The 57,671-nt window shown below is 75.8% G+C and carries 3 protein-coding genes and 1 pseudogene (2 of these 4 running past the window's edge); all 4 read right to left on the bottom strand.

Annotated features, from left to right (window positions below; genetic code table 11):
• On the bottom strand, positions 1 to 13,626 hold the 5' portion of the coding sequence (locus ACGF0D_RS00075) for a type I polyketide synthase (protein ID WP_392913168.1). Its footprint begins 1,611 nt before the window's first position; only the first 13,626 of its 15,237 coding nucleotides appear in the window; it begins with the start codon at positions 13,624 to 13,626; its stop codon lies beyond the left edge, outside the window.
• A gap of 143 nt (positions 13,627 to 13,769) precedes the next feature.
• Positions 13,770 to 24,593 (bottom strand): annotated as a pseudogene (locus tag ACGF0D_RS00070) (type I polyketide synthase); the annotation flags it as partial.
• A 47-nt stretch (positions 24,594 to 24,640) separates the two neighbouring features.
• Positions 24,641 to 40,363, bottom strand: coding sequence for an SDR family NAD(P)-dependent oxidoreductase (locus tag ACGF0D_RS00065; protein WP_392913166.1), 15,723 nt, complete (start codon positions 40,361 to 40,363; stop codon positions 24,641 to 24,643).
• A gap of 57 nt (positions 40,364 to 40,420) precedes the next feature.
• Positions 40,421 to 57,671, bottom strand: the 3' portion of a protein-coding gene (locus ACGF0D_RS00060) for a type I polyketide synthase (protein ID WP_392913164.1). The gene runs 16,625 nt beyond the window's last position; 17,251 of the gene's 33,876 nt are visible here — the last part of the coding sequence; its start codon lies beyond the right edge, outside the window — the gene reads right to left on this strand; the stop codon is at positions 40,421 to 40,423.

Genomic DNA, 57,671 nt, shown 5'->3' with positions numbered 1-57,671 from the left:
CAGGTGCAGCAGCACCTCCGCCGGGGTGTCGGCCTCGGCCGGCCCGGACACCGGCACGGCGCCGCGCTCGGTCAGCCAGCCGGCCAGCGCCTCGCGCCGGGCGTCGGCCGGACCGGTGAGCAGCACCGGGCCCTGCGGCCGCCAGGTCGCGGCCTCGGCGGCCAGGCCCAGCGGGGCCGGCACCAGGCGGCGGGCGAAGGCCGCGGCGGACCGCAGCACCACCTCGTCCTCCCCGGTGCGCCCGGCCAGGACGGCCGTCAGCCACTCGCCGGCCAGGCCATCCAGCCGCTCGGGCAGGTCGACCAGACCGCCCCAGCGCCGCGGGTGCTCGGCGGCGAACGCCCGGCCGAGGCCCCAGGTCAGTGCCTGGGCCGGGTTCGGCACCTCGCTCCGGCCGACCGCGACGGCACCCCTGGTGGCGTACCAGAGCGGGGCGTCCACCCCGGCGTCGCCGAGGGCCTGGGCCAGCGTCAGGTTGAGGCCCAGGCCGCCCGCCACGGTGGGGACGGCCGGGTGCGGCTGCTCGTCGAGCGCCAGCAGGGACAGCACGCCGCGCACCGGCGCCTCCCCGGCGAGCAGCTCGCCCAGGCCCGCCGCGACGGCGGCCCGGTCGGTGTCCTGCGGGTCCAGCACCGCGCCGAGCACGGTGGCGCCCACGGACTCCAGCAGAGCGAGCAGCGCCGTCACCGGCTCGCTCTCGGCGGCCTCCGCGGGGGCCACCACCAGCCAGTTCCCGGTGAGTTCGGCACTCGGCCGGGCCGCCAGCGGCTGCCACTCCACCCGGTGGCGCACCGCCTCCGCGGCCGCCTGGCCGCGCCGGCGCCGGTGCCAGCCGGACAGCGCGGGCAGCAGCGCCCGGAGCGCCTCGCGGCCCTCGCCGTCGAGGTCCAGAGCGCCGCTCAGGCCCTCCAGGTCGGTCTCCTCGACGGCCGCCCAGAAGCCGCCCTCGCCCGCGTGCGCGGACTCCTTGGTGGCCTCCTCCGGGGCCTCCAGCCAGTACCGCTCGTGCTGGAAGGCGTAGGTCGGCAGGTCGACGAGGCGCCCGCCCCAGTCGGCGGCGATCGCCGGCCAGTCCAACGGGACCCCGTGGACGTGCAGTTCGGCCTGCGCCGTGGTCAGCGCGACCTCCTCCGGCCGGTCGGCGCGCAGCAGCGTCACCAGCAGGGCGTGGTCCGCGTCGGCGCCCAGGCAGTCCCGGGCGGCGGCGGTCAGGACGCCGTCGGGGCCGAGCTCCAGGAACCGGCCGGCCCCCGCCGCGCGCAGGGCGGCGACGCCGTCCGCGAACCGGACGGCCGCGCGGACCTGCCGCACCCAGTACGCCGGGTCGGTGAGCTCCTCGCCCGCCTCGGCGCCGGTGACGGTGGAGACCACCGGGATGCGCGGGGCGCTGAACGTCAGGCCCTCCGCCACCCGGCGGAACTCCTCCAACATGCCGTCCATCAGCGGGGAGTGGAAGGCGTGCGAGACGTTGAGGCGCTTGGTCTTCTCGAACTTCCCGGCGATGTCCAGGACTTCGGACTCCTCGCCGGAAATCACCACGGACGTCGGGCCGTTGATCGCGGCGATGCTGACGTTCCCGGTGAGCAGCGGCAGCACCTCGGCCTCCGAGGCCTTGACCGCGACCATCGCGCCGCCCTCGGGCAGAGCCTGCATCAGCCGGCCGCGGGCCGCCACCAGGGCGGCCGCGTCCGCCAGCGACAGGACGCCCGCGACGTGCGCGGCCGCCAGCTCGCCGATCGAGTGCCCGAGCAGCAGGTCCGGGCGCACCCCCCAGCTCTCCACCAGGCGGAACAGCGCCACCTCGACGGCGAACAGCGCCGGCTGGGCGTACTCGGTGCGGTCCAGCAGCTGCGCGTCCGCACCGAACACGACCTCGCGCAGCGGGCGGGTCAGATGGGCGTCGACCCGCTCGCAGACGGCGTCGAAGGCCGCGGCGAACGCCGGGTGGGCCCCGTACAGCTCCCGGCCCATGCCGAGGCGCTGGCTGCCCTGTCCGGTGAACAGGAAGGCGGTGCGGCCCGCGGTGGTGCCGGAACCGCGGACCACCCCGGCGCCGCTGCCGTCGGCGACCGCGGCGAGGCCAGCCAGCAGCTCCGCGCGGTCGGTGCCGACCACCACCGCGCGGTGGAAGAAGGACGAGCGGTGCACGGTCAGCGAGCGGGCGACGTCGGCCTCCGTCGGCCCGGGCTCGGCGACCAGGTACGCGGCCAGCCGCTCGGCCTGCGCGCGCAGCGCGTCCGGCGTCCGGGCGGACAGCACCCAGGGCAGCACCCGGGCGGGACCCTGCTCGGCCTCGGCGGGCGCCGGGCCCTGCTCAAGGATCACGTGGGCGTTGGTGCCGCTGACGCCGAAGGAGGAGACGCCCGCGCGGCGCGGTTCGCCGGTCTCCGGCCACGGCCGGGCCTCGGTCAGCAGCTCGACGGCGCCGGAGCTCCAGTCGACGTCCGGGGTCGGCTCGTCGACGTGCAGGGTCTTCGGCAGCACGCCGTGCCGCATCGCCATGATCATCTTGATCACGCCGCCGACGCCCGCGGCGGCCTGGGAGTGGCCGATGTTGGACTTCAGCGAGCCGAGCCACAGCGGGTCCCCGGTGCGCCCCTGCCCGTACGTCTCCAGCAGGGCCTGGGCCTCGATCGGGTCGCCCAGCCGGGTGCCCGTGCCGTGCGCCTCGACGACGTCCACCTGGGACGACGTCAGCCGGGCGGCGGCCAGCGCCTGCTCGATGACCCGCTCCTGGGCGGGGCCGTTGGGGGCGGTGATGCCGTTGCTGGCGCCGTCCTGGTTGACGGCGGTGGCGCGGACGACCGCCAGCACCCGGTGGCCGTTGCGCACCGCGTCGGACTGGCGCTCCAGCAGCAGCATGCCGACGCCCTCGGACCAGCAGGTGCCGTCGGCCGCCGCCGCGAAGGACTTGCAGCGCCCGTCGGTGGCCAGGCCGCGCTGACGGCTGAACTCGATGAACACCTGCGGGGTGGCCATCACCGTGACACCGCCGGCCAGGGCCATCGTGCACTCGCCGCTGCGCAGCGACTGGGCCGCCAGGTGCAGGGCGACCAGCGAGGAGGAGCAGGCGGTGTCCACGGTGACCGCCGGGCCCGACAGCCCCAGGGCGTAGGAGATCCGGCCCGAGGCGACGCTGCCGGTGGTGCCGGTGGCCAGGTAGCCCTCCACGTCGGCGGGGACGGCGGGCAGGGTGATCGCGTAGTCGTGGTACATCTTCCCGGCGAACACGCCGGTGGCGCTGCCCTTCAGCGTGGTCGGGTCGATACCGGCCCGCTCGAGGGCCTCCCACGCCGTCTCCAGCAGCAGGCGCTGCTGCGGGTCCGTCGCCAGCGCCTCGCGCGGGCTGATGCCGAAGAACCCGGCGTCGAAGTGCCCCGCGTCGTACAGGAACCCGCCCTCGCGGGCGTAGCTGGTGCCCACGTGGTCCGGGTCGGCGTCGTACAGGCCCTCGGTGTCCCAGCCGCGGTCGGTCGGCAGCGGCGAGATCGCGTCGGTGCCCTGCGCGACCAGCTGCCACAGCTCCTCGGGCGTGCGGACGCCGCCCGGGTAGCGGCAGGCCATGCCGATGATCACGATCGGGTCGTCGTCCGCGTGCCGCGGCGCCGGGGCGACGGCGGCCGACGGACGGGCACGCCCGCCGCCGGACAGCCGGGACTCCAGCCGGGCCGCCAGCTCGGCCGGGGTCGGGTAGTCGAACACGGTGGTGGCCGGCAGCCGCAGCCCGGTCGCCGCGCTCAGCCGGTTGCGCAGCTCGACCGCGGTCAGCGAGTCGAAGCCCAGCTCGCGGAACGCCCGGTTCGCCTCCACCGCGTCCGCGGACGCGTGGCCCAGCACGGCGGCCGCCTGGCCGCGCACCAGGTCGAGCAGCAGCCGGGCCCGGTCCTGCCCGTCGAGGTCGGCCAGCCGCTGCTGGAACGCCGAGGCCTCGCCGGTCCCGCTCGCCGCGGCGACCGTACGGCGCAGCGGCGTACGCACCAGGCCGCGCAGCAGCGGCGCGAGGGCCCCCGCCGCGGCCTGGCCGCGCAGCGCGGCCGAGTCCAGCCGCATCGGCACCAGGAGCGGTTCGGCGCCCGCCCCGGCCGCGTCGAAGAGCGCGAGCCCCTCGGCCGAGGACAGCGGGGCGACACCGCCCCGGCTCATCCGGCGGACCTCCGACTCGTCCAGCGCGCCGGTGAGCGTGCTGCGCTCGGCCCAGAAGCCCCAGGCCAGCGAGACGGCGGGCAGGCCGTTCGCCCGGCGGTGGTGCGCCAGCGCGTCGACGAAGGCGCTCGCGGCGGCGTAGTTCGCCTGGCCGGCGTTGCCGAGCAGGCCGACCGCGGAGGAGAACAGGACGAAGGAGTCCAGGTCCAGGTGGGCCGTCAGCTCGTGCAGGTGCTGGGCGGCGTCCGCCTTGGGGCGCAGGACGTGGTCCAGCCGCTCCGCGGTGAGCGAGTCCAGGACGCCGTCGTCCAGCACGGCCGCCGCGTGCACCACGGAGGTGAGCGGGTGCTCGGCGGGGACGGCGTCCAGCACGGCGGCGAGCGCCGCGCGGTCCGCGACGTCGCAGGCCGTGACGGTCACCTCGGCGCCCAGGCCGGTGAGTTCGGCGCTCAGCTCCTCGGCGCCGGGCGCCGCCGGGCCCTGCCGGCTGAGCAGCACCAGGTGCCGGGCGCCGTGCTCGGTCACCAGGTGGCGGGCCAGCAGCGAGCCCAGGGTGCCGGTGGCACCGGTCAGCAGGACGGTGCCCTCGGGGTCGAGGACGCGCCGCGGCTCGTCCGTCCCGGCGGGCACCCGGGCGAACCGGGGCGCCAGCACCTCACCGGCGCGCAGGGCGAGTTGGGGCTCGCCGGTGGCGACGGCGGTGGGCAGCGCGGCAGCGGAGCCGGCCGTGCCGTCCAGGTCCGCCAGGACCAGTCGGCCGGGGTTCTCGGTCTGCGCCGAGCGCACCAGGCCCCAGACCGGGGACTGGGCCAGCGCCGGGACGTCCTCGTCGGGGCGGGTCGCGACCGCCGCACGGGTCAGCACCACCAGGCGGGCCGCCTCGAAGCGCTCGTCCGCCAACCAGGAGTGCAGCAGGGCGAGGGTGTCGCCGGTGCTGCGCCGCAGGCCGTCCAGCAGCGGGTCGTCGGCGCCGGTGGCCACCGCGGCCACCACCACGGACGGCAGCTCGGCGCCGGCGTCGACGGCCTCGGCCAGCTCGGCCAGGTCGCGGTAGCGGCGCGCGGAGGCGGTCCACTCCCCCTCGACGGCGCCCAGCAGCGCCAGTTCCGCCGCGGGGGTCGCGGCGGGCAGCGGCACCGGCGTCCAGTCGACCCGGAACAGCGAGTCCTGGAAGGCGGATTCGGCGGCCACCGCACGCTCGGCCAGCGGGCGCAGCACCAGCGAACCGACCGCCGCGACCGGGCGGCCCTCCTCGTCGGCCAGCTCCAGGGCCACCCCGTCCGCACCGGTCGGGGTGAGGCGCAGCCGCAGGGCCCCGGCGCCGGTGGCGAACAGCGTCACGTCCGTCCAGGCGAACGGGAGCCGCCCGGCGGCGAGGTCCCGGGTCGCGTCACCCAGGCCCGCCGCCTGCAGCGCGGCGTCGAGCAGGGCGGGGTGCAGGCCGAAGCGCTGGGCGTCGCCCTGCTGGTCCGCCGCGAGGGCGACCTCGGCGAACACCTCGGAGCCGCGCTGCCAGACGGACCGCAGGCCGCGGAACGCCGGACCGTAGGCGAAGCCGAGGCCGGCCAGGGTGTCGTAGTACCCGTCCACCGACACCGGCTCGGCGCCCTGCGGGGGCCAGACGGCGAGGTCGAACTCCGGCACGACGGCGCCGCGGAACAGGGCGCCGGTGGCGTGGCGGGTCCACGGCTCGTCGGGCGCCGCGTCCTCGGCGCGGGAGTAGACCTCCACCTCGCGGCGGCCGTCGACGTCGGGCGAACCGACCACCACCTGCACCGCCACGCCACCCTGGGAGGGCAGCACCAGCGGCGCCTCCAGGGTCAGCTCCTCCAGCACGTCACAGCCGGCCTGGTCGCCCGCGCGGACGGCCAGCTCGACGAAGGCGGTGCCGGGCAGGATCACCGTGCCGGCCACCGCGTGGTCGGCCAGCCACGGGTGCGTCTGCACCGAGAGACGACCGGTGAAGACGTGCCCGTCGCGGTCGGCCAGCGCCACCGCCGCACCCAGCAACGGGTGGTCGGCCGCGCCGAGACCGGCGGACAGCACGTCACCGATGCCGCGCGTGCCCGGCTTCGGCCAGTAGTGCTCGTGCTGGAAGGCGTAGGTCGGCAGGTCGACGCGGCGGGCCGTGGGGAACTGGGCGGCCCAGTCGACGGTGGCGCCGTTGGCCCAGGCCTCGGCGAGGGCGGTCAGGAAGCGCTCCCGGCCGCCGTGGTCACGGCGCAGGGTGCCCTGGACGCTCGCCTCGGCGTTGGCGGCGTCGATGGACTCCTGGATGCCGACGGTCAGCACCGGGTGGGCGCTCACCTCGACGAACTGCGAGTGGCCGGACGTCAGAAGAGCCTCGATGGTGCTCGCGAACTCCACGGTCTGGCGGAGGTTGCGGTACCAGTAACCGGCGTCCAGCGCCGCCGAGTCGATGATCTCGCCGGTGACCGTCGAGTGGAACGGGACCTCCGGCACACGGGGCGTGACCGGGGCCAGCAGCTCCGCGAGACGGGCCTCGATGCGCTCGACGTGCGCCGAGTGCGAGGCGTAGTCCACCGCGATGCGACGCGCCCGGATCTCCTGCGCGCCACAGTGCTCCATCAGCTCGTCCAGGGCACCGGCGTCACCCGAAACGACCACCGAGCTGGGGCCGTTGACGGCCGCGATCGAGATTCCCTCGCGGCCCTCCAGCAGCTCGCGGACACTCTCCACGGGCAGCGGGACGGACACCATGCCACCCAGGCCCGAGAGCTCGATGATCGCCTGGCTGCGCAGCGCCACCACCAGGGCGGCGTCCTCCAGCGACAGCGCACCGGAGACGGCAGCGGCGGCAATCTCGCCCTGCGAGTGACCCACCACCGCCGACGGCTCCACACCGTACGAGCGCCACAGCTCGGCGAGCGAGACCATCACGGCGAACAGCACCGGCTGGACCACGTCCACCCGCTCCATCCACCCGCCGTCCTCACCCGCGACGACGTCGAGCAGCTCCCAATCCACATGCGGAGCAAGCGCCTTGGCGCACTCCTCCATCCGGGAACGGAACACCGGCTCATCCGCCAGCAGCCCCTGGGCCATGCCCAGCCACTGCGAACCCTGCCCGGGGAACACGAACACCGGACGCCCCGAACGCACCCGTCCGGAGACCACGCCCGCGCCCGGCAGGCCGTCCGCCAGCGCGCCCAGGCCCGCCAGCAGCGCCTCCCGGCCCTCGCCGACCACCACGGCCCGGTGCTCGAACACCGCCCGCGAGGACACCAGCGAGAAACCGACGTCCGCCGGCCGCTCCTCCGCGACCGCCGTCAGCAGCCGCCGCGCCTGCTCCCGCAGCGCCGCCTCACTGCGGCCCGACAACACCCACGGCACCACGCCACCGGCCGCCGACTCCTCGTCGGCCTGCGTGAGTTCCGCCGCCGGCGCCTGCTCCAGTACGACATGGGCGTTGGTGCCGCTCGCGCCGAAGCCGGAGACGCCCGCGCGGCGCGGTTCGCCGGTCTCGGGCCAGTCCCTGGCCTCGGTGAGCAGCTCGACCGCGCCCGCCGACCAGTCGACGTGCGGGGTGGGCTCGTCCACGTTGAGGGTGCGCGGCAGCACGCCCTCACGCATCGCCATCACCATCTTGATGACGCCGCCGACGCCCGAAGCCGACTGGGTGTGGCCGATGTTGGACTTGAGGGAGCCCAGCCACAGCGGGTCCCCGCCGCGCTCCTGCCCGTAGGTGGCGAGCAGCGCCTGGGCCTCGATCGGGTCACCGAGGGTGGTGCCGGTGCCGTGCGCCTCGACGGCGTCGACCTGACCGGGGGTCAGGCGGGCGTTGGCCAGGGCCTGGCGGATGACGCGCTGCTGCGCGGGGCCGTTGGGCGCGGTGAGGCCGTTGCTGGCACCGTCCTGGTTGACGGCGCTGCCGCGGACGACGGCGAGCACGGGGTGCCCGTTGCGCCGGGCGTCGGAGAGCCGCTCCAGCAGGAGCATGCCCGCGCCCTCGCCCCAGCCGGTGCCGTCGGCGGCGGCCGCGAAGGGCTTGCAGCGGCCGTCGGCGGCCAGGCCGCGCTGGCGGCTGAACTCGATGAACGGGCCGGGCAGCGGCATCACGGTGACGCCGCCGGCCAGCGCCAGCGAGCACTCGCCCTGGCGCAGCGACTGGGCGGCCAGGTGGAGCGCCACCAGCGAGGAGGAGCAGGCGGTGTCGACGGTGACGGCCGGGCCCTCCAGGCCCAGGGTGTAGGAGATCCGGCCGGACATCACACTGGCCGCCGTACCGGTGAGCATGTAGCCCTCGGCGCCGCCCTCGCTGTTGGTCAGCACCGTGGTGTAGTCCTGGGTGGACCCGCCGGCGAAGACGCCGGTCGCGGTGCCGCGCAGGGTGCCGGGGTCGATGCCGGCGCGCTCCAGCGTCTCCCAGGTGACCTCCAGCAGCAGGCGCTGCTGCGGGTCCATGGTGACGGCCTCGCGCGGGGAGATGCCGAAGAAGCCCGCGTCGAAGAGGCCGGCGTCGTGCAGGAAGGCGCCTTCGCGGCAGTAGCTGGTGCCGGGCTGGTCGGGGTCGTCGGCGTAGAGCGCCGCCAGGTCCCAGCCGCGGTCGGTGGGCATGCCGGTGACGGCGTCCCGGCCTTCGGTGACGAGCCGCCACAGGTCCTCGGGCGAGGCGACGTCGCCGGGGAAGCGGCAGCCCATCGCGACGATGGCGATCGGCTCGTCGTCGGCGGCCGCCGCGCTGGTGGCCCGGGCCTGGTCCTGGTCCGCGCCGAGGGTCTGGGCGCGGAGGTAGCCCGCGAGGGCCGCCGGGGTCGGGTAGTCGAAGACCAGCGTGGTGGGCAGCTTCAGGCCGGTGGCGCTGCCGAGGCGGTTGCGGATCTCCACCGCGGTGAGCGAGTCGAAGCCGAGTTCGCGGAAGGCGCGCACGGGGTCGACGGACTCCGGTCCGGCGAAGCCGAGGACGCCGGCGGCCTGGGCGCGCACCAGGTCGGTCAGGACGCGCTCCTGGTCGGCGGCGGACAGTCCGGCGAGCTTGCGGCGCAGCGCCGACTGCTCGGGCACCTCGGTGCCGGGCTCGGCGGTGCCGGTGCCCGCGCTCAGGGCGCGGACCTCCGGCAGGTCCTCGATCAGCGGGCGGCGGCGGGTGGCGGTGAAGGCGGGCTGGAAGCGCTCCCAGACGACGTCGGCGACGGCGAGGAAGGTCTCGTCGAGGTCGAGGGCCTGCTGGAGGGCGGCGACGGCCAGCTCCGGCGCCATCGCCGGGACGCCGCGGCGACGCATGGCCTCCCCGGCGGGGCCGTCCGCCATCCCGCCGTCGGCCCAGGCGCCCCAGGCGACCGAGGTGGCCCGGACGCCGACCGCGCGCAGCCGTTCGGCGTAGGCGTCGAGGAAGGCGTTGACGGCAGCGTAGGCGCCCTGGCCGCCGCCGCCCCAGACGCCCGCGTTGGAGGAGAACAGGACGAAGGCGTCCAGTTCGGTGCCGGTGAGCGCCTCGGCCAGGTTGCGGGCGCCGGCGATCTTGGCCTCGGCGAGCTCCTGGAGGTCGGCGGGCCGCAGGTCGGCGAGGGCGCCGGTGCGGCCGAGGCCGGCGGCGTGCAGCACCGCGCGGATCGGCGCGCCCTCCAGGGCGAACCGCCCGACCAGGGCGTCCACGGCGGTGCGGTCGGCGGTGTCGCAGGCGACGACCGTCACCTCGGCGCCCGCCGCGCGCAGTTCGTCGGCGAGTTCGGCGGCGCCCGGGGCGTCGGCGCCCCGGCGGCTGGTCAGCACCAGGTGCTCGGCGCCGTTGGCGGCCAGCCAGCGGGACACGTGGGCGCCGACGGCACCGGTGCCGCCGGTGACCAGCACGGTGCCGCGCGGGCGCCAGGCCCGCTCGGCGGGCACCTCGGCGCCGGGGGCGCGGACCAGTCGGCGGGCCAGCACGCCGGTGGCGCGCACGGCCAGCTGGTCCTCCTCGTCCTCGGCCGCGAGCACCGCGGCGAGTCGGGCGGCGGCGCGGTCGTCGGGGTCGGCGGGCAGGTCGACCAGGCCGCCCCAGCGCTCGGGCTGCTCCAGGCCGAGCACCCGGCCCAGGCCCCAGACCTGGGCCTGCGACGGGTCGGCCGGGCCGTCCGCGCCGCCGGTGCGGACGGCGCCGGTGGTGGCCGACCAGAGCGGGGCGTCCAGGCCCGCGTCGGCGAGCGCCTGGACCAGGGCGACGGTGCCGGCCGTCCCGGCCGGGACGAGCGGGGCGTCCGGGTGCGGGCGGTCGTCCAGCGGCAGGAGGGAGAGCACGCCGGCCCAGCGGGCCGACTCGGCGGCGCCGTCCGCGGCGGCCTCGGCGGTTTCGGCGAGTTCGGCGGCGAGCAGCGCCGCGAGGCGGCCGCGGTCGGCGGTGGCGTCGGCGGTGACCCGGCGCACCCGGGCACCGGCCGTCTCCAGGGCGCGCTGGGCGGCGTCGGCCCACGCGGTCCCGGCGGCGGGCTCGACGAGCAGCCACCGGCCGGTCAGCCGGGGCCGGCCCTGGGCGGTGACGGGCTTCCAGGTGATCCGGTAGCGCCAGCCGTCCACCGTGTCGGCCTGCTGCCGGCGGCGGCGCCAGGCCGCGAGGGCGGGCAGCACGGCGCTCAGCGGGTCCTCGCCGTCCACGGCCAGGGCGGCGGTCAGCTCGGTCAGGTCCCCGCGTTCGACGGCGGACCAGAAGCCCTGGTCGGCGGCGGACTCCGGGGCCGTGCCGGGCAGGGCGGTCGGAGCCGGGACGTCGAGCCAGTAACGGCGGTGCCGGAACGGGTAGGTGGGCAGTTCGCACGGGGTCAGGCCGCGCCCGTCGAACGGCGCGGTGCGCCGCACCGGCACGCCGTGCGCGTGGACGGCGGCGAGCGAGGCGAGGAAGCGCTCGGCGTCGTCCTCGTCGCGGCGCAGCGAGCCGAGGACGACGGCCTCGGCGCCGATCCCGTCGAGCGTCTCCTCCATGCCGGTCACCAGCACGGGGTGCGGGCTGACCTCCAGGAAGGCGCCGTGGCCGTGCTCGGCCAGGGCGCGGACGGCCTGCGAGAACTCGACCGTCTGCCGCACGTTGCGGTACCAGTACTCGGCGTCCAGCGCTCCGGTGTCCAGGAGGCCGCCGGTCACCGTGGAGTAGAAGGGGACGTCGCAGGACCGGGAGGTGACCTTGGCGCCGATCGCGAGCATCTCCTCGCGCATCGCCTCGGTCTGCGGGGAGTGGGCGGCGTAGTCGATCGGCAGGAGCTTGGCGCGGACGTCGAGCGCGGCGCACTCGGCCGCCAGCTCCGCCAGCGCGGCCGGGTCGCCGGCGACGACGACGGTCCGGGGGCCGTTGACCACGGAGAGCTGGAGCCGGTCGCTGCGCTCCCCGATCAGCTCGCGCATCCGCTCGGCGCCCTCCGCGACGGCGAGCATGCCGCCGAGGCCGGAGATCCGGGACAGCGCCGTACTGCGGGCCGTCACCAGGTAGGCGGCGTCGGCGAGGCTGATCGCGCCGGCCACGCAGGCCGCGGCGATCTCGCCCTGTGAGTGGCCGACCACCGCGGCCGGCTCGACCCCGTACGAGCGCCACAGCTCGGCGAGCGCGACCATCACGGCGAACAGGGCGGGCTGGACGACGTCGATCCGGTCGAGCGGGGGCGTGCCCTCGACGCCGCGCAGCACGTCCTCCAGCCGCCAGTCCACGTGCTCGGCGAGGGCCGCCGAGCACTCGGCGAGCCGGGCGGCGAACACCGGCGAGGAGTCCAGCAGCCCGACGGCCATGCCGGGCCACTGGGAGCCCTGGCCGGGGAAGACGAAGACGGCCTTGCCGGCCGCGGCGCCACGGGCCGTGCCGCGCACCAGGGCGGGGTGTTCCTCGCCCTCGGCGAGCGCGGCGAGGGCGCCGAGCGCGCCGTCGCGGCCGTCGGCGAGCAGGACGGCCCGGTGCTCGAAGGCGCCGCGGCCGGCCGCCAGCGTCCAGGCCACCCGGTCGGCGTCCAGCTCCGGCCGGTCCGTCAGGTGGTCGTGCAGCTGCCGGGCCTGCTCGCGCAGGGCGTCCTCACCGCGGGCGGACAGGAACCAGGGGGTCGCCCGGGTGGTCAGCGGCGGGCGCTGCGGCTCGCCGGAGGCCGGCTCCCCGTCCGCGTCCTGGGCGGGCAGCTCGGCCGGGGCCTCCTCGATGACGGTGTGGGCGTTGGTGCCGCTGAAGCCGAAGGAGGAGACGGCGGCCCGGCGGACCCGCTCGCCGGCCGGCCAGGGGCGGGCCTCGGTGAGCAGCTCGACGGCACCGGAGGCCCAGTCGATGTGCGGGGACGGCTCGTCGACGTGCAGGGTGCGCGGCAGCTCGCCGTGCCGCAGCGCCATGACCAGCTTGATGATGCCGGCGACGCCGGCGGCGGCCTGGGTGTGGCCGATGTTGGACTTGATCGAGCCGAGCCAGAGCGGCGCCCCGCCCTCGCCGCGCTCCTGCCCGTAGGTGGCGAGCAGGGCCTGGGCCTCGATCGGGTCGCCGAGGGTGGTGCCGGTGCCGTGCGCCTCGACGGCGTCGATCTGGTCCGGGGAGAGCCCGGCGCCGGCCAGGGCCTGGCGGATGACGCGCTGCTGGGAGGGGCCGTTGGGGGCGGTCAGGCCGTTGCTGGCACCGTCCTGGTTGACGGCGGAGCCGCGGACCACGGCCAGCACCGGGTGCCCGTTGCGGCGGGCGTCGGACAGCTTCTCCAGCAGCAGCACGCCGGCGCCCTCGCCCCAGGCGGTGCCGTCGGCCCCCTCGGCGAAGGCCTTGCAGCGGCCGTCGGGGGCGAGGCCGCGCTGGCGGCTGAACTCGACGAAGGTGTCCGGGGTCGACATCACGGTGACGCCGCCGGCCAGCGCCAGCGTGCACTCGCCGCTGCGCAGGGCCTGGGCGGCCAGGTGGACGGCCACCAGCGAGGAGGAGCAGGCGGTGTCGATGGTCACCGCCGGGCCCTCCAGGCCCAGGGTGTAGGCGACGCGGCCCGAGACGACGCTGCCGGCGGTGCCGGTGCTCAGGTAGCCCTCGACGCCCTCGGGGACGGTGAACAGGCGGCTGGCGTAGTCGTGGTACATCACGCCGCTGAAGACGCCGACCCGGCTGCCGCGCACGGCGGCGGGGTCGATGCCGGCCCGCTCGAAGGCCTCCCAGGAGGTCTCCAGCAGCAGCCGCTGCTGCGGGTCCATGGCGGTCGCCTCGCGGGGGCTGATCCCGAAGAACTCCGGGTCGAACTGGGCCGCGTCGTGCAGGAACCCGCCCTCGCGGGTGTAGCTGGTGCCCGAGCGGCCGTGTTCGGCGTCGGCGTCGTACAGCGCGTCGGTGTCCCAGCCGCGGTCGGCGGGGAAGCCGGTGATCGCGTCGGTGCCGTCCGCGACGAGCTGCCACAGCTGCTCGGGGGTGCGGACGCCGCCCGGGTAGCGGCAGCCCATCGCGACGATGGCGATCGGTTCCTGTTCGCCGGACTCGACCTCGCGCAGGCGGCGGCGGGTCTCGTGCAGGTCGGCGGTGACCCGCTTGAGGAAGTAGCGGAGCTTCTCTTCGTTCATGACGTTCTGTCCCAATCGAGCGACCGCGGGGCGCGGTTCGGAAGTCTGGTGGGGTGGGCCGGGCGGCTCGGGCGCCGGGGTGGCGCGGCGCCCGGCCCACCGGGGGTGGCGGAGCGGGAGGTGCCGGTTCGGGCGGCGACGGGTCAGGAGATGCCGAACTCCTTGCCGATGAACTCGAACATCTCGTCGTCGGTGGCCGCCTCCAACTCGTCGGCGACGGTGGCGTCCTCGGGGCGGGCCTCCTCCGCGGCCCAGCGCTCGGCCAGGGCCCGGAGCCGGATCGCGACCCGCGCCCGGCCCTCCTCGTCCGTCGCTGCGGCGGTCAGCGCCGCCTCCAGCCGGTCGAGTTCGGCGAGCATCGGGGTGACCGCGTCGGCGCCCTCCTGGAGCAGGTCCTCCCGCAGCCGCTCGGCGAGGTCGAGCGCGCACGGGTGGTCGAAGACCAGGGTGGCCGGCAGCCGCAGGCCGGTCGCGGCGTTCAGCCGGTTGCGCAGCTCGACCGCCGTGAGGGAGTCGAACCCGAGCTCCTTGAAGGCCAGTTCGGGCTCGACGGCGGACCGGTCCGGGTGTCCGAGGACGGCCGCCACCTGGTCCTGGACCAGCTCCAGCAGGATCCGCTCCCGCTCGGCCGGGGAGGCCGCGGCCAGCCGGCCCGCCAGGTCGCCGCCGGCGGCGGACGCACCCGCCGCCGCACGCCGCACCGGACGGACCAGCCCGCGCAGCAGCGGCGGGACCGGGCCTTCGCCCAACTCGGCGCGCAGCGCGGCGACATCGAGCCGGACCGGGACGGGCGCGGGCTCGTCGAGGCCGAGCGCGGCGTCGAACAGGGCCAGGCCCTCGGCCTCGGTGAGCGCGCTCACGCCGCCCCGGGCCATCCGGCGGCCGTCGCCCTCCTCCAGCGAACCGGCCATGCCGGCCTCCGCCCACGGGCCCCAGGCCAGGGAGACGGCGGGCAGGCCCCGGGTCCGGCGATGACGGGCCAGGGCGTCCAGGAAGGCGTTGGCGGCGGCGTAGTTCGCCTGCCCGGCGTTGCCGAAGACCCCGGCGGCCGAGGAGAACAGGACGAAGGAGTCCGGCTCCAGGCCCGCCGTCAGCTCGTGCAGGTTGAGGGCGGCGTCGACCTTCGGCCGCAGCACCCGCTCCAGCCGCCCCGCGTCCAGGGAGGACAGGACGCCGTCGTCCAGCACCCCGGCCGCGTGCACGACCCCGGTCAGCGGGTGGTCGGCCGGGATCCGGGCCAGCAGGCCGGCCAGCGCCTCCCGGTCGGCCGCGTCGCACGCCTCGACGGCGACGCCCGCGCCCAGCGCGGTCAGCTCCCCCACCAGCTCGTCCATCCCCTCGGCGGACCGGCCGCGCCGGCCGGCCAGCACCAGGTGCCGCACGCCGAGGTCGGCGACCAGGTGCCGGGCGAGCACCCGGCCGAGGGCGCCGGTGGCGCCGGTGAGCAGGACGGTCCCGTCCGGGGCGAAGGCGCTCGGGACGGCGGCCTCGGCCGCCTGCGGGGCGCTCACCCGGGCCAGCCGCGGGGCCAGCGCCGCGCCCCGGCGCAGCGCCAGCTGCGGCTCGTCGGCCGCCAGGGCCGCGGCCAACGCCCGCCGCGAGCGCTCGTCGCCGTCCAGGTCCACCACGGTGAACCGGCCCGGCTCCTCGGACTGCGCCGAGCGGACCAGGCCCCAGACCGCGGCGGCGGCCAGGTCGGTCACGTCCTCCTCGGCGCCCGCCGCCACCGCGCCACCGGTCAGCAGCACCAGCCGGCTGCCCGCCAGCCGGCTGTCGGCCGCGAACAGCTGGACCAGCGCCAGCGTCTCGCCCAGCGCGTCCCGGGTGGCCTCGGCGAGGTCCCCGCCGCGCCCGCGCACCGGCACCAGCACGGCCTCCGGCGCGGGCGCGCCGTCGTCCAGGGCCGCCAGCAGAGCGGCCACGTCCGGGTGCCGGTCCACCAGGCCGCCGACGGCGCCCAGGGCGTCCTCGAGGGCCTCCAGCCCGTGGCCGTCCGCACCGACCAGGGACCAGTCGGACGGCTCCGGGGCGGGCAGGCCCGCCACCGGCGCCCACTCGACCGCGAACATCGAGTCGATCACGGCCGCGCCGGCCGCCCGGACCTGCTCCGGCGACAGCGGCCGGACCACCAGCGCCTCGACCGAACCGACCGGACGGCCGTCCTGGTCGGCCAGCGTCAGGGCGACGGCGTCCGGGCCGACCGGGGCCAGCCGGACCCGCAGCGCCCGGGCCCGGGCGGCGACCAGGGTGACGCCGCTCCAGGAGAACGGCAGCCGGCCCTGTACCTGCCGCTCCCCGGCGTCCGCCGCGGCAGGGTTCGCTTCGGCGGCGGGCGCCGCCGGGTCGGGCAGGCCGAGGGCGTGCAGCGCGGCGTCCAGCAGCGCCGGGTGCAGGCCGAACCCGGCGGCCTGGTCGGCCGGTTCCTCCGGCAGGGCGACCTCGGCGAACACCTCGTCGCCGCGCCGCCAGGCAGCCCGCAGGCCCTGGAACGCCGGGCCGTAGCCGAAGCCGTGCTCCGCCAGGCCCTCGTACAGGCCGTCCAGCTCCAGCGCCCGGGCCCCGGCCGGCGGCCACTCGGCCTGCCCGGCCTCGGCGGCCCGCCCGGCGTCGGCCGGCCCGGCGGTGAGCGTGCCGGCGGCGTGGCGGGTCCACGGCTCGCCCGGCGCGGCGTCCTGCGAACGGGCGTGCAGGGTCAGCGCGCGGCGGCCGGACGCGTCCGGCGCGGCCACCCGCAGCTGCAACTCCACGGCGCCACGCGCCGGGAGGACCAGCGGGGCCTCCAGCGTCAGCTCCTCCAGGTGGCCGCAGCCCGCCTGCTCGCCCGCCGCGAGCGCCAGCTCGACGAAGGCCGTGCCGGGGAGGATCACCGTGCCCGCGACCGCGTGGTCGCCCAGCCAGGGCTGGGTGCGCAGCGACAGGCTGCCGGTGAACAGCAGCTCCTCGGAGTCGGCCACCGCGACGGCCGCGCCGAGCAGCGGGTGCCCGGCGAGCCGCAGCCCGGCCGACGCGACGTCCCCGACCAGGGCCGGCGCCTCCAGCCAGTAGCGGCGGCGCTGGAAGGGGTAGGTGGGCAGGTCGACGCGGCGGGCGCCGGTGCCGGCGAACAGCGTCGGCCAGTCGACGGACGCGCCGTGGGCGTGGGCGGTGGCCAGGGCGGTCAGCGCGCTCTGCGCCTCGGGGCGGCCGGCGCGCAGCGCGGGAACGAACACGCCGTCCGCGACGCAGTCCTGGGCCATCGCGGTGAGAACGCCGTCGGGGCCCAGCTCCAGGTACGTGCTGACGCCCTGGGCCTCCAGGGCTCGCATGCCGTCGGCGAAGCGGACGGCCTCGCGGACGTGCCGCACCCAGTACTCGGGCGAGCACAGCTCCTCGGCGGTGGCGAGGGCGCCGGTGACGTTGGAGACCACCGGGATGACCGGGGCGCTGTACGTCAGCCCCTCGGCCGCCTCGCGGAAGTCCGCCACCATGCCGTCCATCAGCGGGGAATGGAAGGCGTGCGAGACGTTGAGACGCTTGGTCTTCTCGAACTTCCCGGCGATCGCCAGCACTTCGGCCTCGTCACCGGAAATCACCACGGACGTCGGCCCGTTGATCGCGGCGATGCTGACGTTCTCGCTGAGCAGCGGCAGGACATCGGCCTCGGCGGCCTTCACCGCCACCATCGCGCCACCCTCGGGCAGCGCCTGCATCAGCCGGCCACGAGCGGCGACCAGCGCGGCGGCGTCGTCGAGGGAGAGAACGCCCGCGACGTGCGCGGCCGCCAGCTCGCCGATCGAGTGGCCCACCAGGAAGTCGGGGCGCACGCCCCAACTCTCCATCAGGCGGAACAGCGCCACCTCGACGGCGAACAGCGCGAGCTGGGTGAACTCCGTACGCGCGAGAACCGCAGCGTCCTCACCGAACACCGCTTCCTTCAGCGGCAGTTCGACCCGGTCGCAGATCGCATCGAAGGCCTCGGCGAACACCGGGTAGGCCTCGTACAGCTCACGCCCCATCCCGGGACGTTGGCTGCCCTGCCCGGTGAACAGGAACGCCAGCTTCCCGCCGGCCTCCCCCGCGACCACCCCGGCCGCCGCCTCACCACGCGCCAACGCCCGGACACCGGCGAGGAGTTCGTCGCCGCCACGGCCGACGACCACGGCCCGGTGCTTGTGCACGGCGCGGCCGGTGGCCAGCGCGTACGCGACGTCGACCGGCTCGACGCCGGTCCGGGCCGCACCCAGCCGGCCGAGGAGCCGGACCGCCTGCTCGCGCAGCGCGGTCTCGTCCCGGCCGGAGAGCACCCACGGGAGCGCCGGGGGCGTGATGCGGGCCTCGGTCTCGGGCGCGGCCGGCGCCTGCTCGACCACAACGTGGGCGTTGGTGCCGCTGAAGCCGAAGGAGGAGACGGCCGCGCGACGCGGGCGCCCGGTCTCCGGCCACGGCCGGGCCTCGGTGAGCAGCTCGACCGCGCCCGCGGTCCAGTCGATGTGCGGCGACGCTTCGTCGACGTGCAGGGTGCGCGGCAGCACGCCCTCCCGCATCGCCATGACCATCTTGATGATGCCGCCGACACCGGCCGCCGCCTGGGCGTGGCCGATGTTGGACTTGAGCGAGCCCAGCCACAGCGGCTCGCCGTTCTCGCCGCGCTCCTGCCCGTAGGTGGCGAGCAGCGCGTCGGCCTCGATCGGGTCGCCGAGGGTGGTGCCGGTGCCGTGCGCCTCGACGGCGTCCACCTCGGCGGCGGTCAGCCGGGCGGCGGCCAGGGCCTGGCGGATGACGCGGCGCTGGGAGGGGCCGTTGGGGGCGGTCAGGCCGTTGCTGGCGCCGTCCTGGTTGACGGCGCTGCCGCGGACCACGGCGAGCACCGGGTGCCCGTTGCGGCGGGCGTCCGACAGCTTCTCCAGCAGCAGCATGCCCGCGCCCTCGGCCCAGCCGGTGCCGTCGGCGTCGGCCGAGAAGGCCTTGCAGCGGCCGTCGGCGGCGAGGCCGCGCTGGCGGCTGAACTCGACGAACGGGCCGGGGGTGGACATCACCGTCACACCGCCGGCCAGGGCCAGCTCGCACTCGCCGTTGCGCAGGGCCTGGGCGGCGAAGTGGAGGGCGACCAGGGAGGAGGAGCAGGCGGTGTCCACGGTGACCGCCGGGCCCTCGAGACCGAAGGTGTACGACACCCGGCCCGAGGCGACGCTGCCGGAGCCGCCGGTGCCGAGGTAGCCCTCGACGCCGGCGGGCAGGGCCGGAAGCCGGCTGAGGTAGTCGTGGTACATCACGCCGGCGAACACGCCGGTGGCGCTGCCGCGCAGCGTGCCGGGGTCGATGCCCGCCCGCTCGAAGGCCTCCCAGGAGGTCTCCAGCAGCAGCCGCTGCTGCGGGTCCATGGCGAGGGCCTCGCGCGGCGAGATGCCGAAGAACGCCGGGTCGAACTCGGCCGCGTCGTGCAGGAACCCGCCCTCGCGGGCGTAGCTGGTGCCCTGCCGGTCCGGGTCGTCGTCGTGCAGGCCGTCGAGGTCCCAGCCGCGGTCGGCCGGGAACGGGGTGACGGCGTCCCGGCCGCCGGCGACCAGGGCCCACAGCTCCTCGGGGGTCCGCACCCCGCCGGGGTAGCGGCAGGCCATGCCGACGATCGCGATCGGCTCGTCGTCGCCGGCCGGCGTCACCGGCGCGGGGAGCGTCCGGTCGGCCCGGGCGCCGTCGAACAGCTCCTCGGCCAGGTAGGCGGCCAGGGCCGCCGGCGTCGGGTGGTCGAAGACCAGGCCGGCGGGCAGCCGCAGGCCGGTCAGCGCACCGAGCCGGTTGCGCAGTTCGACGGCGGTCAGCGAGTCGAAACCCAGCCGGGTGAAGGAGGTCGCGGGTTCCACGGCTTCGGCCGAGCTGTGGCCGAGAACGGCCGACGCCTGGTCGCGGACCTCCGCCAGCAGCCGCGCCGTCCGCTGCTCCGGCGCCAACGGCGCCAGCAGGCGGGCCAGTTCGGAGCCGGACGGGTCGGCGCCGGCGGCCGCACCGCGGCGGACGGGGACCCGCACCAGGCCGCGCAGCAGGTGCGGCAGCCCGGCCTGCGCCCCGGCCCGCAGGGCGCCGAGGTCGAGCCGGATCGGCACCAGGACCGCCCGCTCGGCGGACAGCGCCCGGTCGAACAGGGCGAGGCCCTGCTCGGCGGTGAGGGCGTCGACGCCGGAGCGCGACAGGCGCCGGGCGTCGCCGTCCTGCAGCTCGCCCGCCATGCCGCCGGTGCCGGACGTCCCGGACCGCTGCTCCCACAGGCCCCAGGCCAGCGAGGTCGCCGGGAGGCCCCCGGCGCGGCGGTGCGCGGCGAGCGCGTCCAGGAAGGCGTTGGCCGCCGCGTAGTTGCCCTGGCCGGCGTTGCCGAAGGTGCCGGCCGCCGAGGAGAACAGCACGAAGGCGGCGAGGTCCTGTCCGGCCGTCAGCTCGTGCAGGTTGAGCGCCGCGTCGACCTTCGGACGGAACACCGCGTCGACCCGGTCGGGGGTGAGGGCGGCGACCACGCCGTCGTCGAGCACACCGGCGGTGTGCACCACGGCGGTCAGCGGGTGCTGCGCCGGGACGGCCGCGAGCACCTTGCCCAGCGCCTCGCGGTCGGCCGCGTCGCAGGCGACCATGGTCGCCTCGGCGCCCAGCCCGGCCAGTTCCCCGGCCAGCTCCGGCCAGCCCTCGGCCGCCGGGCCGCGGCGGCTGAGCAGCAGCAGGTGCCGCACGCCGTACCGGGTCACCAGGTGGCGGGCCACCAGGGCGCCGAGCGAGCCGGTGGCACCCGTCACCAGGACGGTGCCCTCCGGGTCCAGGGCCGGGAGGTCGGTGCCGCCCGCCACCCGGACCAGCCGGGGCGCGTGGGCCCGGCCGGCCCGCAGCGCCAGCTGGGGCTCGCCGCTCGCCAGCGCGCCCGGCAGGGCGGTGACGGCGTCCGGGCCGTCCGCCGGGTCGAGGTCCAGCAGCACCAGGCGGCCCGGGTGCTCGGACTGGGCCGAGCGCAGCAGGCCCCACAGGGCGGCCGCGGCGGGGTCCGCGAGGGCCTCGCCCGGGAGCGCGACGGCGCCCCGGGTCACCAGGACCAGCCGGGAGGCGGCGAACCGCTCCTCGGCCAGCCAGGCCTGGGCCAACGTCAGGGCGAAGCAGGCGGCGTCGCGGGCCGCCGTGCGCAGGTCGGCGGCGGGCTCGGTGGCCCACGGGACCAGGACGGTCGCGGGGGCCTCGGCGCCGGCGTCCAGGTCCGCCAGCAGGTCCGGCAGGCCGGCGTGGACGGCGAGCCCGTCGACGACGGCGGGCAGGTCCGCCAGCAGGCCCAGCGGGTCCTGGCCGGCGACGGTCCAGGACGCACCGGCCGGGCCGTCGGCGGCGGGCAGCGTCGTCCAGTCGACGGCGAACAGCGCGTCGGCGCCGTCGCCGGCCGTCAGGGCGCCGGCCGCGAGCGGGCGCAGGGCCAGCGACCCGACCGAGCCGACCGGCCGGCCGTCGGCGGTGGCCAGGCTCAGCGCCACCGTGTCCTGGCCGGCCGCCGTCAGCCGCACGCGCAGCGCGTCCGCGCCGGCGGCGTGCAGGGCGATGCCGGTCCAGGCGAAGGGCAGGTGGGCCCCGCCGTCGGCCGCGACGAACCCGCCGAGGCCCACCGCCTGCACGGCGGCGTCCAGCAGGGCCGGATGCAGGCCGAAGGCGCGGGCGTCGCCGCGGACCGGCTCGGGCAGCGCGACCTCGGCGAACACCTCGTCACCGCGCCGCCAGGCCGCCCGCAGGCCGCGGAACGCCGGCCCGTACCCGAAGCCGGCGGCCGCCATCCCGGCGTACAGGCCGTCCACGTCCAGCGCCTCGGCGCCGGCCGGGGGCCAGCTGCCCTCGGCGTCCCCGGCCGGGGTGGCCGGCAGCGCCGCCGAGAGCGTGCCCGAGGCGTGGCGCGTCCAGGGACCGTCCTCGCCGGCGCTCTCGGCCCGCGCGTGGACGGTCACCGGGCGGCGGCCCGCACCGTCGGCCGCGCCGGCCCGGACCTGGACCTGCACGCCGCCGGACGCCGGGAGCACCAGCGGGGCCTCCAGCGTCAGCTCGTCCAGCAGCGCGCAGCCGACCTGGTCACCGGCCCGCAGTGCCAGTTCGACGAAGGCCGTCCCGGGCAGGATCACCGTGCCGGCCACCGCGTGGTCGGCCAGCCACGGGTGCGAGTGCAGCGAGAGCCGGCCGGTGAACAGCACTCCGTCCGCGTCCGCCACGGACACCGCGGCACCGAGCAGCGGGTGGCCCACCGGGCTCTGGCCCAGGGCGACCGGGCTGCCGAACGGGACGGCCGGCGGGTGGAGCCAGAAGTGCTCGCGCTGGAAGGGGTACGTGGGCAGGTCGGCGCGGCGGGCGCCGGTGCCGGCGAACAGCACCGGCCAGTCGACGGACGCGCCGTGGGCGTGAGCGGTGGCCAGGGCGGTCAGCGCGGTCCGCACCTCGGGGCGGCCGGCGCGCAGCGCGGGTGCGAAGGCGCCCTGCCCGACGCAGGTCTGGGCCATGGCGGTGAGGACACCGTCGGGGCCGAGCTCCAGATAGGTGGTGACGCCCTCCGCCTCCAGGGTGCGCATGCCGTCCAGGAAGCGGACGGCCTCACGGACGTGGCGGACCCAGTACTCGGGCGAGCACAGCTCCTCGGCGATGGCGAGGGCGCCGGTGAGGTTGGAGACCACCGGGATGCGCGGGGCGTTGTACGTCAGGCCCTCGGCGACGGCGCGGAACTCCGCCACCATGCCGTCCATCAGCGGGGAATGGAAGGCGTGCGAGACGTTGAGGCGCTTGGTCTTCTCGAACTGCCCGGCGATCGCCAGGACTTCATCCTCGTCGCCGGAAATCACCACGGAGGAAGGACCGTTGATCGCGGCGATGCTGACGTTGCCGGTGAGCAGCGGCAGGACATCGGCCTCGGTGGCCCTGACCGCCACCATCGCACCACCCTCCGGCAGCGCCTGCATCAGCCGGCCACGGGCGGCGACCAGGGTGACAGCGTCGTCGAGGGAGAGGACACCCGCGATGTGCGCGGCCGCCAGCTCGCCGATCGAGTGGCCCACCAGGAAGTCCGGACGGACACCCCAGCTCTCGAAGAGCCGGAACAGCGCCACCTCGACGGCGAACAGCGCGACCTGGGTGAACTCCGTACGCGCGAGAACCGCAGCGTCCCCGCCGAACACCGCCTCCTTCAACGGCAGTTCGACCTTGGCGCACACGGCGTCGAAGGCCTCGGCGAACACCGGGTAGGCCTCGTACAGCTCCCGGCCCATCCCGGGACGCTGGCTGCCCTGCCCGGTGAACAGGAACGCCGTCCGCCCCTCGGCGGCCTCGCCGACGACCGTACCGGCCGCCGGTCGGCCCTCCGCCAACGCCCGCACACCGGCGAGGAGTTCCTCACCGTCCCGGCCGACGACCGCCGCCCGGTACCGGTGCTGCGCCCGGCCCGTGGCCAGGGCGTACGCGACGTCGAGCGCGGACGCGTCCGCCGCCCCGTCCGCCAGGCGGGCCTGCAGCCGGACGGCCTGCTCGCGCAGCGCGTCCCCGGTCTGGGCGGAGAGCAGCCACGGCAGCACCGCCGGGGAGGCGGCGGCGTCGGCGGGCTCGGCGGTCGGCGCGGGCGCCTGCTCCAGGATCACGTGGGCGTTGGTGCCGCTGAACCCGAAGGAGGAGACGCCCGCGCGGCGCGGCGCGCCGGTCTCGGGCCAGTCCCTGGCGTCGGCCAGCAGTTCCACCGCGCCGGCGGTCCAGTCGATGTGCGGGGACGGCTCGTCCACGTGCAGGGTGCGCGGCAGCACGCCCTCCCGCATCGCGAGCACCATCTTCATGATGCCGCCGACGCCGGCCGCCGCCTGGGTGTGGCCGATGTTGGACTTGAGCGAGCCCAGCCAGAGCGGGCGGTCGCCCGGGCGCTCCTGGCCGTAGGTGGCGAGCAGCGCCTGGGCCTCGATCGGGTCGCCGAGGGTGGTGCCGGTGCCGTGCGCCTCGACCGCGTCCACCTGGTCGGAGGTGAGCCGGGCGTCGGCCAGGGCCTGGCGGATGACGCGCTGCTGGGACGGGCCGTTGGGGGCGGTGAGGCCGCTGCTGGCACCGTCCTGGTTGATCGCGCTGCCGCGCACGACGGCCAGCACCGGGTGTCCGTTGCGCTCGGCGTCGGAGAGGCGCTCCAGCAGGAGCATGCCCGCGCCCTCGGCCCAGCCGGTGCCGTCGGCGTCGGCCGAGAAGGCCTTGCAGCGGCCGTCGAGGGCCAGGCCGCGCTGGCGGCTGAAGTCGATGAAGGCGCCGGGGGTGGCCATCACCGTCACGCCGCCGGCCAGGGCGAGGGTGCACTCCTGGCGGCGCAGCGCCTGGACGGCCCAGTGCAGGGCGACCAGGGAGGAGGAGCAGGCGGTGTCGACGGTGACCGCCGGGCCCTCCAGGCCGAAGGTGTACGCGACCCGGCCGGAGGCGATGCTGCCCGAGCTGCCGGTGCCGAGGTAGCCCTCGACGCCCTCCGGCACCACGGACAGCCGGGCGGCGTAGTCGTGGTACATCACGCCGGCGAACACGCCGGTGGCGCTGCCGCGCAGGGTGGCCGGGTCGATGCCCGCGCGTTCGAAGGCCTCCCAGGAGGTCTCCAGCAGCAGCCGCTGCTGGGGGTCCATGGCCATCGCCTCGCGCGGCGAGATGCCGAAGAACGCCGGGTCGAAGCGGCCCGCGTCGTGCAGGAAGCCGCCCTCGCGGGTCACCGAGGTGCCGGGGCTGTCCGGGTCCGGGGAGTACAGCGCCTCCAGGTCCCAGCCGCGGTCGGTCGGGAACGCCGACACGCCGTCACCGCCGGCCGCGACCAGCTCCCACAGGTCCTCGGGCGAGGCCACGCCGCCGGGGTAGCGGCAGCTCATCGCGACGATCGCGATCGGCTCCTGGTCGGCCGCCTCCACCTCGCGCAGCCGCAGCCGCGTCTGGTGCAGATCGGCCGTCACCCGCTTGAGGTAGTCGCGAAGCTTGTCCTCATTCACCACGGTGCTCCCCCGTCCGGAAGTTGTCACAGATATCCATACGCACGAGGTCAGAGCCCCAGCTCGTTGTCGATGAAGTCGAAGAGGTCGTCGTCGCTGGCCTCGTCGAGCCGCTCGGTGACGGCCTCGCCGGCCGCCGGGGCGGCGGCGCCCCACAGGGCGAGCAGGTCCTGGAGGCGGGCGGTCAGCCCGGCCCGGACCGCGTCGTCCAACGGACCGGCCGCCAGCGCCGCCAGGGACGCCTCCAGCCGCCCGAGTTCGCCGAGCACCGGCTCGACGGAACCGCCGGCACCGGAGGTCCTCAGCTCGCCGGCCAGGTGCCCGGCCAGCGCGGCGGGGCTCGGGTGGTCGAACAGCAGGGTGGCCGGCAGCCGCAGCCCGGTGGCGGCGCCGATCCGGTTGCGCAGCTCGACCGCCGTCAGCGAGTCGAAGCCCTGCTCCAGGAAGCCGCGCCCGGGCACCACCGCGTCGGGGCCCGCGTGGCCGAGCACCGCCGCGCCGTGCGAGCGGACCAGGTCCAGCAGGATCCGGTCCCGCTCCTCCGGCTCGGCACCGGCCAGCCGCTGCCGCAGCGCGTGGGCGGCGTCGCCCGAGGCGTCCACCGCCCGGCGGGCCGCCGACGGCGCCAGCGTGCGCAGCACGGCCGGTACGGCCGCCCCGGCGGCGCGGGCCCGCAGCGCCCGCAGGTCCAGGGCGATCGGCACCAGCACCGGCTCGTCGCCGGCCAGCGCCCGGTCGAGCAGCGCCAGGCCCTGCTCCGCGGTCAGCGCCGAGACACCGCCCCGGGCCATTCGGCGGGCACCGGTGCCCTCCAGGGCGGCGGCCATCCCGCCGGACTGCTCCCAGAGCCCCCAGGCGAGCGAGGTGCCGGGCAGGCCGCGGGCGGCGCGGTGCTGCGCCAGCGCGTCCAGGAAGGCGTTGGCCGCAGCATAGTTCGCCTGGCCGGCGTTGCCCAGCGTGCCCGCCGCGGAGGAGAACAGGACGAAGCGGGCGAGGCCAGAACCGGCCGTCAGCTCGTGCAGGTTGAGCGCCGCGTCGACCTTGGGCCGCAGCACGGCGTCCAGCCGCTCGGGCGTGAGCGAGCCGATCACGCCGTCGTCGAGCACACCGGCGGTGTGCACGACGGCCGTCAGCGGGTGGGCGGCCGGGACGGTCGCGAGCACCTTGCCCAGCGCCTCCCGGTCGGCCGCGTCGCAGGCCGCGAAGGACACCACGGCGCCCAGCCCGGACAGTTCCTCGGCCAGCTCCCGCGCCCCGTCGGCGGCCTCGCCGCGACGGCTGAGCAGCAGCAGGTGACGCACCCCGTGCTCGGCCACCAGGTGCCGGGCGACCAGGCCGCCCAGCGCTCCGGTGGCACCGGTGAGCAGCACCGTGCCGTCCGGGTCGAGGGCGCCCTGAGCGGTGCCCGGGGCCTGCGCCCTGGCGAGCTGCGGGATCAGCAAGGCGCCGCCGCGCACCGCCAGTTGGGGCTCCTCGGCCGCCAGGGCCGCGGGCAGCGCCCGGGCGGCGTCCGGCGCTTCGTCCAGGTCGACCAGGACGAAGCGTCCCGGGTGCTCGGACTGCGCGGACCGCACCAGGCCCCAGACCGTGGCCGCGCCCGGGTCCGGCACCCCGTCCCGCGGGGCGGCGGCCAGCGCACCCCGGGTGAGCAGCACCAGCCGGGTGCCGGCGAAGCACTCCTCGGCGAGGAACGCCTGGACCAGCGTCAGCACGCGGAAGGCGGCGACCCGGGCGTTGTCGGCGACGTCCGTGGCGTCGGCGCTGTCGGCCCGCAGCCCGTCGGCCGGGCAGGTCAGCAGCAGCACGTCGGGAGCGGTGCCCGACTCCACCAGGCCGAGCAGGTCGGCGTGGCGGTCCGGAACGGTACCCGCGGCGGCCAGGGCCTCGGCCACGCCGAAGGCGTCCTCACCCAGCAGCGCCCACCGGCCCTCGGCCACCGGCTCGGCCGGCGAGGTCGCCGACGCGACGGCCGGAGCCGACCAGTCCAGCCGGAAGAGCACGTCCTCGTGCGACGCGCCGCCCGCCCGGGCCAGCTGCTCCCGGTCCACCGGCCGCAGCACCAGCGAGTCCACCGTCGCGACCGGACGGCCCCCGGCGTCCGCGACGGTCAGCGCGACCGCGTCGCGCCCCGCCGCCGCCAGCCGCACCCGCAGCGCGCCCGCGCCCGAGGCATGGAGCTCGACGCCGCTCCAGGAGAACGGCAGCAGACCGCCGCCCTCCCGGTCGGCCAGGACGCCCAGCCCGATCGCGTGCAGCGCGGCGTCCAGCAGCGCCGGGTGCAGACCGAAGCCGGCGGCGTGGTCGGCCAGTTCCTCCGGCAGGGAGACCTCGGCGAACACCTCGTCGCCGCGCCGCCAGGCGGCCCGCAGGCCCTGGAACACCGGGCCGTAGTCGAACCCGGACGCTGCCAGCGCCTCGTACCAGCCGTCGACGGCCACGGGCTCGGCCCCGGCCGGCGGCCACTCGGTCAGCGACTCGCCCTCCGTACGCGCGGCCGAGGCCAGCGCGCCGGTCGCGTGCCGGGTCCACGGCTCGTCCGCCGAGGCCCGCTCCGAACGGGAGTGGACGCTCACGGGCCTGCGCCCGTCCTCGTCCGGCCCGCCGACCAGCACCTGGACAGCCAGCCCGCCCTGCTCGGACAGCACCAGCGGCGCCGCCAGCGTCAGTTCCTCCAGCACCGCACAGCCGACCTCGTCCGCCGCCCGCATCACGAGCTCGACGAAGGCCGTGCCGGGCAGGATCACCGTGCCCGCGACCGCGTGCTCCGCCAGCCACGGGTGGGTCCGCAGCGACAGGCTGCCGGTGAACAGGTGGCCCTCGCCGTCGGCCAGCGCCACCGCCGCACCCAGCAGCGGGTGGTCGGTCCGCCCGAGCCCGAAGGCCGTCGCGTCCCCGGCCTGGCGGACACCGACCGCCGGCCAGTAGCGCTCGCGCTGGAAGGGGTAGGTGGGCAGGTCCGCGCGGCGGGCGCCGGTGCCGGCGAACAGCGTCGACCAGTCGACGGACGCGCCGTGGGCGTGGGCGGTGGCCAGGACGGTGAGCGCGCTCTGCGCCTCGGGGCGGCCGGAGCGCAGCGCGGGCACGAACACGCCGCCGTCGACGCAGTCCTGGGCCATCGCGGTGAGAACGCCGTCGGGGCCCAGCTCCAGGTACGTGCTGACGCCCTGGGCCTCCAGGGCCCGCATCCCGTCGGCGAAACGGACGGCCTCACGGACGTGCCGCACCCAGTACTCGGGCGAGCACAGCTCCTCGGCGGTGGCGAGGGTGCCGGTGACGTTGGAGACCACCGGGATGACCGGGGCGCTGTACGTCAGCCCCTCGGCGACGGCGCGGAAGTCCGCCACCATGCCGTCCATCAGCGGGGAATGGAAGGCGTGGGAGACGCTCAGCCGCTTGGTCTTCTCGAACTTCCCGGCGATCGACAGAACTTCATCCTCGTCGCCCGAAATCACCACGGACGTCGGCCCGTTGATCGCGGCGATGCTGACGTTCTCGGTCAGCAGCGGCAGGATCTCGGCCTCGGCGGCCTTGACCGCCACCATCGCGCCACCCTCGGGCAGCGCCTGCATCAGCCGGCCACGGGCCGCCACCAGCGCGGCGGCGTCGTCGAGGGAGAGAACGCCCGCGACGTGCGCGGCCGCCAGCTCGCCGATCGAGTGGCCCACCAGGAAGTCCGGACGGATGCCCCAGCTCTCGAAGAGCCGGAACAGCGCCACCTCGACGGCGAACAGCGCCAGCTGCGTGAACTCGGTGCGGGCGAGTACGTCGGCGTCCTCACCGAACACCGCTTCCTTCAGCGGCAGTTCGACCCGCGCGCAGATCGCGTCGAAGGCCTCGGCGAACACCGGGTAGGCCTCGTACAGCTCACGGCCCATCCCGGGACGCTGGCTGCCCTGCCCGGTGAACAGGAACGCCAGCTTCCCGGTGTCGGCCGTGCCTCGCACCAGGCCGTCCGCGAACTCGCCCCGGGCGAGGGCCGCAAGAGCCTGCAGCACCCCGTCCCGGTCGGCCGCCGTCAGCACGGCCCGGTGGTCGAACCGGCCCCGCGTGACCGCGAGCGAGTAGGCGACGTCCGCCGACTCGACGGAGCCGTCGAGGTGGGAACGCAGGCGAAGCGCCTGGTCCCGCAGCGCGGCCTCGGTGCGGCCGGACAGCACCCACGGAAGCAGCTGCCGGACGGCGGTGCCCGCCTCGCGCGGAGCGTCGGCGGGGGCCTGCTCGATGATGGCGTGGGCGTTGGTGCCGCTGAAGCCGAAGGAGGAGACGGCCGCGCGACGCGGACGCCCGGTCTCCGGCCACGGCCGGGCCTCGGTCAGCAGCTCGACCGCGCCGGAGGCCCAGTCGATGTGCGGGGACGGCTCGTCCACGTGCAGGGTCTGCGGCAGCACGCCCTCCCGCATCGCCATCACCATCTTGATGATGCCGCCGACGCCGGCCGCCGCCTGGGTGTGACCGATGTTGGACTTCAACGAGCCCAGCCACAGCGGCTCTTCGGCACGCTCCTGGCCGTACGTGGCCAGCAGCGCCTGGGCCTCGATCGGGTCACCGAGGGTGGTGCCGGTGCCGTGGCCCTCGACCGTGTCCACGTCGGTGGCCGTGAGGCGCGCGTTGGCGAGGGCCTGGCGGATGACGCGCTGCTGGGACGGACCGTTGGGGGCGGTGAGCCCGTTGCTCGCGCCGTCCTGGTTGATCGCCGAGCCACGGACGACCGCGAGCACCTGGTGCCCGTTGCGCTGGGCGTCGGAGAGGCGCTCCAGCAGGAGCATGCCGACACCCTCGGACCAGCCGGTGCCGTCCGCGTCGGCCGAGAAGGCCTTGCAGCGGCCGTCGAAGGAGAGCCCGCCCTGGCGGCTGAAGTCGATGAACGCGGCCGGGGTGGACATCACGGTCACACCGCCGGCGAGTGCCATGGTGCACTCGCCGTTGCGCAGGGCTTGGGCGGCCAGGTGCAGGGCGACCAGGGAGGAGGAGCAGGCGGTGTCGACGGTGACCGCCGGGCCCTCAAGCCCGAAGGTGTACGCCAGACGGCCCGAGATGACACTGCCCGCGTTGCCGGTGCCCAGGTAGCCCTCGGCGCCGGACGGGACCGACTCCAGCAGCGACGCGTAGTCGTGGTACATCACGCCCGTGAACACGCCGGTGGCGCTGCCGCGCAGAGCGGCCGGGTCGACGCCCGCCCGCTCGAAGGCCTCCCAGGACGTCTCCAGCAGCAGCCGCTGCTGCGGGTCCATGGTGAGCGCCTCGCGGGGGCTGATGCCGAAGAAGCCGGCGTCGAACTCGGCGGCGCCGTGCAGGAATCCACCTTCCCGGGTGTGACTGCCTCCGGGCTGGGTGCCGTCCGCGCCGAACAGGGCGTCGAGGTCCCAGCCACGGTCGGTCGGGAAGAGCGAGATGCCGTCGCCGCCGCCGTGCACCAGCCGCCACAGGTCCTCGGGCGAGGCGACCCCGCCCGGGTAGCGGCAGGCCATGCCGACGATCGCGATCGGCTCGTCCACGATGGTCGTGGACAGCACGCCGGCAGCCGCCGGGGCCTCGCCGACGAGCTCGTCGCGAATGAAGTCGGCCAGCGCGGACGGCGTCGGGTAGTCGAAGACCAGCGTGGCCGGCAGGCGCAGGCCGGTGGCCGCGTTGAGACGATTGCGCAGCTCGATGGCGGTGAGGGAGTCGAAGCCCAGCTCACGGAAGGCGCGGGCCGGGTCGACCCCTTCCGCCGAACCGTGGCCCAGGACCTCGGCCACCTGGGTGCGGACCACCTCGCGGACGGCCTCGTCGCGGCGCGCCACCGGCAGGGCGAGCAGGCGCTCGGCCAGCGAACCGGCGGCCGCGGTGCCGCCGCTGGCGGCGGTCCGGCGGCGCGGCGTACGGACGAGTCCGCGCAGCAGCGGCGGGGCCTCGCCGGCGCCGGTCATGGCCACCGGGTCCAGGTGCATCGGGACGAGCAGGGCGCGGTCCACGGTGAGCGCGCCGTCGAGCAGGGCCAGGCCCTCCTGCGAACGCAGCGGCGCCACGCCGGCCCGGGCCAGGCGACGAACATCGGCCTCGGACAGGCTGGTGGCCATGCCGCCGTCCTCGGCCCACAGGCCCCAAGCCAGCGAGGTGGCGGGCAGGCCGTCGGCCCGGCGGCGGGCCGCCAGAGCATCGAGGAACGCGTTCGCGGCGGCGTAGTTGCCCTGGCCTGCGGCGCCGAACACGCCGGAGGCGGAGGAGAACAGGACGAACGCCGACAGGTCCATTCCGGCGGTCAGCTCGTGCAGGTGCCACGCCGCGTCGACCTTAGGACGCAGCACCGCCGACAGCCGCTCCGGCGTCAGCGACGACACCACACCGTCGTCCAGCACACCGGCGGTGTGGACCACCGCCGACAGCGAACGACCCTCCAACATGCGGGCGACAGCGTCGCGGTCGGTGACGTCGCAGGCGACGACGTCCACCTCGACGCCCAACCCGGCCAGCTCGTCACGCAGTTCGGAAGCGCCCGGCGCGTCCAGGCCGCGGCGGCTGGTCAGTACCAGGCTCCGCACCCCGTGCGCCGTGACCAGGTGCCGGGCCACCAGCGAGCCCAGACCGCCCGTACCGCCCGTGACGAGGACCGTGCCCTCGCCCAGCGACACGCCGTTGTCCGGTTCGGTAGCGACGCGCACCAGACGCGGCGCGAACGCCACACCACCGCGCACCGACACCTGCGGCTCACCACAGGAGAGGACACCCGACGGCAGCTCGGCGTCTGCCTCCAGGTCCACCAGCAGGAACCGGTCCGGGTTCTCCGACTGCGCCGAGCGCACCAGACCCCAGACCACCGACTCCGCCGGACCCGCAGCAACGGCGCCACGCGTCACCACGGCGAGCCGCGAAGCGGCGAACCGCTCCTCCGCCAGCCAGCCCCGCACCAGCTCCAGCGCCCACACACCGGCAGCGTGCGCGGCCTCGGCCACGTCACCGCCGCCCGCCTGCGGAGCCTCGACGACCACGACCTCGGGAACCTCGTCCCCGGCCAGCTCGGCCAGTGACGAGAACAGCTGAACGTCGGCGGCCGACCCGGCCCCGAGCGCGATCTCCGCCCAGTCCACGCCGAACAGCGAGTCGGTCGACCCACCGGCCGCCGCCAACTGCCCGGCCACCACCGGCCGCAGAGCCAGCGATCGGATGGTCCCGACCGGCTGCCCCTCGGCGTCCGCCAGCGTCAGCGACACCGCGTCCGCACCGGCGGACACCAGCCGCACCCGCAGCGCGTCCGCACCCGCAGCGTGCAGCTCGACACCAGCCCACGCGAACGGCAGGTGCGCCTGCCCCTCGGCCCGGACGAACCCGCCCAGCCCCACCGCCTGCACCGCCGCGTCCAGCAGCGCCGGGTGCAGACCAAAGCCGGCGGCGTGGTCGGCCAGTTCCTCCGGCAGGGCGACCTCGGCGAACACCTCGCCGTCGCGGCGCCACGCCGACCGCAGACCCTGGAACGCCGGCCCGTACACCAGCCCGGCCTCCGCCAGACCCCGTGCGAACGCCTCCACATCCACGGCCTCGGCACCCGCCGGCGGCCACTCCACCAGACCCGCACCCTCAGCAGCCGACGCACCCTCCGCCAGCACACCCGAGACATGACGGACCCACTCCGACGAGCCCTCGGCCCGACCGTGCACAGCCACCGAACGGCGCCCGGACGCGTCCACCGCGCCCACCGTCACCTGGACCTGCACACCACCCGACCCCGGAAGCACCAACGGCGCCTCCAGCGTCAACTCCTCCACCAGCGAGCAACCCACCTGGTCACCCGCCCGCACCGCAAGCTCCACGAACGCCGTACCCGGAACGATCACCGAACCCAGCACCGCATGATCGGCCAGCCACGGGTGCGACTCCACCGACAGACGACCCGTGAACAGGAAGCCCTCCGCATCGGCAAGAGCCACCGCCGCACCCAACAGCGGGTGATCGGCCGCACCGAGACCGGCGGACTGGACGTCCCCGGTCAGAGCAGGGGCGTGGAGCCAGAACCACTCGCGCTCGAAGGCGTACGTCGGCAGGTCCGTGACGTGGGCGCCGGCCTTCGCGAAGAACCCTCGCCAGTCGACCTGGGCGCCCTGGACGTACGCGGTGACGAGCGCCGTCAGCGCGGTCTGCGCCTCCGGGCGCTCGGCACGCAGCGCCGGGGTGAACACGCCCTGCTCGACGCACTCCTGGCCCATGGCCGAGAGCACGCCGTCCGGGCCGAGCTCGACGAAGGTGGTGACACCCTTGGCTTCCAGAGCCCGCATGCCGTCGGCGAAGCGAACGGCCTGGCGGACGTGGCGCACCCAGTACTCGGGCGAGCACAGCTCCTCGGCCGTCGCAACCGAGCCGGTGACGTTGGAGACGACCGGGATGCGCGGTGCGCTGTACGTCAGGCCCTCCGCGATCCGGCGGAAGTCGTCCAGCATGCCGTCCAACAGCGGGGAGTGGAAAGCGTGCGAGACCTTGAGCTGCTTGGTCTTCTCGAACTGACCGGAGATCGACAGAACTTCGGACTCGTCGCCCGAAATCACCACGGAGGAAGGCCCGTTGACGGCCGCGATGCTCACCTGAGCGGTCAGCATCGGCAGCACCTCGGCCTCGGTGGCCTTGACCGCCACCATCGCGCCACCCTCGGGCAGCGCCTGCATCAGCCGGCCGCGAGCGGCGACCAGCTTGACGGCGTCGTCCAGCGACAGCACGCCCGCGACGTGCGCGGCCGCCAGCTCGCCGATCGAGTGGCCGACCAGGAAGTCCGGACGGACGCCCCAGCTCTCGAAGAGCCGGAACAGCGACACCTCGACGGCGAACAGGGCCGGCTGGGTGTACTCGGTGCGAGCCAGCAGCTCCGCGTCATCGCCGAAGACAGCGTCGCGCAGCGGGAGTTCGGCCCGCGAGCACACGGCGTCGAAGGCCTCGGCGAACACCGGGTAGGCCTCGTAAAGCTCACGCCCCATGCCCGGACGCTGGCTCCCCTGCCCCGTGAACAGGAACGCCAGCTTCCCGCCCGAGGCGGCACCCGTCACCAGCCCACCGGCTGTACCGCCCTCGGCCAGCGCCCGCAGAGCGGACGCGAGCCCGTCGCGGCTGTCCGCGACGACGCCGGCGCGGAGGTCCATCGTCGCGCGGGTGGTGGCCAGCGAGTAGGCGAGGTCGGTGACCCGCAGCTCGGGCTCGGCCTCGACCAGGGCGAGAAGTCGCTGGGCCTGGCCACGCAGAGCACCCTCGCTCTTCGCGGACAGCACCAGCGGCGCCTGACCGTCCTCCTCGTTCCCGGTACGAGCCGGACGCTTCTCCGCCGGGGCCTGCTCGATGATCGTGTGGGCGTTGGTGCCGCTGATACCGAAGGAGGAGACGGCAGCTCGACGCGGACGTCCGGTCTCCGGCCACGGCCGGGCCTCGGTCAGCAGCCGGACCTCACCGGAGGCCCAGTCGATGTGCGGGGACGGCTCGTTGACGTGCAGGGTCTGCGGCAGCATGCCGTGCCGCATCGCCATGACCATCTTGATGATGCCGCCGACGCCGGCCGCCGCCTGGGTGTGACCGATGTTGGACTTCAACGAGCCCAGCCACAGCGGCTCTTCGGTGCGCTCCTGGCCGTACGTGGCCAGCAGCGCCTGCGCCTCGATCGGGTCACCGAGCACCGTGCCGGTGCCGTGCGCCTCGACCACGTCGATCTGGTCCGAGGCCAGTCGGGCACCGGCCAGCGCCTGGCGGATCACCCGCTGCTGGGACGGCCCGTTGGGGGCGGTGAGCCCGTTGCTCGCGCCGTCCTGGTTGATCGCGCTGCCGCGCACCACCGCGAGGACCCGGTGGCCGTTGCGCTGGGCGTCGGAGAGGCGCTCCAGCAGGAGCATGCCCACACCCTCGGACCAGCCCGTGCCGTCCGCCGCCGCCGCGAACGACTTGCAGCGGCCGTCCATGGCCAGACCGCGCTGCTTGCTGAACTCGATGAACGCACCCGGGGTGGACATGACCGTCACACCACCGGCCAGCGCCATCGTGCACTCGCCCTCGCGCAGGGCCTTCGCCGCCCAGTGCAGAGCGACCAACGACGAGGAACAGGCGGTGTCGATGGTGACCGCCGGACCCTCCAGACCCAGGGTGTAGGCCACCCGGCCGGAGGCAATGCTGCTCGAACCGCCCGTACCGAGGTAACCCTCGACACCGGCCGGAATCGCGTGCAGACGCGAGGTGTAGTCGTGGTACATCACACCGGCGAACACGCCGGTCGCGCTGCCCTTCATCAAGGCCGGGTCGATACCCGCGCGCTCGAACGCCTCCCAGGACGTCTCCAGCAGCAGACGCTGCTGCGGGTCCATCGCCGACGCCTCACGCGGGCTGATCCCGAAGAACGCCGGGTCGAACAGACCCGCGTCATGCAGGAAACCACCCTCCGTGACGTAACTCGTGCCAGAGAGACCCGAGTTCACGTCCTCCAGAGCGTCCAGGTGCCAGCCACGGTCAGTGGGGAAGGACGTGATGCCGTCACCGGCGCCGAGCACCAACTGCCACAGGTCCTCAGGCGAGGCGACCCCACCCGGGTAACGGCAGGCCATCCCGACGATCGCGATCGGCTCGTCATCGCGGTACGACCTGACCGCGGGCAGGCTCGGGCGCGACTCCTCGGCACGGCCGACGAGTTCGGCGGCCAGGTGACCGGCAAGCGCCTCCGGCGTCGGGTAGTCGAAGACCAGCGTCGCCGACAGGCGCAGGCCGGTGGTCGCGTTGAGGCGGTTGCGCAGGTCCACGGCCGTCAGCGAGTCGAAGCCGAGGTCCTTGAACGCCCGGACCGGGTCGATGCTGTCGGGGGCGGCATGCCCGAGGACGTACGCGACCTGCGCCTGCACCATCGCCAGCAGCGTGCTCAGCCGCTCGGACTCGGTCAGGCCGGCCAGGGCCCGGGAGAGCTCGACCGACGCACCGGTGCCGGTACCGACCTTGCGGCGGCGCGGCGTGCGGACGAGAGCCCGCAGCAGCGGCGGGACGTCGCCGGTGCCGACCGCCGTGACGGGGTCGAGGTGCATCGGGACGACCAGGGCGCGCTCCAGCGTGAGCGCGCCGTCGAACAGGGCCAGGCCCTCCTGGGCGCGCAGCGGGGCGACGCCCGCGCGAGCAAGGCGACGGACGTCGGCCTCGCTCAGGGCGGCGGACATGCCGCCGTCCTCGGCCCACAGGCCCCACGCGAGCGAGGTGGCGGTGAGGCCGTCGGCCCGGCGCTGCTCGGCGAGCGCGTCCAGGAACGCGTTCGCGGCGGCGTAGTTGCCCTGACCGGCGGCTCCGAACACACCGGAGGCGGAGGAGAAGAGAACGAACGCCGACAGGTCCATCCCGGCGGTCAGCTCGTGCAGGATCACCGCCGCGTCCACCTTCGGGCGCAGCACCGTGGACAGGCGCTCGGGCGTCAGCGACGACACCAGGCCGTCGTCCAGGACGCCGGCGGTGTGGACCACCGCGGACAGCGAACGGCCTTCCAGCATGCGGGCGACAGCGTCGCGGTCGGACACGTCGCAGGTGACGACGTCCACCTCGGCGCCCAACCCGGCCAGCTCGTCCCGCAGTTCGACGGCACCCGGCGCGTCCAGGCCGCGACGGCTGGTCAGCACCAGACTCCGCACCCCGTGCGCCGTGACGAGGTGCCGGGCCACCAGCGAGCCCAGACCACCCGTACCACCGGTCACCAGGACAGTGCCCTCGCCCAGCGACACGCTGCTCTCCGAGGAGGCGGCAACGCGCACCAGACGCGGCGCGAACGCCGCACCCCCACGCACTGCCACCTGTGGCTCGCCGGACTCCACAACGCCCGACGGCAGTTCGGCGCCCGCCTCCAGGTCCACCAGCAGGAACCGGTCCGGGTTCTCCGACTGCGCCGAGCGCACCAGACCCCAGACCACCGACTCCGCCAGACCCGCAACACCCGACGCGGCATCGACCGACACAGCACCACGCGTCACCACAGCCAGCTTCGAAGCGGCGAACCGCTCCTCCGCCAGCCAGCCCCGCACCAGCTCCAGCGCACGGACCGCAGCCGCGTGCACCTCATCGGCACCGGAACCGTCCGCAGAACCGAACTCCACTGCCACCAGCGACGGCACAACCTCCACGGCGTCCAGCTCCGCGAGGTCACCCACCACGAGGACCTCGCGGCCCGTCTCACCGAGCGCGATCTCCGCCCAGTCCACGCCGAACAGCGAGTCGGTCGACCCACCCGCGGCCGCCAACTGCCCGGCGACCACCGGCCGCAGCACCAGCGACTCCACCGAACCGACCGGACCGCCCTCGGCGTCCGCCAGCGTCAGCGACACCGCATCCGCACCAGCCGACACCAGCCGCACCCGCAGCGCACCCGCGCCCGAGGCGACCAGCGACACACCGGACCAGGCGAACGGCAGCCGACCCGCTCCCGCGTCCTCCACCAGGCCACCGAGCCCGACTGCGTGCAACGCCGCGTCCAGCAACGCCGGGTGCAGCCCGAAACCGGCCGCCTCCCCCGCCACCGCCTCCGGCAGCGCCACCTCAGCGAACACCTCGCCGTCCCGACGCCACGCCGACCGCAGACCCTGGAACACCGGGCCATAACCGAACCCGACGCCCTCCATCGCCCCGTAGAAGCCGTCCAGCTCCACCGCCTCGGCACCCGCCGGCGGCCACTCCACCAGACCCGCACCCTCAGCAGCCGACGCACCCTCCGCCAGCACACCCGAGACATGACGGACCCACTCCGACGAGCCCTCGGCCCGACCGTGGACGGCCACCGAACGACGCCCGGACGCGTCCACCGCGCCCACCGTCACCTGGACCTGCACACCGCCGGACTCCGGAAGCACCAGCGGCGCCTCCAGCGTCAACTCCTCCACCAGCGAGCAACCCACCTGGTCGCCCGCACGGACCGCAAACTCGACGAACGCCGTGCCCGGAACGATCACCGAACCCAGCACCGCGTGATCGGCCAGCCACGGGTGCGACTCCACCGACAGCCGACCCGTGAACAGGAAGCCCTCCGCGTCGGCCAGCGACACGCCGGCGCCCAGCAGCGGGTGGTCGGCCGCGCCCAGGCCCAGCGCGGCGACCTCGCCCATCCAGCCCGAAGCCACCGTCGGCCAGTAGCGCTCACGCTGGAACGCGTACGTCGGCAGCTCGACCGGGGGAAGCGCCACCCCTGCCGTCCAGGCCACCGGGACGCCGTGGACGTGCAGGCTCGCCAGGCACTCCGCGACACCGGCACGCTCGTCCCGGCCGTTCCGGAGCGCCGGAACGAACACGCCCTGCTCGACGAACTCCTGGCCCATGGCCGAGAGCACGCCGTCGGGGCCCAGCTCCAGGTATGTGGCGACGCCCTGGGCCTCCAGGGTGCGCATACCGTCGGCGAAGCGAACCGCCTGGCGCACGTGCCGGACCCAGTACTCGGGCGAGCACAGCTCCTCGGCCGTCGCGACCGAACCGGTCACGTTGGAGACCACCGCGATCTGCGGCGCCGCGTAGGTCAACCCCTCCGCCACCCGGCGGAAGTCGTCCAGCATGCCGTCCATCAGCGGCGAGTGGAAGGCGTGCGAGACGTGGAGCCGCTTGGTCTTCTCGAACTGCCCGGCGATCGCCAGCACTTCGGACTCGTCCCCGGAAATCACCACGGAGGAAGGCCCGTTGATGGCGGCGATGCTGACGTTGTCCGTGAGCAGCGGCAGGATCTCGGCCTCGGTGGCCTTGACCGCCACCATCGCGCCACCCTCGGGCAGCGCCTGCATCAGCCGGCCACGCGCCGCCACCAGTGTCACCGCGTCGTCCAGCGACAGCACACCGGCCACGTGCGCGGCCGCGATCTCACCGATCGAGTGCCCGACCAGGAAGTCCGGACGGACCCCCCAGCTCTCCACCAGCCGGAACAGCGCGGTCTCCACCGCGAACAGCGCCAGCTGGGTGAACTCCGTACGGGCGAGAACGTCCGCGTCCTCCCCGAACACCGCCTCCTTCAGCGGCAGTTCCACCCGCGCGCACACCGCGTCGAAGGCCTCCGCGAACACCGGGAAGGCGGCATACAGCTCACGCCCCATCCCCGGCCGCTGGCTGCCCTGCCCCGTGAACAGGAACGCCGTCCGTCCGTCGCCGGCCACGCCCCGCACCACGCCCGCCAGCGGGCGGTCCGCCGCGAGGGCGTCCAGCGCCGCGAGCAGTGCGTCGCGGTCGCCGTGGCCGGTCACCGCGGCGCGGTGCTCGTGGTGGCTGCGGGTGGCGGCGAGGGCGAAGGCCGTTCCGTCCAGCGGGAGTTCGGGGTGTTCTGCCAGGTGGGCGCGGAGGCGTCCGGCCTGGGCGGCGAGGGCGTCCGCGCTCCGGCCCGACAGCAGCAGCGGGAGCGGGGCGATGGTGCCCGGGGTCCCGGCGGGTGCCTGCGCCGGCTCGGTGGTCGGCGCGGGCGCCTGCTCCAGGATGACGTGGGCGTTGGTGCCGCTCATGCCGAAGGAGGAGATGCCGGCCCGGCGCGGTTCGCCGGTCTCGGGCCAGTCGCGCGACTCCGTCAGCAGCTCGACGGCGCCGGCCGACCAGTCCACGTGCGGGGACGGCTGGTCGACGTGGAGGGTCTGCGGCAGCACGCCGTGCTGCATGGCGAGCACCATCTTGATGACGCCCGCGACACCGGCGGCGGCCTGGGTGTGCCCGATGTTGGACTTCACCGAGCCGAGCCACAGCGGCCGGTCGGCGGCGGCGCGGCCGCGGCCGTAGGTGGCGAGCAGGGCCTGGGCCTCGATCGGGTCACCCAGCGAGGTGCCGGTGCCGTGCGCCTCGACGGCGTCGACCTGGGCGGGGGTGAGCCGGGCGCCGGCCAGGGCCTGGCGGATGACGCGCTGCTGGGCGGGGCCGTTGGGGGCGGTGAGGCCGTTGCTGGCGCCGTCCTGGTTGATCGCCGAGCCGCGCACGACGGCGAGCACCGGGTGGCCGTTGCGGCGGGCGTCGGAGAGCCGCTCGACGAGCAGCATCGCGACGCCCTCGGACCAGTTGGTCCCGTCGGCGGCGGCCGCGAAGGGCTTGCAGCGGCCGTCCTCGGCGAGGCCGCGCTGGCGGCTGAACTCCAGGAAGGCGCCGGGCGTCGACATGATGGCGACGCCGCCGGCCAGGGCGAGCGTGCACTCGCCGTTGCGCAGCGACTGGACGGCCAGGTGGAGGGCGACCAGGGAGGAGGAGCAGGCGGTGTCGACGGTGACGGCCGGGCCCTCCAGGCCCAGGGTGTAGGAGATGCGGCCGGAGACCACGCTGGCCGCGTTGCCGGTGCCGAGGTGGCCCTCGAAGCCCTCCTGGGAGATCAGCAGCAGGTTGGTGTAGTCCTGCATGTTGGTGCCGGCGAAGACGCCGACCCGGGTGCCGCGCAGGGCGGCGGGGTCGAGGCCGGCCCGCTCGATGGTCTCCCAGGAGGTCTCCAGCAGCAGGCGCTGCTGCGGGTCCATGGCGAGGGCCTCGCGCGGCGAGATGCCGAAGAACGCCGGGTCGAACTCGGCGGCGCCGTGGATGAAGCCGCCCTCGCGGACGTAGCTGGTGCCCTGCCGGTCGGGGTCCGGGTCGTACAGCGCGTCCAGGTCCCAGCCGCGGTCGGCCGGGAACGGCGTGATCGCGTCGCGACCGTCCCGCAGCAGGTGCCAGAGCGTCTCGGGCGAGTCGACGCCGCCGGGGAACCGGCAGCCCATCGCGACGATGGCGATCGGCTCGGTGGAGGCCGACTCGGCCTCGCGCAGCCGCTCCCGGGTGTCCGCCAGGTCGGCGGTGACCTTCTTGAGGTAGCCCAGCAGCTTCTCTTCAGCGACCATCGCTGGCCAACTCCTTCTGGTGATCCGGCAGTCCGGTGGTGCTCTGTCGAATGCCGGTCACGACATCCCCAACTCGTTGTCGATGAACGCGAAGACCTCGTCCGCGGTCGCCTCGTCCAGCTTCTGCGCGGTGGTGGCGGCGGTCGGCGCGTCGCGCCGGTCGCTCCAGCGGGCCAGGACGGCCTGCAGGCGGGCGACCACCTCCTCGCCGGTGTCCTCGTCGGGCAGCGGCTGCGCGAGCGCGGCCTCCAGCCGGGCGAGGGTGTCCAGCAGCGGTTCGTCTCCGGACCGCGGGTCGGCGAGCAGCTGCGGGTGCAGGTGCTCGGCCAGGGCCGTGGGCGTCGGGTAGTCGAAGACCACGGTGGCGGGCAGCCGCAGGCCGGTGAGGCCGTTGAGGCGGTTGCGCAGTTCGACCGCGGTCAGCGAGTCGAAGCCCAGCTCCCGGAAGGCCCGGGCCGTCCCGACGCCGTCGGTACCGGTGTGGCCGAGCACCGCCGCCGCCTCGGTCCGTACCGCGTCGACCAGCAGGCGCCTGCGGTCCGCCTCCGGGGCCTCGGTGAGGCGCTCCACCAGGACCGGCCGCCCGGAGGCGCCGGTCTGCGAACCGCTCTGCGGGCCGTCGTCGGCGAGGGCCGCGGCGACCTCGGGCAGGTCGGCGATCAGCGGGCGGGCCCGGCCGGCGGTGAAGGCCGGGGCGAAGCGCGCCCAGTCGACGTCGGCGACGGTCACCGCGGTCTCGCCGAGGCCGAGTGCCCGGTCGAGCGCCGCGACGGCCAACTCCGGTGCCATCGCCGGGAGTCCGCGGCGGGCGAGGTGTCCCTCGGCCTCGCCCTCGGCCATCCCGCCGCCGGCCCACGGGCCCCAGGAGACGGCCGTGGCGGCCAGGCCGCGCGAGCGGCGCTGCTCGGCCAGGGCGTCCAGGAAGGCGTTGGCGGCCGCGTACGAGCCCTGGGTTCCGCTGCCCCAGATGCCCGCGATGGACGAGAACAGCACGAACGCGTCCAGCGGGGTGTCGCCGAGCATTTCGTCCAGGTGGACGGCGCCGCCGACCTTGGCCGCCAGTACCTCGGCCAGCTGGTCCGCGGTGATCTCGGCCAGCGGTACGGCCAGGTCCAGGCCGGCCGCGTGGACCACGGCGTCGACGGGGTGCTCGGCGAGCAGCCCGGCGACGGACGCGCGGTCGGCCACGTCGCAGGCCGCGAGGGTGACCCGGGCGCCGAGCCCGGTCAGCTCGGCGGCCAGCTCGGCGGCCCCGGCGGCCTGCGCGCCGCGCCGGCTGGTGAGCACCAGGTGCTCGGCGCCGGCCCGCGCCAGCCAGCGGGCGACCTGCCCGCCGAGGGCGCCGGTGCCGCCGGTGATCAGCACGGTGCCGCGCGGCGTCCACGGGGCCGGCGCCTCGGCCGTCCCGAGCGGACGGCTGTGCACCAGCCGGCGGACCAGCGCGCCGGAGGACCGCAGGGCGATCTGGTCCTCCCCGTCGGCGCCGGCGAGGACCGCCGCCAGGTGCTGCCGTGCCCGGTCGTCGAGCGTCTCGGGCAGGTCCAGCAGACCGCCCCAGCGCTGCGGCTGCTCCAGTCCGACGACCCGGCCGAGGCCCCAGACCTGGGCCTGGACGGCGTTGCGCAGTCGGTCCGTCGGGCCGGTGGAGACCGCGCCGCTGGTGATCAGCCAGAGCGGTGCGCCGATTCCGGCGTCGCCCAGCGCCTGCACCAGGGCCAGGGTGCCGGACAGGCCGGCCGACAGGCCCGGGTGCTCGGAGTTCGAGCGCCCGGTCAGCGCGAGCAGGGAGAGCACACCCGCGATGGGGGCCTCCGTGCCGCCGGCGGCCTCGCGCAGCTCGCCGGCCAGGGCCGTGCGGTCCGCGGTCGCCGGGTCGACGGTGATCCGCTCGACCCGGGCGCCGTGCCCGGCCAGCAGGTCCGCCAGGTCGCCGGCCGGCTGCTCGCCGGCCCGGTCGGCGGGCTCGACGACCAGCCAGCGGCCGTCCAGGGACGGGGTGCCGTCCTGGTCGCCGGGCAGGGCGCGCCAGCTGACGCGGTAGCGCCAGCGGTCCAGCGTCGACTCGTCGGCGTTGCGGCGCCGCCAGGACGACAGGGCGGGCAGGACCGCGCTCAGCGGCTCGTCCCCGCGGACGTCCAGGGTGCCGGTCAGCGCGGCCAGGTCGCCGCGTTCCACGGCGGCCCAGAAGTCCGCCTCGGCCGGGTCGTGCTCGGTGCCGGCGGCGGGGGCCGCCTGGGCGGCCTTCGGCCAGTACCGCTCACGCTGGAAGGCGTAGGTCGGCAGGTCCACCCGGCGGGCGCCGGAGCCGGCGAACAGGGCCTCCCAGTCGACCGCCGCACCGCGGGTGTGGGCGACGGCCAGGGCCGCGGCGAGCGCGTCCCGCTCGGGCCGGTCGCCGCGCAGGGCGGCGGCGAAGGCGGTGTCCGGTCCGTCGACGCAGTCCTGGCCCATGGCGGTGAGCACGCCGTCGGGGCCGAGTTCGACGAAGGTGGTGACGCCCTGGGCCTCCAGGGTGCGCATCCCGTCGAGGAAGCGGACGGCCTCGCGGACGTGCCACACCCAGTACTCGGGCGAGCACAGCTCCTCCGCCGTGGCCATGTCCCCGGTGACGTTGGAGACGACCGGGATGCGCGGGGCGCTGTACGTCAGCCCCTCGGCAACGGCCCGGAACTCGTCCAGCATCCCGTCCATCAGCGGCGAGTGGAACGCGTGCGAGACGCTCAGCCGCTTGGTCTTCTCGAACTTCCCGGCGATCGCCAGGACTTCGGACTCCTCGCCCGAAACCACCACGGAGGAAGGCCCGTTGATCGCCGCGATGCTCACCTGAGCGGTCAGCAGCGGCAGCACCTCCTCCTCCGAGGCCTTGACCGCCACCATCGCGCCGCCCTCCGGCAGCGCCTGCATCAGCCGGCCACGAGCCGCCACCAGCGCCACGGCGTCGTCCAGCGTCAGGACGCCCGCGACGTGGGCGGCCGCGATCTCTCCGATCGAGTGGCCCACCAGGAAGTCCGGACGGACCCCCCAGCTCTCCACCAGCCGGAACAGCGCCACCTCGACCGCGAACAGCGCCACCTGGGTGAACTCCGTCCGGGCGAGAACCGCGGCGTCCTCACCGAACACGGCCTCGCGCAGCGGCAGTTCGACCCGAGCGCAGACCGCGTCGAAGGCGTCCGCGAACACCGGGAAGGCCGCGTACAGCTCACGCCCCATGCCCGGACGCTGGCTGCCCTGCCCCGTGAAGAGGAACGCCGACTTCCCGCCGACCTCGCCCCGGGTGAGCCCCGGCAGGGACCCTCCCTCGGCGAGTTCTCCGAGCCCGCGCAGCACCGCCGCGCGGTCCGCGCCGGTGAGCACCGCGCGGTACTCGTGGGCGGCGCGCCCGGTCGCCAGCGAGTACGCGGCGTCGAGCAGCGTGACCTCCGGGTGGCCGGCCAGGTGGGACTGCAGGCGGCCGGCCTGCCGGCGCAGGGCCGACTCGGACCGGGCGGACAGCACCACCGGCAGGACCGGCGGCTCGACGGCGGCCCGGTCCTCCCCGGCTTCGGCCACCGGCTGGACGCCTTCCAGGATGACGTGGGCGTTGGTGCCGCTGAACCCGAAGGAGGAGACGCCCGCGCGGCGCGGGGCGCCGGTCTCCGGCCAGTCCCGCGACTGCGTCAGCAGCTCGACGGCGCCCGCCGACCAGTCGACGTGCGAGGTGGGCTCGTCGACGTGCAGGGTGCGCGGCAGCACGCCCTCCCGGATCGCCATCACCATCTTGATCACACCGCCGACACCGGCCGCCGCCTGGGTGTGGCCGATGTTGGACTTCAGCGAGCCGAGCCACAGCGGGTCCCCGCCGCGCTCCTGCCCGTAGGTGGCCAGCAGGGCCTGGGCCTCGATCGGGTCGCCGAGCACCGTGCCGGTGCCGTGCGCCTCGACCGCGTCCACCTCGCCGGCCGACAGCCCGGCACTGGCCAGCGCCGCGCGGATCACCCGCTGCTGCGCGGGGCCGTTCGGGGCGGTCAGGCCGTTGCTGGCACCGTCCTGGTTGATCGCGCTGCCGCGCACCACGGCGAGCACGGGGTGCCCGAGGCGCTCGGCGTCCGACAGCCGCTCCAGCAGCAGCACACCGGCGCCCTCGCCCCAGCCCGTACCGTCCGCGGCGCCCGCGAAGGACTTGCAGCGGCCGTCGGCGGCGAGGCCGCGCTGGCGGCTGAACTCCAGGAAGGCCCCCGGCAGCGACATCACGGTGACACCGCCGGCCAGGGCCAGCGAGCACTCGCCGCCGCGCAGCGCCTGCACGGCGAGGTGCAGGGCGACCAGCGAGGAGGAGCACGCGGTGTCCACCGTCACCGCCGGGCCCTCGAGACCGAAGGTGTACGCCAGCCGGCCCGAGACCACGGCGGCCGCGTTGCCGGTGCCGAGGAAGCCGTCGGCCTCCTGCGGCGCGCCGAGCAGCAGGGTCGCGTAGTCCTGGCCGTTGGAGCCGACGAACACGCCCGCCTGGCTGCCCTTCAGCGTGGCCGGGTCGATGCCGGCCCGCTCGAAGGCCTCCCAGGAGGTCTCCAGCAGCAGGCGCTGCTGCGGGTCCATCGCCACCGCCTCGCGCGGCGAGATGCCGAAGAACGCCGGGTCGAAGCGGTCGGCGTCGTGGACGAAGCCGCCGTGGCGGGCGTAGGAGGTGCCCGGGTGCTCCGGGTCCGGGTGGTACAGGGCGTCCAGGTCCCAGCCGCGGTCGGTCGGCATCTCGCCGACCGCGTCGGTGCCGGAGAGCACCAGCTGCCACAGCTCCTCGGGGGTGCGGACACCGCCCGGGTAGCGGCAGCTCATCGCGACGATCGCGATCGGGTCGTCCTGCGTCCCGGTGCCGTCGCCGGCGGCCGGACGGACGGCGGGCAGGGCCGACTGCGGCTCGGCTCCGACGAGTTCGGTCCGCAGGTGCTCGGCCAGGGCGAGCGGCGTCGGGTGGTCGAAGACCAGGGTCGCGGGCAGCCGCAGGCCGCTGGTCTCGGTGAGCCGGTTGCGCAGCTCGACCGCGGTCAGCGAGTCGAAGCCCAGCTCCTTGAACGCCCGGTCCTCCTCGACCCGGGTGGCCGAGGCGTGGCCGAGCACGGCGGCGGCCTCGGTCCGCACCAGGTCCAGCAGGTACTGGCGGCGCTCGCCCTCGGCGAGGCCGAGCAGGTGGGTGCGCAGGGTGCCCGCGGCGTCGGTGGCGGCCGGGTGGGAGCCGGCGGCCAGCGCCTCGCCCGCCTCGGCGATCCGGTCGAGCAGCGGGCGCGGACGGGCGGCGGCGAAGGCCGGCGCGAAGCGCGCCCAGTCGACGTCGGCCACGGTGAGCGCCGGCTCGTCCGAGCCGACCGCACCGGCCAGCGCGGCGATCGCCAGGTCGGGCGCGATCGGCGCCAGGCCGCGGCGGCGCAGCTGCTCGCCCGCCTCGCCGTCGGCCATGCCGCCGTCGGCCCAGGGGCCCCAGGCGACGGCCGTGGCGGCCAGGCCGCGGGCACGCCGCTGCTCGGCCAGGGCGTCCAGGTAGGCGTTGCCCGCCGCGTAGGCGCACTGGCCCGCGCTGCCCCAGGTGCCGGCGATCGAGGAGAAGAGGACGAAGGCGTCCAGTTCGGTGTCGCCGAGCAGCTCGTCCAGGTGCGCCGCACCGGCCACCTTGGCGGCCACGACCGCGGAGAACTCCGCGAGGCCGGTGGCGGCCAGCGGGGTGGTCTGGCCGACGCCCGCGGTGTGCACGACCGCGTCGACGGGGTGCTCGGCGAGCAGCGCCTCGACGGCCGTACGGTCGGCGACGTCGCAGGCGGCGACCGTCACCCGGGCGCCGAGGCCCTCCAGCTCCGCGCGCAGTTCGGCCGCGCCCGGGGCGTCCGGGCCGCGACGGCTGGTCAGCACCAGGTGCTCGGCGCCGTGCTCGGCCAGCCAGCGGGCGACCCGGGCGCCCAGGGCGCCGGTGCCGCCGGTGACCAGGACGGTGCCGCGCGGGTTCCAGCCCGCGCCCTCGGCGCGCTCGGCCCGGACGAGCCGGCGCACGAACACGCCCGAGGCGCGCACCGCCAGCTGGTCCTCGTCGGCCGGAGCGGCCAGGACGGCGGCCAGCCGGCCCTGCGCCCGCTCGTCCACCACCTCGGGCAGGTCGAGCAGACCGCCCCAGAGGGCGGGGTGCTCCAGCGCCGCCACCCGGCCGAGGCCCCAGACCTGGGCCTGCGCCGCGTCGCGCAGCCGGTCGGCGCGGCCGACCGAGACCGCGCCCGAGGTGGCCAGCCACAGCGGGGCGGTGAGCTCGGCGTCGGCGAGCGCCTGGATCAGGACCAGCGCCGACTCCGCGCTCGGCGCGAGCGCCAGCACACCGGCGGGGGCGGACGGCAGCTGCGCCACCAGGGCGGCCGCCTCCTCCCGCGACCGGGTGCCCGGCTCCAGCCGGTGCACCGCGGCGCCGTGGGCGGTCAGCGCCCGCTCGGCCGCCTCGACCAGGTCGGGGGCGGCGTCGCCGGGCACCAGCACCCAGGTGCCGGACAGCGTCGCGGCTCCCGTCGCGGCGGCCGTCGGCTGCCAGGTGACGCGGTAGCGCCAGCCGTCCACCGTGCGGTCGTCGCGATTGCGGCGGCGCCAGGAGGACAGCAGCGGCAGCAGGGGCAGCAGGTCGTCCTGCGGCCCGGTGCCGTCGACGGAGAGCGTCGCGGCCAGCGCCGCCACGTCCTCGCGCTCCACGGCGGACCAGAACTCGCTCTCGGCTCCGGAGAGTTCGGCGCGCTCGGTGCCCGCCTGCGGGGCCGCCGGGAGCGGCTCCGGCCAGTAGGCGTCCGGCTGGAAGGCGTACGTCGGCAGGGCGACCCGGTGGGCGCCGGTGCCGGCGAAGACCGCCTCCCAGTCGGGCCGGACGCCGCCCGTGTGGGCGGCGGCCAGGGCGGTGGCGACGGTCCGCGCCTCCGGGCGGCCGGCGCGCAGCGCGGTGGTGAACCGGGCCCGGGTGGACTCGCCCAGGCACTCCTGGGCCATCGCGGTGAGGACGCCGTCGGGGCCCAGCTCCAGGTAGGTGGTGACGCCCTGGGCCTCCAGGGTGCGCATCCCGTCGAGGAAGCGGACGGCCTCGCGGACGTGCCGCACCCAGTACTCGGGCGAGCACAGCTCCTCGGCGGTGGCCAGTTCACCGGTGACGTTGGAGACCACGGCGATCCGCGGCGCCGCGTAGGTCAGACCCTCGGCGACGGCCCGGAACTCCGCCAGCATGCCGTCCATCAGCGGGGAGTGGAAGGCGTGCGAGACGCTCAGCCGCTTGGTCTTCTCGAACTGACCGGCGATCGCGAGGACTTCGGACTCCTTGCCCGAAATCACCACGGAGGAAGGCCCGTTGACGGCCGCGATGCTCACCTGGGCGGTCAGCAGCGGCAGGACGTCCGCCTCGGCGGCCTTGACGGCCACCATCGCGCCGCCCTCCGGCAGCGCCTGCATCAGGCGGCCGCGAGCGGCGACCAGCGTGACGGCGTCGTCCAGCGTCAGGACACCCGCGACGTGCGCGGCCGTCAGCTCGCCGATCGAGTGACCGGCCAGGACGTCCGGACGGACCCCCCAGCTCTCGTACAGCCGGAACAGCGCCACCTCGACGGCGAACAGCGCGACCTGGGTGAACTCGGTGCGAGCGAGAACCGCGGCGTCGTCGCCGAACACGGCTTCGCGCAGCGGCAGTTCGACCCGGGCGCAGACCGCGTCGAAGGCCTCGGCGAACACCGGGAAGGCCTCGTACAGCTCACGCCCCATGCCAGGACGCTGGCTGCCCTGCCCCGTGAAGAGCACGGCGGACCTGCCGCCCCGGGCCCGGCCGCGCACCAGGTTGGGCGCGGTACGGCCCTCGGCCAGCGCCGCCAGCCCGTCGCGCAGTTCGGCGGCGTCGGCGCCGACCAGCACGGCCCGGTGCTCGTGGGCGGCCCGGGTGGTCGCCAGCGCGTAGCCGACGGACGCGGCGGTGTCGCCGTGGTCGGCGAGGTGCCGCTGGAGGCGGGCGGCCTGGTCGCGCAGGCTCTGCTCACTGCGGGCCGACAGCGGCCACAGCAGCATCCGCGGCTCGGCGCCGGCCGGGGTGACCGGCCGGGCCGCGGGCGCGGCCGGCTCGGCCGGGGCCTGCTCCAGGACGGTGTGGGCGTTGGTGCCGCTGACGCCGAAGGAGGAGACGGCCGCACGGCGCGGACGTCCGGTCTCCGGCCAGGGCCGGGCCTCGGTCAGCAGCTCGATCGCTCCGGCCGACCAGTCGACCTCGGGGGACGGCTCGTCCACGTGGAGGGTCTTGGGCAGCACCCCGTGCCGCATCGCCATGACCATCTTGATCACGCCGCCGACACCGGCCGCCGACTGGGTGTGGCCGATGTTGGACTTCAACGACCCCAGCCACAGCGGCTGGTCGTCGTCGCGGCCCCGGCCGTAGGTGGCCAGCAGGGCCTGGGCCTCGATCGGGTCGCCGAGCACCGTGCCGGTGCCGTGCGCCTCGACGGCGTCGACCTCGTCGGCGGACAGCCGGGCGGCCGCCAGGGCCTGGCGGATGACGCGCTGCTGGGCCGGGCCGTTGGGGGCGGTGAGCCCGTTGCTGGCACCGTCCTGGTTGATCGCGCTGCCGCGCACCACCGCGAGCACCGGGTGCCCGTTGCGGCGGGCGTCGGACAGCCGCTCCAGCAGGAGCAGGCCCGCGCCCTCCGCCCAGCCGGTGCCGTCGGCGCAGGCCGCGAAGGGCTTGCAGCGGCCGTCGGGCGCGAGGCCCTGCTGACGGCTGAACTCGACGAACAGGCCGGGGGTGGCCATCACGGTGGCGCCGCCGGCCAGGGCCAGCGAGCACTCGCCGTTGCGCAGCGCCTGGGCGGCCAGGTGCAGAGCCACCAGCGAGGAGGAGCACGCGGTGTCGACGGTCACCGCCGGGCCCTCGAGGCCGAAGGTGTAGGCGACGCGCCCGGACACCACGCTGGTCGAGGCACCCGTGAGCAGGTGACCCTCCAGCGCGGAGCCGGCCAGGATGTTGGTGTAGCCCTGGTAGGCCGCCCCGACGAACACGCCGGTCGAACTGCCGCGCAGCGCGCCCGGGTCGATCCCGGCCTGCTCGAACGCCTCCCACGAGGCCTCCAGCAGCAGCCGCTGCTGCGGGTCCATGGCGAGCGCCTCGCGCGGCGAGATCCCGAAGAAGCCCGCGTCGAACTCGCCCGCGCCGAGCAGGAACCCGCCCTCGCGGACGTAGCTGGTGCCGCTCTTGGTCCGGTCCTGGTCGTACAGGGCCTCGGTGTCCCAGCCGCGGTCGGCCGGGAACGGGCTGATGGCGTCGCCGCCCTCCGCGACCAGCTGCCACAGCTGCTCCGGGCTGCGCACCCCGCCGGGGAAGCGGCAGCTCATCGCCACGATGACGACCGGGTCGTCGGCGGCGGCGGCCGGGACGGGCAGCGGCGCCTGCACCGCGGGCTCCTCGCCCGCGAGTTCGGCCCGCAGGTACTCGGCCAGCGCCGCCGGGCTCGGGTGGTCGAAGACCAGGGTGGCCGGCAGCCGCAGGCCGGTGACCGCGTTGAGCCGGTTGCGCAGCTCGACCGCGGTCAGCGAGTCGAAGCCGAGCTCCTTGAACGCCCGGTCCGCGTCCACCTGTTCGGCGGTGGCGTGCCCGAGCGCGGTGGCCGCGTGGCCGCGGACCAGGTCGGTCAGCAGGCGCAGCTGCTCGGCGGTGGCGAGCCCGGACAGCTTGCGGGCCAGGCCGGACTTGGCCTCGCCGGCGCTGACGGCGGCCGCGGTACGGCGGCTCTTCGGCCGGACCAGCGCGCGCAGCAGCGGCGGCACGGTGCCCGCGCCGACCTGCTGGCGGATGGTGGCGAGGTCGAGCCTGGCGGGCATCAGCTGGGCCTCGTCGGTGCCCAGCGCCGCGTCGAACAGGGCGAGGCCGTCCTCGGAGGACAGCGCCCGCATGCCCGAGCGCGACATGCGCGTCACGTCGGCCTCGTCCAGGTGGCCGGTCATGCCGCTGCGCTCGGCCCAGAAGCCCCAGGTCAGGGCGTGGGCGGGCAGGCCCAGCGCGCGGCGGTGGTGGGCCAGCGCGTCGAGCAGCACGTTGGCCGCCGCGTAGTTGCCCTGCCCGGCGCCGCCGAAGGTGCCGGCGGCGGCGGAGAAGAGCACGAAGGCGGCGAGGTCGCTGCCGGCGGTGAGCTCGTGCAGGTTGAGCGCGCCGTCCACCTTGGGCCGGAGCACCTCCGTGACGCGCTCGGGGGTGAGCGCCGACACCACGCCGTCGTCCAGGACGCCGGCGGTGTGCACCACGGCGGTCAGCGGGTGCGCCGCCGGGACGGCGTCCAGCACCGCGGCCAGCGCGGCCCGGTCGGCGACGTCACAGGACGCCAGGGTGACCTCGGCACCAAACTCGCCCAGCTCGCGGGCGAGTTCACGCCCGGCCTCGGACTCGGCGGCCCGACGGCCGGTGAGCACCAGGTGCCGGATGCCGTACCGGGTCACCAGGTGGCGGGCCAGCAGCGCACCGAGGGTGCCGGTGCCACCGGTGATCAGGACGGTGCCGTCCCGGTCCGGGAGCGGCGGCATGGTCAGCACCAGCTTGCCGGTGTGCCGGGCCTGGCTGAGGAAGCGGAACGCCTCCGGCGCCTGCCGGATGTCCCAGGTCGCGATCGGCAGCAGCCGCAGCTCACCGCGCTCGAACAGGGCGACGATCTCCCGCAGCATCTCGCGGATCCGGTCCCGACCGGCCTCGACCAGGTCGAACGCCTGATAGCGCACACCCTCGTGGTCGGCCACGACCACCTGCGGGTCCCGCTTGTCGGTCTTGCCCATCTCCAGGAAGCGCCCGCCGCGCGGCAGCAGCCGCAGCGAGGCGTCGACGAACTCACCCGACAGGGAGTCCAGCACGACATCCATGCCGGCGCCGTCGGTGGCCGCCAGGAAAGCGCCCTCGAAGTCCAGGGTCCGGGAGTTGGCGATGTGCGCGTCGTCCAGACCCGAGGCCCGCAGGGCCTCCCACTTGCCCGGGCTCGCCGTACCGAACACCTCGGCACCCAGATGCCGCGCCAGCTGCACCGCCGCCATCCCGACACCACCGGCGGCGGCATGCACCAGCACCCGCTCACCCGCCCGCAGGCCGCCCACGTCCACCAGGCCGTAGTAGGCGGTCAGGAACACCACCGGCACGGAGGCGGCCTGAACGAAGGTCCAGCCCTCCGGGATCCGGGCCAGCAGGCGGTGGTCGACCACCGAGTACGGCGCGAACGAGCCGGAGAACAGACCCATCACCCGGTCGCCCGGGGCCAGGTCCGTCACCTCGGCGCCGACCTCCAGGACGACACCCGCGCCCTCGTTCCCCATGACCTGCTGGTCGGGGACCATACCCAGGGCGAGCACGACGTCACGGAAGTTGAGGCCGGAGGCGCGCAGCGCGACCCGCACCTCCCAGGCGCCGAGCGGGCGGAACTCCTCCGGGCAGGGCGCCAGGACGAGGTTCTCCAGGGTCCCCTCGGCCGTGACGTCCAGCCGCCAGGCCGGGTGCCCCACCGGGGGAACGAGCCGACCCGAGGTGCCCGGACGGGCCAGCCGGGGTGCGCGGACCGCGCCGGCCCGCACGGCCAGCTGCGGCTCGTCGGTGGCGAGCGCGGCGAGCACGGCCTCGGCGGCGCCGTCCGCGTCCGCCTCCTCGGCGTCGAGGCCGAGGTCGAGCAGGACGAAGCGGCCCGGGTTCTCCGACTGCGCGGAGCGGATCAGGCCCCACACCGGGGCGTACGCCAGGTCGGCGACGTCCTCGCCGGTGGCGGTGGCGACGGCACCACTCGTCACGAACACCAGCCGGGACTCGGCGAACCGGTCCTCGGCCAGCCAGGCCTGGGCGGCGGCCAGCGCCCCCAGCACGGCCGCGTGCGCGGCCTCGGCGGCCGGGAACGCGCCCGACCCGTCACCGGTCACACCGGCGGCCCGGCCGAGCGGCAGGAACACCAGCCCGGGGACGTCCTGCGCCCCGGCCAGCTCCGGCAGACCGGCGAAGATCTGCGCGGACCCGGCCAGGTCGCGCAGGACGGCCGGCAGCCCGGCCGCGTCCGAAGCGACCAGCGCACGGCTCACGGCGGCGCCGTCGACCGGCTCCGACCCGAGCAGCGCCCAGTCCAGGCGGAACAGCGCGTCACGCGGGGCACCCTGACCGGCGGCCACGCCGTCGGCGGAGACCTCGCGCAGCACCAGCGAGTCGATCGCCACGACCGGAGCACCGGTCTCGTCGACGGCCAGCAGCGTCACCGCGTCCGGCCCGGCAGCCGCGAGGCGCACCCGCACCCGGGCGGCACCGACGGCCGACAAACCGACGCCCGACCAGGAGAACGGCAGACGCGCCCGGCCGGTGTCCGCGAGCAGCTCGCCCAGCCCCACCGTGTGCAGCGCCGCGTCGAGCAGCGCCGGGTGCAGGCCGAACCGGCCGGCCTCCGACTGGACCTCCTGCGGCAGTTCGACCTCGGCGAGGACCTCGTCCCCGAGCCGCCAGGCGGCCCGCAGCCCCTGGAAGGCCGGGCCGTAGCCGTAGCCGGCGGCGGCCAGCCGCTCGTAGAAGCCCTCGACCGGCAGCTCGACGGCACCCTCCGGCGGCCAGACGGCCTCGATCCCGGCCGGGGCCTGCGCCTGGTCACCGGCAGCGACCAGACCGGTCGCGTGCCGCATCCACGGCTCGGAGGCGGCGGCGTCCTGCGGACGGGAGTGCACCGACACCGGGCGGGCGCCCGAACCGTCGGCGGCACCCACCCACACCTGGACGGCCACCGCGCCGCGCTCCGGCAGCACCAGCGGCGCCTCCAGCGTCAGGTCCTCGATCCGGTCGCAGTCGACCTCGTCGCCCGCGCGGAACACCAGCTCGACGAACGCCGTCCCGGGCAGGATCACCGCGCCGCCCACGGCGTGGTCGGCCAGCCACGGGTGGCTCTGCACCGACAGCCGGCCGGTCAGCACCAGGCCCTCGCCCTCGGCTAGCACCACGGCCGCACCGAGCAGCGGGTGGTCGGCGGACTCCAGGCCCATCGCGGTCGCGTCGCCGATCCAGGAGCCGGCCAGCTTCGGCCAGAAGCGCTGCCGCTGGAAGGGGTAGGTGGGCAGGTCGATGCGGCTTGCGGCCGGGAACAGCGGGGCCCAGTCGACGGTGGCGCCGTTGGCCCAGGCCTCGGCGAGGGCGGTCAGGAAGCGCTCCCGGCCGCCCTGGTCACGGCGCAGGGTGCCCTGAACGCTCGCCTCGGCGTTGGCGGCGTCGACGGCCTCCTGGACGCCGACGGTCAGCACCGGGTGGGCGCTCACCTCGACGAACTGCGAGTGGCCGGACGCCAGAAGGGCCTCGATGGTGCTCGCGAACTCCACCGTCTGGCGCAGGTTGCGGTACCAGTAGGCGGCGTCCAGCGAAGCGCTGTCGATCAGTTCACCGGTGACGGTGGAGTGGAACGGGATCTCCGGCACACGGGGCGTGACCGGGGCCAGCAGCTCAGCAAGGCGGGCCTCGATGCGCTCGACGTGCGCCGAGTGCGAGGCATAGTCCACCGCGATGCGACGCGCCCGGATCTCCTGCGCGGTGCAGTACTCCATCAGCTCGTCGAGGGCACCGGCGTCGCCGGAAACGACCACCGAGCTGGGGCCGTTGACGGCCGCGATCGAGATTCCCTCGCGGCCCTCCAGGAGTTCACGCACCTGCTCGGCGGGCAGCGGGACGGACACCATGCCACCCAGGCCCGAGAGCTCGATGATCGCCTGGCTGCGCAGCGCCACCACCAGCGCCGCGTCCTCCAGCGACAGCGCACCGGAGACGGCAGCGGCGGCGATCTCGCCCTGCGAGTGCCCCACCACCGCCGACGGCTCCACACCGTACGAACGCCACAGAGCAGCCAGCGAGACCATCACGGCGAACAGCACCGGCTGGACCACGTCCACCCGCTCCATCCACCCGCCGTCCTCACCCGCGACGACGTCCAGCAGATCCCAATCCACATGCGGCGCAAGAGCGCTCGCGCACTCCTCCATCCGGGAACGGAACACCGGCTCATCCGCCAGCAGTTCCCGGGCCATGCCCAGCCACTGCGAACCCTGCCCCGGGAACACGAACACCGGCCCACCGGTCGTCCGGGCCGTGCCCTGGACCAGCTGAGCCACCTGCTCACCGTCGGCGAGCGCGGCGAGACCGGCGAACAGGTCCGCCTCCTCCGCGCCGACGACCACCGCGCGGTGCTCGAACACCGAACGGGCCGTGGCCAGCACGCCGGCGACCGCGGCCGGATCGAGGGACTCCCCGGCGGCCGCGCTCTGCGTGAGGTGCACCGCCAGGCGGCGGGCCTGGTCGCGCAGCGCGGCCTCGGTGTGCCCGGAGAGCACCCAGGGCAGCGGGCCCGCGGTCCCGTCGGCGGGCGCCGACTCGGCCGGGGAGGCCGCGGGCGCCTGCTCGATGATGGTGTGGGCGTTGGTGCCGCTCATGCCGAAGGAGGAGACGGCCGCACGACGCGGACGGCCGCGCTCCGGCCAGTCCCGGGCCTCGGTCAGCAGCTCGACCGCGCCCGAGGCCCAGTCGACGTGCGGGGTGGGCTCGTCCACGTGCAGGGTCTTGGGCAGCACCCCGTTGCGGATCGCCATGACCATCTTGATGATGCCGCCGACGCCGGAGGCGGCCTGGGTGTGGCCGATGTTCGACTTCAACGAGCCGAGCCAGAGCGGCTCTTCGGTGTGCTCCTGACCGTAGGTGGCGAGCAGCGCCTGGGCCTCGATCGGGTCGCCGAGGGTGGTGCCGGTGCCGTGCGCCTCGACGGCGTCGACCTCGGCGGCGGTCAGCCCGGCGTCGGCCAGGGCCTGCCGGATGACGCGCTGCTGGGCCGGGCCGTTGGGCGCGGTGAGGCCGTTGCTGGCGCCGTCCTGGTTGATCGCGCTGCCACGGATCACCGCGAGCACCTGGTGCCCATTGCGCTCGGCGTCGGAGAGGCGCTCCAGCAGGAGCATGCCCGCGCCCTCGCCCCAGCCGGTGCCGTCGGCGGCGGCCGCGAAGGCCTTGCAGCGGCCGTCCGAGGCCAGCGCCCGCTGGCGGCTGAACTCCACGAAGGTGCCCGGGGTGGACATCACGACCACACCACCGGCCAGCGCCATCGAGCACTCGCCGCTGCGCAGCGACTGCACGGCGAGGTGCAGGGCGACCAGCGAGGAGGAGCACGCGGTGTCCACCGTCACCGCCGGGCCCTCAAGCCCGAAGGTGTAGGCGAGACGCCCGGAGACCACGCTGGCCGCGTTGCTGGTGGCCAGGTAGCCGTCGGTACCCTGCGGGCTGGCCATCAGCAGGCTCGCGTAGTCCTGGCTGTTGGTGCCGGCGAAGACGCCGGTCCGGGTACCGCGCGCCGCGTCGGGGGTGATACCGGCGCGCTCGAAGGCCTCCCAGGTGGTCTCCAGCAGCAGACGCTGCTGCGGGTCCATGGCGAGGGCCTCGCGCGGGTTGATCCCGAAGAAGCCGGGGTCGAACTCGCCGACGCCGTCGAGGAATCCACCCTGGTCGGCGTAGGAGGTGCCGGGGTTCGCCGGGTCCGGGTCGTACAGGGCGTCCAGGTCCCAACCACGGTCGGCCGGCATGCCGCCGACGGCGTCGCGGCCCTCGGCGACCAGTCGCCACAGGTCCTCGGGGCTGCTCACGCCGCCTGGGTAGCGGCAGGCCATCGCGACGATCGCGATCGGCTCGTCGTCCACGGCCGTCGTACGCACCGGGAGGTTTTCCACCGTGCCCACGGTGCCCAGGAGTTCGGCACCGATGTGGGAAGCGAGCGCGGCGGCGGTCGGGTGGTCGAAGACCAGGGTCGCGGGCAGCCGCAGACCGGTGGCCGTGTTGAGGCGGTTGCGCAGCTCGACGGCGGTCAGCGAGTCGAAGCCCAGCTCCTTGAACGCCCGACCCGCCTCGACCGCACCGGCGGAGGCGTGCCCCAGGACGGCGGCGGCCTCGGTGCGGACCAACTCGACCAGCAGGCGGTCGCGTTCGGCCTGCGGCCGGCCGGACAGCCGGTCCCGCAGCTCGTTCGCCGGGCCGCCCGGGGTGGCCCCGCCGGCCTCGGTCTCGGCCAGCGCCCGGACCACGTCCGGGAGTTCGGCGATCAGCGGGCGCGGGCGGGCGGCGGTGAAGGCCGGGGCGAACCGCGACCAGTCCACGTCCGCGACGGTCACCGTCGCGTCGCTGCCCTCCACGGCCTGTGCCAGCGCGGCGACCGCCGGAGCCGGAGCCATCGGCAGCAGACCACGCCGACGCAGGTGGGCCTCGTTGTCGCCCTGGGCGGCCATACCGCCCTCGGCCCACGGACCCCAGGACACCGCCGTGGCAGCCAGGCCACGCGAACGGCGCTGCTCGGCCAGGGCGTCCAGGTAGGCGTTGGCGGCCGCGTAGGCGGCCTGGCCGCCACTGCCCCAGACACCGGCGATGGAGGAGAAGAGGACGAAGGCGTCCAGCTCGGTGTCCCCGAGCAGCTCGTCCAGGTGTGCCGCACCGTCCACCTTCGCGGCCAGGACCTCGGCGAACTCCTCCACCGTGGTCGTGCCCAGCGGCGTCGCGCGGTCCACACCGGCGGCGTGGACGACGGCGGTGAAGGCGTGCTCGGCGAGCAGCGCCTCGACGGCCGCACGGTCGGCGACATCACACGCGGCAATGGTGATGCTGGCACCGAGAGCGGTCAGCTCCTCGCGCAGCTCCACCGCGCCCGGGGCCTCCAGGCCACGGCGACTGGTGAGCACCACGTGCTCCGCACCACCACCCGCCAGCCAACGGGCGACGCGGGCGCCGAGGGCGCCGGTGCCGCCGGTGACCAGGACGGTGCCGCGCGGGCTCCAGCCCGTTCCCTCGGCACGCTCGGCCCGGACGAGTCGGCGTACGAACGCGCCGTTCGCGCGCACCGCGACCTGGTCCTCGTCGCCGAGGCCGGCGAGCACGGCGGCCAGTCGGCCCTGGGCCCGCTCGTCCAGCACCTCGGGCAGGTCGACCAGACCGCCCCAGCCCTGCGGGTGTTCCAGGCCGAGCACCCGGCCCAGACCCCAGACCTGCGCCTGGGACGCGTCGCGCATCCGGTCGGCGCGGCCGATGGTGACCGCACCCCCGGTCAGCAGCCAGAGCGGCGCCTCGACGCCCGCGTCGGCGAGCGCCTGGACCGTGACCAGCGTCGACAGCACGGTGTCCGCCACGACGACAGCACCGGCCAGATCCTCGACCTCGGTGACGGCCAGGCCGATCCGGACGGACAGCTCCTCGCGGTCCGGCACGCCCGCACCGATCTCCACCGGCAGGACAGCGGCCCCGTGACCGGACAGCGCGGCAACCACACCCGCCGACTCGGCGCCGGCCGGG

It is taken from the genome of Kitasatospora sp. NPDC048298, from assembly GCF_043201465.1.
Lineage (GTDB): Bacteria > Actinomycetota > Actinomycetes > Streptomycetales > Streptomycetaceae > Kitasatospora.
This window is presented reverse-complemented; position numbering and strand designations above follow the sequence as displayed.

What these genes read in the sequence shown, in the direction of transcription:
- ACGF0D_RS00065 (WP_392913166.1), bottom strand. Translation starts at nt 40,363, where the DNA reads ATGGTCGCTGAAGAGAAGCTGCTGGGCTACCTCAAGAAGGTCACCGCC.